Annotated in this window: 49 protein-coding genes, 1 tRNA gene and 1 pseudogene (2 of these 51 only partly in view); 28 read left to right on the top strand and 23 right to left on the bottom strand. The window is 44.3% G+C overall.

The window, feature by feature from the left end; translation table 11 throughout:
• A protein-coding gene (locus ACAM37_RS10680) for a hypothetical protein (RefSeq protein WP_369626211.1) crosses the window boundary here: on the bottom strand, positions 1–775 show its 5' portion. 1,067 nt of this gene lie to the left of the window's left edge; the window shows 775 of its 1,842 coding nt (coding positions 1–775); the start codon lies at positions 773–775; its stop codon lies off the left edge, out of view.
• 73 nt (positions 776–848) lie between these two features.
• Positions 849–1,715 (bottom strand): annotated as a pseudogene (locus tag ACAM37_RS10675) (YifB family Mg chelatase-like AAA ATPase); the annotation flags it as partial.
• 208 nt (positions 1,716–1,923) lie between these two features.
• Between ACAM37_RS10675 and hemN the strand changes: the two are divergent.
• The 3 genes from hemN (at position 1,924) to ACAM37_RS10660 (ending at position 4,462) form a co-directional block, all read left to right on the top strand.
• The gene (hemN, locus tag ACAM37_RS10670) at positions 1,924–3,402 is read left to right on the top strand and encodes an oxygen-independent coproporphyrinogen III oxidase (RefSeq protein ID WP_369626210.1); all 1,479 of its coding nucleotides are present in this window, start codon (positions 1,924–1,926) and stop codon (positions 3,400–3,402) included.
• Positions 3,403–3,515: 113 nt separating this feature from the next.
• Positions 3,516–3,839: a hypothetical protein gene (locus ACAM37_RS10665; protein WP_369626209.1), complete on the top strand. Its 324-nt coding sequence runs from the start codon at positions 3,516–3,518 to the stop codon at positions 3,837–3,839.
• Positions 3,840–3,856: 17 nt separating this feature from the next.
• Entirely contained in the window at positions 3,857–4,462 is a 606-nt protein-coding gene (locus ACAM37_RS10660; protein ID WP_369626208.1) for a class I SAM-dependent methyltransferase, read from the top strand.
• Between the two features lie 10 nt (positions 4,463–4,472).
• On the opposite strand, the gene ACAM37_RS10655 is transcribed toward ACAM37_RS10660, so the two are convergent.
• Positions 4,473–5,054: a DUF4442 domain-containing protein gene (locus tag ACAM37_RS10655; protein ID WP_369626207.1), complete on the bottom strand. Its 582-nt coding sequence runs from the start codon at positions 5,052–5,054 to the stop codon at positions 4,473–4,475.
• Between the two features lie 106 nt (positions 5,055–5,160).
• Between ACAM37_RS10655 and ACAM37_RS10650 the strand changes: the two genes are divergently transcribed.
• The 4 genes from ACAM37_RS10650 to ACAM37_RS10635 all read left to right on the top strand — a co-directional run bounded on the left by ACAM37_RS10650 (position 5,161) and on the right by ACAM37_RS10635 (position 8,412).
• A complete protein-coding gene (locus ACAM37_RS10650; protein WP_145988447.1) occupies positions 5,161–5,544 on the top strand; it encodes an HNH endonuclease in 384 nt (127 codons plus the stop codon).
• Between the two features lie 42 nt (positions 5,545–5,586).
• A complete protein-coding gene (locus ACAM37_RS10645) occupies positions 5,587–5,943 on the top strand; it encodes a hypothetical protein (RefSeq protein ID WP_040403802.1) in 357 nt (118 codons plus the stop codon).
• A gap of 206 nt (positions 5,944–6,149) precedes the next feature.
• Positions 6,150–7,988 carry an excinuclease ABC subunit UvrC gene (uvrC, locus tag ACAM37_RS10640; RefSeq protein WP_472826347.1) on the top strand — a complete coding sequence of 613 codons (1,839 nt, stop codon included), beginning with the start codon at positions 6,150–6,152 and terminating at the stop codon, positions 7,986–7,988.
• 67 nt (positions 7,989–8,055) lie between these two features.
• Positions 8,056–8,412, top strand: a complete 357-nt coding sequence (locus ACAM37_RS10635) for a YkgJ family cysteine cluster protein (protein WP_369626206.1) — start codon at positions 8,056–8,058, stop codon at positions 8,410–8,412.
• Here the strand turns inward: ACAM37_RS10635 and ACAM37_RS10630 are convergent.
• From ACAM37_RS10630 to ACAM37_RS10620, 3 genes are all read right to left on the bottom strand, one after another.
• Complete coding sequence (locus ACAM37_RS10630; protein ID WP_369626205.1) at positions 8,409–9,383, bottom strand: hypothetical protein; 975 nt, start codon at positions 9,381–9,383, stop codon at positions 8,409–8,411. The two genes, ACAM37_RS10635 and ACAM37_RS10630, sit on opposite strands and share 4 nt — an antisense overlap.
• Before the next feature lie 128 nt (positions 9,384–9,511).
• Positions 9,512–10,819: a beta-ketoacyl-ACP synthase II gene (gene fabF / locus ACAM37_RS10625; RefSeq protein ID WP_284034863.1), complete on the bottom strand. Its 1,308-nt coding sequence runs from the start codon at positions 10,817–10,819 to the stop codon at positions 9,512–9,514.
• 238 nt (positions 10,820–11,057) lie between these two features.
• Positions 11,058–12,287, bottom strand: a complete 1,230-nt coding sequence (locus ACAM37_RS10620) for an anhydro-N-acetylmuramic acid kinase (protein ID WP_369626864.1) — start codon at positions 12,285–12,287, stop codon at positions 11,058–11,060.
• Between the two features lie 224 nt (positions 12,288–12,511).
• Between ACAM37_RS10620 and tyrS the strand changes: the two genes are divergently transcribed.
• The 6 genes from tyrS (at position 12,512) to ACAM37_RS10590 (ending at position 16,000) form a co-directional block, all read left to right on the top strand.
• Positions 12,512–13,732 (top strand): tyrosine--tRNA ligase, encoded by a 1,221-nt coding sequence (gene tyrS / locus ACAM37_RS10615; RefSeq protein WP_369626204.1) that lies wholly within the window; start codon positions 12,512–12,514, stop codon positions 13,730–13,732.
• An 84-nt stretch (positions 13,733–13,816) separates the two neighbouring features.
• Positions 13,817–14,089: a type II toxin-antitoxin system RelB/DinJ family antitoxin gene (locus ACAM37_RS10610; RefSeq protein ID WP_007116581.1), complete on the top strand. Its 273-nt coding sequence runs from the start codon at positions 13,817–13,819 to the stop codon at positions 14,087–14,089.
• Positions 14,067–14,396, top strand: a complete 330-nt coding sequence (locus ACAM37_RS10605; RefSeq protein WP_203171227.1) for a type II toxin-antitoxin system YafQ family toxin — start codon at positions 14,067–14,069, stop codon at positions 14,394–14,396. Before ACAM37_RS10610 ends, ACAM37_RS10605 begins: the two co-directional genes overlap by 23 nt.
• 14 nt (positions 14,397–14,410) lie before the next feature.
• Complete coding sequence (locus ACAM37_RS10600; RefSeq protein ID WP_369626203.1) at positions 14,411–15,382, top strand: D-2-hydroxyacid dehydrogenase; 972 nt, start codon at positions 14,411–14,413, stop codon at positions 15,380–15,382.
• A 2-nt stretch (positions 15,383–15,384) separates the two neighbouring features.
• On the top strand, positions 15,385–15,783 hold the full coding sequence (locus tag ACAM37_RS10595) for an FKBP-type peptidyl-prolyl cis-trans isomerase (protein ID WP_369626202.1): 399 nt from the start codon (positions 15,385–15,387) through the stop codon (positions 15,781–15,783).
• Entirely contained in the window at positions 15,779–16,000 is a 222-nt protein-coding gene (locus tag ACAM37_RS10590; RefSeq protein WP_100285376.1) for a DUF1653 domain-containing protein, read from the top strand. Before ACAM37_RS10595 ends, ACAM37_RS10590 begins: the two co-directional genes overlap by 5 nt.
• A 108-nt stretch (positions 16,001–16,108) precedes the next feature.
• Here ACAM37_RS10590 and ACAM37_RS10585 read toward each other — a convergent pair.
• Positions 16,109–16,184: transfer RNA gene (locus ACAM37_RS10585), tRNA-Phe, on the bottom strand.
• Positions 16,185–16,296: 112 nt separating this feature from the next.
• Positions 16,297–16,695 carry a hypothetical protein gene (locus ACAM37_RS10580; RefSeq protein WP_369626201.1) on the bottom strand — a complete coding sequence of 133 codons (399 nt, stop codon included), beginning with the start codon at positions 16,693–16,695 and terminating at the stop codon, positions 16,297–16,299.
• Positions 16,696–16,917: 222 nt separating this feature from the next.
• Here ACAM37_RS10580 and ACAM37_RS10575 point away from each other — a divergent pair, with 222 nt between their 5' ends.
• The 3 genes from ACAM37_RS10575 (at position 16,918) to ACAM37_RS10565 (ending at position 20,122) form a co-directional block, all read left to right on the top strand.
• Positions 16,918–17,382 carry a type IV secretion protein Rhs gene (locus ACAM37_RS10575; protein WP_369626200.1) on the top strand — a complete coding sequence of 155 codons (465 nt, stop codon included), beginning with the start codon at positions 16,918–16,920 and terminating at the stop codon, positions 17,380–17,382.
• A 191-nt stretch (positions 17,383–17,573) separates the two neighbouring features.
• Entirely contained in the window at positions 17,574–19,250 is a 1,677-nt protein-coding gene (locus tag ACAM37_RS10570; protein WP_369626199.1) for a phosphoethanolamine transferase, read from the top strand.
• A gap of 110 nt (positions 19,251–19,360) precedes the next feature.
• Positions 19,361–20,122, top strand: coding sequence for a PAP2 family lipid A phosphatase (locus ACAM37_RS10565; RefSeq protein ID WP_369626198.1), 762 nt, complete (start codon positions 19,361–19,363; stop codon positions 20,120–20,122).
• Positions 20,123–20,186: 64 nt separating this feature from the next.
• Here ACAM37_RS10565 and lolB read toward each other — a convergent pair whose 3' ends face one another.
• On the bottom strand, positions 20,187–20,867 hold the full coding sequence (gene lolB, locus ACAM37_RS10560; RefSeq protein WP_369626197.1) for a lipoprotein insertase outer membrane protein LolB: 681 nt from the start codon (positions 20,865–20,867) through the stop codon (positions 20,187–20,189).
• 260 nt (positions 20,868–21,127) lie between these two features.
• Positions 21,128–23,023, bottom strand: coding sequence for a tetratricopeptide repeat protein (locus ACAM37_RS10555; protein ID WP_369626196.1), 1,896 nt, complete (start codon positions 23,021–23,023; stop codon positions 21,128–21,130).
• Positions 23,024–23,582: 559 nt separating this feature from the next.
• On the opposite strand from ACAM37_RS10555, the gene hemA reads away from it, so the two are divergent.
• Together hemA and glnD are read left to right on the top strand one after the other, a co-directional pair.
• A complete protein-coding gene (hemA, locus tag ACAM37_RS10550) occupies positions 23,583–24,941 on the top strand; it encodes a glutamyl-tRNA reductase (RefSeq protein ID WP_369626195.1) in 1,359 nt (452 codons plus the stop codon).
• A 129-nt stretch (positions 24,942–25,070) separates the two neighbouring features.
• The gene (gene glnD / locus ACAM37_RS10545) at positions 25,071–27,749 is read left to right on the top strand and encodes a [protein-PII] uridylyltransferase (protein WP_369626194.1); all 2,679 of its coding nucleotides are present in this window, start codon (positions 25,071–25,073) and stop codon (positions 27,747–27,749) included.
• A gap of 79 nt (positions 27,750–27,828) precedes the next feature.
• On the opposite strand, the gene ACAM37_RS10540 is transcribed toward glnD, so the two are convergent.
• The 9 genes from ACAM37_RS10540 to mazG all read right to left on the bottom strand — a co-directional run bounded on the left by ACAM37_RS10540 (position 27,829) and on the right by mazG (position 37,164).
• Entirely contained in the window at positions 27,829–29,061 is a 1,233-nt protein-coding gene (locus ACAM37_RS10540; RefSeq protein ID WP_369626193.1) for a sugar transporter, read from the bottom strand.
• 179 nt (positions 29,062–29,240) lie between these two features.
• Positions 29,241–29,750: a ribosome biogenesis factor YjgA gene (gene yjgA, locus ACAM37_RS10535; protein WP_007116564.1), complete on the bottom strand. Its 510-nt coding sequence runs from the start codon at positions 29,748–29,750 to the stop codon at positions 29,241–29,243.
• A gap of 51 nt (positions 29,751–29,801) precedes the next feature.
• Complete coding sequence (gene rapZ / locus ACAM37_RS10530; protein ID WP_369626192.1) at positions 29,802–30,677, bottom strand: RNase adapter RapZ; 876 nt, start codon at positions 30,675–30,677, stop codon at positions 29,802–29,804.
• Positions 30,678–30,679: 2 nt separating this feature from the next.
• Positions 30,680–31,660 (bottom strand): pantoate--beta-alanine ligase, encoded by a 981-nt coding sequence (gene panC, locus ACAM37_RS10525; RefSeq protein ID WP_369626191.1) that lies wholly within the window; start codon positions 31,658–31,660, stop codon positions 30,680–30,682.
• A 19-nt stretch (positions 31,661–31,679) separates the two neighbouring features.
• The gene (gene panB / locus ACAM37_RS10520; RefSeq protein ID WP_369626190.1) at positions 31,680–32,558 is read right to left on the bottom strand and encodes a 3-methyl-2-oxobutanoate hydroxymethyltransferase; all 879 of its coding nucleotides are present in this window, start codon (positions 32,556–32,558) and stop codon (positions 31,680–31,682) included.
• Between the two features lie 206 nt (positions 32,559–32,764).
• Positions 32,765–33,259 (bottom strand): 2-amino-4-hydroxy-6-hydroxymethyldihydropteridine diphosphokinase, encoded by a 495-nt coding sequence (gene folK, locus ACAM37_RS10515; protein WP_369626189.1) that lies wholly within the window; start codon positions 33,257–33,259, stop codon positions 32,765–32,767.
• Entirely contained in the window at positions 33,256–35,499 is a 2,244-nt protein-coding gene (pcnB, locus tag ACAM37_RS10510) for a polynucleotide adenylyltransferase PcnB (RefSeq protein WP_369626188.1), read from the bottom strand. The genes folK and pcnB overlap by 4 nt, the downstream gene beginning before the upstream one ends.
• 241 nt (positions 35,500–35,740) lie before the next feature.
• The gene (locus tag ACAM37_RS10505) at positions 35,741–36,139 is read right to left on the bottom strand and encodes a ComEA family DNA-binding protein (RefSeq protein WP_369626187.1); all 399 of its coding nucleotides are present in this window, start codon (positions 36,137–36,139) and stop codon (positions 35,741–35,743) included.
• Positions 36,140–36,339: 200 nt separating this feature from the next.
• Complete coding sequence (gene mazG, locus ACAM37_RS10500) at positions 36,340–37,164, bottom strand: nucleoside triphosphate pyrophosphohydrolase (protein ID WP_159676828.1); 825 nt, start codon at positions 37,162–37,164, stop codon at positions 36,340–36,342.
• 327 nt (positions 37,165–37,491) lie between these two features.
• Here mazG and ACAM37_RS10495 point away from each other — a divergent pair, with 327 nt between their 5' ends.
• The 6 genes from ACAM37_RS10495 to ACAM37_RS10470 all read left to right on the top strand — a co-directional run bounded on the left by ACAM37_RS10495 (position 37,492) and on the right by ACAM37_RS10470 (position 47,394).
• The gene (locus ACAM37_RS10495) at positions 37,492–38,691 is read left to right on the top strand and encodes a nucleotide sugar dehydrogenase (RefSeq protein WP_369626186.1); all 1,200 of its coding nucleotides are present in this window, start codon (positions 37,492–37,494) and stop codon (positions 38,689–38,691) included.
• 83 nt (positions 38,692–38,774) lie between these two features.
• Entirely contained in the window at positions 38,775–40,214 is a 1,440-nt protein-coding gene (locus ACAM37_RS10490; RefSeq protein ID WP_369626185.1) for a phosphohexomutase domain-containing protein, read from the top strand.
• Positions 40,215–40,314: 100 nt separating this feature from the next.
• The gene (locus ACAM37_RS10485) at positions 40,315–42,333 is read left to right on the top strand and encodes an O-linked N-acetylglucosamine transferase, SPINDLY family protein (protein ID WP_369626184.1); all 2,019 of its coding nucleotides are present in this window, start codon (positions 40,315–40,317) and stop codon (positions 42,331–42,333) included.
• A gap of 379 nt (positions 42,334–42,712) precedes the next feature.
• Complete coding sequence (locus tag ACAM37_RS10480) at positions 42,713–44,434, top strand: transferrin-binding protein-like solute binding protein (RefSeq protein ID WP_369626183.1); 1,722 nt, start codon at positions 42,713–42,715, stop codon at positions 44,432–44,434.
• A gap of 172 nt (positions 44,435–44,606) precedes the next feature.
• On the top strand, positions 44,607–46,085 hold the full coding sequence (locus ACAM37_RS10475) for a surface lipoprotein assembly modifier (protein ID WP_369626182.1): 1,479 nt from the start codon (positions 44,607–44,609) through the stop codon (positions 46,083–46,085).
• A gap of 70 nt (positions 46,086–46,155) precedes the next feature.
• Entirely contained in the window at positions 46,156–47,394 is a 1,239-nt protein-coding gene (locus ACAM37_RS10470) for a lipoprotein-releasing ABC transporter permease subunit (protein ID WP_369626181.1), read from the top strand.
• 311 nt (positions 47,395–47,705) lie between these two features.
• Here the strand turns inward: ACAM37_RS10470 and ACAM37_RS10465 are convergent, their stop codons facing one another.
• Positions 47,706–48,329 carry a thiol:disulfide interchange protein DsbA/DsbL gene (locus ACAM37_RS10465; RefSeq protein ID WP_219299791.1) on the bottom strand — a complete coding sequence of 208 codons (624 nt, stop codon included), beginning with the start codon at positions 48,327–48,329 and terminating at the stop codon, positions 47,706–47,708.
• A 512-nt stretch (positions 48,330–48,841) separates the two neighbouring features.
• On the opposite strand from ACAM37_RS10465, the gene ubiG reads away from it, so the two are divergent.
• From ubiG to ACAM37_RS10445, 4 genes are all read left to right on the top strand, one after another.
• Positions 48,842–49,576, top strand: coding sequence for a bifunctional 2-polyprenyl-6-hydroxyphenol methylase/3-demethylubiquinol 3-O-methyltransferase UbiG (ubiG, locus tag ACAM37_RS10460; protein ID WP_007116237.1), 735 nt, complete (start codon positions 48,842–48,844; stop codon positions 49,574–49,576).
• Positions 49,577–49,616: 40 nt separating this feature from the next.
• Positions 49,617–50,327: an HAD family hydrolase gene (locus ACAM37_RS10455; RefSeq protein ID WP_369626180.1), complete on the top strand. Its 711-nt coding sequence runs from the start codon at positions 49,617–49,619 to the stop codon at positions 50,325–50,327.
• A 112-nt stretch (positions 50,328–50,439) separates the two neighbouring features.
• The gene (locus tag ACAM37_RS10450) at positions 50,440–51,210 is read left to right on the top strand and encodes a YciK family oxidoreductase (RefSeq protein WP_050325276.1); all 771 of its coding nucleotides are present in this window, start codon (positions 50,440–50,442) and stop codon (positions 51,208–51,210) included.
• Between the two features lie 92 nt (positions 51,211–51,302).
• Entirely contained in the window at positions 51,303–51,569 is a 267-nt protein-coding gene (locus ACAM37_RS10445) for a DksA/TraR family C4-type zinc finger protein (protein WP_007116234.1), read from the top strand.
• A 38-nt stretch (positions 51,570–51,607) separates the two neighbouring features.
• Here ACAM37_RS10445 and ACAM37_RS10440 read toward each other — a convergent pair whose 3' ends face one another.
• The 3 genes from ACAM37_RS10440 to ACAM37_RS10430 all read right to left on the bottom strand — a co-directional run.
• Positions 51,608–53,266: a phospholipase D family protein gene (locus ACAM37_RS10440; protein WP_369626179.1), complete on the bottom strand. Its 1,659-nt coding sequence runs from the start codon at positions 53,264–53,266 to the stop codon at positions 51,608–51,610.
• A gap of 38 nt (positions 53,267–53,304) precedes the next feature.
• A complete protein-coding gene (locus ACAM37_RS10435; protein ID WP_369626178.1) occupies positions 53,305–54,210 on the bottom strand; it encodes a crotonase/enoyl-CoA hydratase family protein in 906 nt (301 codons plus the stop codon).
• A gap of 192 nt (positions 54,211–54,402) precedes the next feature.
• On the bottom strand, positions 54,403–57,671 hold the 3' portion of the coding sequence (locus tag ACAM37_RS10430) for an ATP-binding protein (RefSeq protein ID WP_369626177.1). Its footprint extends 58 nt past the window's final position; 3,269 of the gene's 3,327 nt are visible here — the last part of the coding sequence; its start codon lies off the right edge, out of view; it ends in the stop codon at positions 54,403–54,405.

The raw sequence follows: 57,671 nt of genomic DNA, 5'->3' as shown, positions 1-57,671 counted from the left end.
TGAGAGAAAATCGATAAGGTATTTTAATTGGTTGGTCATTTAAGTTTCTTTCGATTTCAAGTAAGTCAGATAGGGTTTGGTAGGAATATGCAGATAAATATCTTTTGAAATCCATTGAATAACCATAATGACTAACAAATAACGTAATTGGATGAATTACATAGGTTTTATCATTGAACTTAACATTGATAGTTGGATTATTGTCATACTTTAAAGTGGGCAAATAATTAAAAGTGTTAAGTTGAACGGGGAACTTATTGGTATTAAGTTGAGCTTCATTTTTTCGCTCAGGCGTGGATTTAATATCTTTATTAACAGCATATAATACATTAGCTGCTTTATTGCTTTCATAAAGAGAATAGATCTCAAAATTAGCAGATGCTTGATTATTGGTTCTGTCAGCAATCTTGATATCAAATTCTTTAAACTCAAAGGTTTCGATTGAACTACCACTTTTCCAAATACTTCCAATAGGTGTTTTATGTAATAAATTAATAGGTAGTAATAATTTTATAAGCCTATCAGAACTGGTAATATATTTTTTTAGTTCCTTATCATATTTAAAATAAGTATTTTTACTAATATTCAAAAAAGTTACTTCAATTCCGATATTGCTCTTGTTAGGACTCATTTCAATGTAGTTTGAATCATACCAAGTAACTACATATTCATCATCCATAAAAAAATTAGGGCATTCTTTGAAATAGTTTTTTAAAGAAAGGCTATTGTTGTATTCAGTTCTTGGTAAATCTTTATTGTCAAAAAAGAGAGGCATATCAATATACCTCTGCTTTTTTGTGCCATGAATTTAGGATGTTTTTACTAAATGTGTGCCATGAATTTAGGATGTGTGCCAGTGATTTAGGATAATTACAGCCGCCTCCCACGAGCGCCACTGCTGAAGTAGTATGATGGACTTGGCGAAAAGGGCGTGTGCCGTAGTCATAATCACTGTTGGCAATCGAGTAGATACTGGCAACTTCGAGCGCTTCATGGTCGTTGAGCGGTGGCAAAATGGTGGGTAGGCGAGATGCCATCAAAGTTTTGCCTGTCCCAGGCGAGCCACAAAATAGTAGCGAATGTCCGCCTGCTGCCGCAATCTCTAGCGCACGTCTGGCTTGGTGTTGTCCTTTGACATCGGCTAAATCTAGTTGATAATTGGCTGATTGGTAGGATGCCTTGTGCTCGGCTTGGCTGAGTTGTTGCTCGTTCATCAAGTGTTGGCACACAGCTTTGAGGGTATCGGCTTGCAACACCTTCACGCCATCGACTTTGACCGCTTCATCGGCATTGTCTTTGGGAACAATCAAGGTGCGCCGGTCTACCTTGAGTGCCCGTGATACTGCCAACGCCCCAGCAATCCCTCGTAAATCGCCATTGAGCGCCAATTCGCCAATAAACTCGTACTGCGCAAGCACGGTTTCATCAATTTGACCACTCGCTGCCAAGATACCTATGGCAATCGGCAAATCAAGCCGTGCGCCATCTTTGGGTAAATCCGCGGGCGCAAGGTTGATGGTTAATCTGCGATTGGGAAATTGAAAACCCGAGTTGATAATTGCAGAGCGCACCCTATCTTTACTCTCGCGCACCGCTGCTTCGGGTAAGCCAACCATGGTGACTGCAGGCAATCCTTGCGATAAATGTACTTCTACCATCACGCTTGGCGCGTTTAAACCCACCACCGAGCGCGTATATACTTGAGCAAACGACATTTTTAAAATCCTTTTTCAACCACTTGGCGGCTACCTTGACACAAGACAGGCCGTTTTTTTATGGCAGTAACTAGACAATTTTTGATAAAAAACGACTAAATCATAGCATAATTCATCTATTTTCTCATCATCGGCTATCTATGATGACTATGTTATAATCACAACCAATATTCCGAGAATTTTACGCTACACGCTATACGAGACTATTATGACAGACCAAACTCGCCCTTTATCTGACAGCGAACTGCCCACCTTTGATCGTCCTGTCGAAATCATCGAAAATCCGTATGCCAATGCCAATCGTAGCTACACGACCCAAACCCATTTGTTTAATGAAGCTATCATCAATAAATACAACCGCTCAGGTCCCCGTTATACCTCGTACCCAACCGCACTAGAATTTGCCCCGATTGCTGACGGCATGGAAGCCCGCGTTTTGGCAGAAAAAGACCCACGGGTGCCAGTGTCCTTATATTTTCACATCCCATTTTGTCGCCATCTGTGCTATTACTGCGGCTGCAATAAAATCATCACCAAGAAAAACAGTGATTCAGGCGACTATTTAGCGTATCTTTTTGCCGAAATTCGGCATAAACGCAGCTTGATGCAAGGGGACCCTATCGTCGAACAAGTGCATTTTGGCGGCGGTACACCCACCTTTTTGACCGATGATGAGCTGGTCAAATTGTGGAACTTTTTGCAAACCCAATTTACTTTTAGCGATAAACCTACCGCTGATTATTCGATTGAAATTGACCCACGCGAATTGCGTCCGACCACGCTTGAGATATTGCGTGGACTTGGGTTTAATCGGGTGAGCTTTGGTGTGCAGGATTTGCAAGAAAAAGTACAAATTGCCGTCAATCGCGTGCAGTCAGAAGAATTGATTCGAGGTGTGATGACGGAAGCTCGCCGCCTTGGGTTTCATTCTATCAATATTGACTTGATTTATGGGTTACCGCACCAAACGGTGGATAGCATGCGCAATACGGTTGAGCGCATCATTGCTATCTCACCAGACCGTCTGTCTGTTTTTAACTATGCCCATTTGCCAGAGCGATTTAAAGGTCAGCGTCAAATCAATGAAGCGGATTTGCCAAGCCCTGCCGACAAACTGACCATGCTCGGTAATACCATCCACGCACTGACTGACGCAGGCTATCAATATATCGGCATTGACCACTTTGCCAAGCCTGATGATGAGCTGGCGATTGCGCAACGTGAGGGCAAATTGCACCGCAATTTTCAAGGGTATACCACGCATGGCAATTGTGATTTATTGGGTTTTGGGGTGTCGTCGATTAGCCAAATCGGTCTGCATATTTTGCAAAATCCAACGGATTTAAGCGATTATCAAAATCTCATCAATGCGGGAAAATTGCCTGCGGTGAAGGTGATTTCTGCGCGCTTGCCTGACTTGCTGCGCCGTTATGTGATTATGAATCTGCTATGCCATGATTATATTGATTTTAAAGATGTGAATGCGCGCTTTAGTATTGACCCGATGACCTATTTTATTGATGAAATCCGCCAACTGGGCGAGATGCAAGCGGATAAACTCGTTGATATGGATGCCAAAGGGATTCGGGTGCTACCAAAAGGGCGACTGCTCGGACGCAATGTGGCGATGGTGTTTGATACTTATTTGGCGAGTAAAGAAGGCAATCGCTTTAGTAAGGTGATTTAGCCTAAAAAGCAAAACACCTGCCAAAATGACAGGTGTTTTACTATACTAAAGGTGGAAGCTTTCGCTCACGTATCCTCTAGCTCACATAGTACGTATTATACGGATTTTATTGAATGAATTCAACACAGCTTAATCAAATTTTCCAAACGCTTTCTTTTGAAAGAATGCAAACTTATGAAAATAAGACCAAAACAAGAGAGCAAGCCGTTGAATTGTACCTTTGGAATGCTCAAATTTCGGGGGCATTTTTGTTTCCATTACATATTTGTGAAGTCACGATTCGTAATGCCCATCATGAGCCGATTTTTGATGAAAAACTATTAAGCATTTATAACAAAATTATCAAAATTATTGGTTATCGTTGTCAAGAAACTGCCAACTGGGTTGCTAGTCATCAAACCGTTACCACACTTATTACTCAAAAGCCTAAAATATAACCTTTAAAGGAAACCCCATGCATCAAATCCCCGCCGACTTACTCAAAAAATCTGCCCACTGGCGCGAAGACATCCAGTTCTCCCAAGACGTACTCGGTAAGCCGTTTCACTTTACCAGCACTTGGGGAATTTTCTCGCCCGAAAAACTCGACGAGGGTAGCCTGATGCTGCTTGATTATATCGAGTTCAAAGACGATGACCACTCAATCGACCTAGGCTGTGGCTATGGCGTACTGGGTATGACGGCCGCCCGTGAATGCCCAAACGGACAGCACCTGCTCATCGACAAAGACTTTGTGGCGGTAGAATATGCCAAAATAAACTGCCAAAAAAATCATTTAAATAATGCCCAAGTTCAGCTATCCAATGGCTTTCGTGATGTTGAAAAAGACAAAAAATTTAGCCTAGTGATGAGTAACTTACCTGCCAAAGCCAGTAAAGAACAGCATTATCTGTATTTACTCGATGCCTACAATGCGATGGAGACTGGGGCACGCTTTTATGTGGTGACCATCAATGGCTTACGTGATTTTATGAAGCGCTCATTTACCGAAGTGTTTGGTAACTCAGATAAAATCAAACAAGGCAAAACCTATACCATCACCAGGGCAGTCAAAGACTAGCGCCCTTCAGCTAAATTCTCACCGTTTGGTTTTTTGATTTACTGTAGGCTCGTAACCGAATGTACAGGGTCTTAGTGACAGTGGCGACCACCTCATTTTGGTCGTCAACCACCTGTACCTCATAGTTGCGGAACACCGCTTTACCATCCTTTGCCAAGGCTTTTATGGTATCGATTTCGGTGTCATCCAGGTGAAAATCTGCAAACACATCGCTTTTGCCCGCTTTAACAAAATCAATGCTCGCCGACTTATCCCATACCACGTACGCATTGCCCAACGCTTGCATCAACAAAATCATCAAAAATGGGTCAGTCATCGAATACAAACTGCCCCCAAACTGGGTGCCAACGATGTTTTGATTGAGTTTGTTTAAGAGTAAACGTACGCGAATATGGTGGTTGGCGAAATCAAGGCTGTCAACACGAATACCCGCCCCAAAATATGGCGGATAAAAGTTAAAAAACTGCTTTAACAGCTTCGGGTTATGAAACGGATTAAGGTAGTCTTTGGCTTGAGATTGAAAGGTTTGGCTTAGCTTAGATAGCTTGGATAACCTAGATAGCTTGGATAAATTGGATAGCTTAGATAACATGGCAGACTCGTTTTAACATGAAAAAAGATATGGTACAACACGTCATTGGCAAAGCAACAATGCTATTGTATGATGGATACAACTGATAGCAAAGCGTGACAAAATAATGGCAAAAGGTAAAGCAAAAAATAACGAAGATGCAGCATTCTGGGAGGCGATTTTGGCGGAAAAAGCGCCATCGCCACCGTGTGAATTGTGTGGACGTGATGAAGTTGAATTAACCCAACATCATCTGATTCCCAAATCCCGCCACGACAAAGCCCGTACCAAACGCGAATTTAGCCGTGATGAAATGAAAAACGACATCGCCATGCTGTGTCCTGCTTGTCATGCACAAGTGCATGAAGTGTTTAGCAACCAAGAATTATCCAGCTACTACCATACGGTTGAGCGGCTAAAAGAACATACCGAGATGCAAAAATTTATCAATTGGGTCAAAAAACGCCCGGCTGGACAAACTATTCGTGTCAAAAGTGGGGGTTCGGATTAGTAGTTTAAGATTGAAATTACTTAAAAGTCAAAACAGTGATATATGAGTATAAATCAAATGCCTTTAAGTTATGAAGAAACTAGACTAGAGATTTTGGATAGTTTATACATACATTTGATTCAAAATGCGAATAATGACCAAATTTCAAGAAGCTCTCTTGATTATCTAATATATGATTTTGAATCTAATTATTCGAAAGCACAAAGATTACTTATTAATTTTTGTATTTTCGTTCTAGCCGAAAATTTATTTCAGGATGCTTATGTATCGAAATTATTGAAATCTGATATCACACAGAGTATCCCATTTAACTTAAGACATCTAATGAATCAATTAGAAGGCGAAGATAGAGAGTGTTTTATAACAGACTTTTGTTTAATGGGTTTTGCAATTGACTAATAGTGAGTTGAACTATAGTAGAAAGGGTTACTTAAAATGTTATTCTTATAAGTACAGTGAATTCTACATTCAGCTACTATTTTATAATATAGATTGAAAATCAATGAAAACAACTAAATATAGTAGCAAAACCATATAAAAGTAAACTAAATCAAATGCCCAAAGAAAGAAAAAGCAGCGTGAATCCAGCCATCGACCCTGCAACCATTGAAATTGCTGCAGCGACTGCCGACCGCAAAGCGCGATTGGATCACTTGATTAAGCGCCTGCCCAACTTGCCAGGCGTGTATAAAATGCTGGGCAAAAATGGCGACATCATCTATGTGGGCAAAGCCAAATCGCTCAAAAGCCGCGTCAATAGCTACTTTGCCAAAACCATCGACCATCCCAAAACGCGGGCGCTGGTGCAACGTATCGACAACATCGAAACCATCATAACCCGCTCTGAGACCGAAGCGCTGCTGCTTGAGCAAAACCTCATCAAGCTACATCGCCCGCCCTACAACGTGCTACTGCGTGATGATAAATCCTATCTGTACGTGTTTATCTCAGCCGATAAACCTTATCCAAGACTTGCCTATGGGCGCGGTAAAGGACAACACCAAAAAGGCAGATTTTTTGGACCTTTTCCTTCGGCGCATGCCGCCAAGCAAACCTTGTTAATGATGCAAAAAATGTTTATGGTGCGCCAATGTACCAATGCATTTTTTGCCCAGCGTCAACGCCCTTGTCTAGAGTACCAAATCAAACGCTGTAAAGCGCCGTGTGTCGGGCTGGTATCGCCCGAAGACTATGCCGATGACGTCAACAACACCATTCGATTTTTAAAAGGTGAAGGCACGGATTTGCAAGTCAAATTGGTGGGTAAAATGGAGCAAGCGGCTGAAGACATGAACTTTGAGCAAGCCGCCTTGTATCGCGACCAACTCTCGATGCTACGCGAAGTACAAGCCAAACAAGCAGTATATACGGTCAAAGGTGAAGCCGATATCATCGCCATCGCCAGTCAAGCGGGCATTACCTGTGTGCATGTCATGAATGTGCGTAATGGGCAGGTTTTGGGTGGCAACAATTATTTTCCTGATGTGGATAGTGAAAATGACATAGCGGATAACTTGTCTGAGTTTGTCAGCTCATTTTATTTTCAAGTCAGTGATGATTTGCCCGAAGAGCTGATTATAAGTCATGAGTTGCCCGACCAAAACGCGATGACAGAAGCCTTAACTGAAACCTTTGGCAAAAAGGTGACGATAAAAACCAAAATTCGCGAGCAGCGCAATGAATGGCTCACCCTTGCCCAAATGAATGCCAACAACGCCCTGCAAACCAAATTGGGCGATTATTTGGAAGTCAAATCTCGCTTTAACGCGCTCAATGAGGTATTAAAAGAGGCGCTGCAAGGCAAATCGCTCGACCGTATCGAATGTTTTGATATCTCCCACACCATGGGTGAAGCCACCATTGCCAGCTGTGTGGTCGCTGACCAAGGCGGGCTACGTAAACGCGACTATCGCCAATATGCCATTCACGGCATCACGGGCGGTGACGACTATGCCGCCATGAAGCAAGTATTAAACCGCCGCTATAGCAAACAGCCACTGCCAGATTTATTGCTGATTGATGGCGGTAAAGGGCAGCTTAATATGGCAAAAGATGTACTGAGCGAGCTGGGGATTTTAACCCAAACCTTGCTCGTCGGGGTGGCAAAAGGCGAAGGTCGCAAGGCTGGGCTTGAGGTACTGCATTTTATTGACCGTGAGCCACTCGATTTGCCGGCTGATAGCAAAGCACTGCATTTGATTATGCATATCCGTGATGAAGCGCACCGCTTTGCCATTACCGCACACCGCAAAAAACGCGATAAACGCCGCTCAAGCTCAGTGCTAGAAGCCATCCCTGGGTTGGGGGAAAAAAGGCGCCGAGAGTTGCTCAATCACTTCGGCGGCTTGCAGCAGCTGCTTGGTGCGTCACAAGATGAAATTGGGCAAGTAAATGGCATTGGTAAAGTGATGGCCAATACCATTTATAAAGTGTTGCATGGCTAATATTAAATTTTTAGCCGTTTTGGATGAAACGGGTAGTTAACAATGATAATGACATGGCATTGTAATAATGACAGAAATTTTTTTTAAATCAATCGCAGCGGCGGATAGTGATATCTGCATGCACTGTGGCGCATGTTGCGCTAACTATCGGGTGTCTTTTTATTGGGCAGAAGGCGAGACACTCGGTATCCCCGAAGAGATGACAGTTAAAGTCAATGATTTTTATACCTGTATGAAAGGTACCGAAACAAAGCCGGTCAGATGCGTGGCACTCGCTGGCGAAGTCGGTAACTCGGTGGCTTGCCAAATCTATGATAAACGCTCAAGCACCTGCCAATCGGTACAAGTCGGTGACGAGCAATGTATCAAAGCCCGTCATCACTATGGGTTATCTAATGATATCCTTAGTCAAGTGCCTGTTTAATGGCTTTGTGATAAACGAACAGTCAGCTGTTTTTCCACTTCGGTTTTAAGCCATTGATTCAAATCCTCATTCATCAGCGTCATTGATTCGAGCAAATAGTTGTCGATATAGCCTTGCAGCTGTTTGACGATATCTTGTTTGATTTGTTCAATAGCGGGCGTGGTGGCGATAGATGGATTGTCAATATCGGCAACTGGGTCAGTAACGCGCGTTTCTTGGGTCATCACTGCCGCTTTTGGGTCATCAGCTAACGGCTCAGCCTCAGCAAAGTTATCAGTGTTATCAGCGGTATCAGTGTGATCAATGGCATAGACCATCTCACTGCGATGGCGCTCAATCGTGACATCGCTGGTTGCGGTATCCGTGGACTGCGCTTGTTCATCTGGCTGGTGATTTGCGCCCTCGTTTGAGCCAGTTGATAGTTGCGTCGCTGGTTGGGGAGGATTGCTTTGTTTTGCCAGATGCGCTTGTTTGGCAATGGCGCGTTCTTGCTCCAGCGCCGCAATGGCTGCGTCATCTTGTGCTTGGCGTTCGCGTTGTAGACGTTCTTCTTGCGCTTGGCGTTCTTTTTCGTTTTCCTGTGTTAACTGTATTTGTTCAAGGCGCTGTTGTTCAAGTCGTTGTTGCTCAAGGCGCTCTTTTTCCAAGCGCTCGATTTCTAAGCGTTCAGTTTCTAACCGCTCTTGTTCCAGTCTGTGTTTTTCCAATCTTTCTTGTTCTAGGCGTTGTTCTTCAAGCTCGCGCTCACGTAGCTGCGCTTGTAATTTTTCTTGGTGGTCACGCTCGATAGCCAGTAATTCCTCGACTTTATCATGCAGATTAGGCACGCTAAACTCATACTCATCAAGGTCGGTATCGGGGTAAAGCAAGGTAACGATATCATCAAGTTCTTGAATAATGGCGTGTTTAACAGGGGTAGGGGTGGCAAGCCAGCGCTTTGAAAATTGGTGGGAGAAGGCAAATCCTGACATGAATGGTGTCCAGCGTTAAGGATGAAATAGGATAGCTTCATTTAACGAAAAAACGGCTACAATTTCAATAGCCGTTTTCAAAATTCACACCGTTAAAATATTAATGCTATCATCGCAGTGATTACCATTTATCGTGACTGCCATTTGGCAAACAGCAGCGAGCCGTTGGTACCCCCAAACCCAAAGCTATTAGAAATCGCATGGGTTAAGTGGTCAACTTTACGGGCTGTATGCGGTACATAGTCAAGCTTGCACTCAGGGTCTTGATGATCCAAATTGATGGTCGGTGGCAATATTTGTTGTTGCAGCGCCTTAACGGTGAAAATCGCTTCGATACCACCTGCAGCGCCCAGTAGATGACCGGTCATCGATTTGGTGGAACTTACTACCATGTTCTCCCCAAAGATACCCGCAATCGCGCGGCTCTCTGCCACATCACCCGCTGGGGTACTGGTGCCATGGGTATTGATGTAGCCAACGTCACTGGGGGCAATGCCAGCATCACTCAAGGCGTGACGCATCGCCATAGCCGCACCTTCACCATTTTCCGGTGGCGCGGTGATATGACTGGCATCATCACTCATGCCAAAGCCGACAAACTCTGCCAGAATCGTCGCACCGCGTGCTTTGGCGTGGGCAAGGCTTTCCATTACTAGCACCCCTGCACCATCACCCAGCACAAAACCATCACGGTCTTTGTCAAATGGACGACTGGCTTTGGTCGGTGCATCGTTGCGCGTTGATAACGCTTGCATTGCCGAGAAACCACCAATACCGAGCTGACTTGAGGCTTTTTCACAGCCGCCCGCTACAATCACATCGGCATCGCCATACGCAATCAACCGTGCCGCCAAGCCAATCGCATGGGTGGCTGTAGTACAAGCGGTAGAAGTGGCAAGATTTAACCCTTTAATCCCATGACGAATTGCCACTTGTCCAGCTGCCATATTCACAATGGCTGAGGGCACAAAAAATGGCGAGATTTTACGCGGACCTTCGCTATTAAGTTTTACCGCTGTGTCTTCAATGGTGGTGATACCGCCAATCCCTGAGCCGATAATCACCCCGATACGGTCGGGGTCAACCTGCTGTACAGGCGCGGCTTGCAACTCACTAATAAAGCCTGCTTGCTTCAAGGCTTGTGCTGCTGCGGCAACGCCATATTGTACAAAGGTGTCATACCGACGCGCGTCTTTGGCGTTCATATACAAGCCGATATCAAACCCATCCACTGTACCTGCGATTTGCGCGCGGTAGTCAGTGGCGTCAAAATGGCTAATCGCTTTGATACCGCTTTCGCCATTAATGAGCCGTTGCCAAGTGCTCTCTACATCGAGTCCTAGCGGGGTAATGGCTCCCATGCCTGTGATAACAATACGCTCATGGTCGGGGCGTTCGTCGTAGCGGGGCTTTTTTGGGCTAATTTTTGTGGTCATTTTATGCTCGAATTTTTGAATAATATTTTTTGAATAACATTTTATGAAAGTTTAGCAAAAATAGTGTACGAGTGTAAACACAATAACTTTAACGTCTTTAGGTTGATTGTATATAGCTATAGCCCGTTGAACAATATTAGGGCTTACGCCAAGATGACCGAAACCCAGAATAAAGGTTATAAGATAAGCGCTATATATCAGTGCTATCAATGTCATTGTCTACGTAAAATACACACTGTTAAAAACACACCTGCCCCAACACCACTTTTTTATTTGCCCCTGTGACACTGGGTAAGTTACTCGGTACGTTCAAAATTGTCTGCTGAGCTAGCCACGCAAACGCTACGGCTTCAACCCACAACGGCGACAGCCCAATTTTATCAGTAGTTTGTATGCTCCAAGTGGCTAAATTATCTTGTAAACGGCTCATTAAATAGGTATTTAATGCCCCACCACCACAGACAAACAACTCGCCTTGCGCACCATCAGTGACGGACACAATGGCATCGCTGACGGATTTAGCGGTAAGCGCCACCAACGTCGCTTGCACATCGGCAGGTGAATACGCCAAATTGGGGAATTGCTGACCCAATTGTTCTAGCATAGCCTCAAGCCAAGCCAAATTAAACTCCTCTCGCCCAGTGCTTTTTGGGAACGGCTTGGCAAAAAATGGGTGGGTCAAAAGCAAATTTAATAACGGCTCAAGCACTTGCCCTGATTTTCCCCAATCGCCATTGTGATCATAGCTTTGCTCAGTATGACGCTGACACCAAGCATCAATGAGCAAATTTGCCACCCCTGTATCAAATCCAATTACATCATCACTGCCATCAAGTACCGTGATATTGGCAATACCGCCTAAGTTTAAAATCACTTTTGGCATAACTTTATCGGCCTGATAAGGCGGTGTAGCAAACATGGCTTGGTGAAACGCAGGCACGAGTGGCGCGCCTTGCCCACCCACTGCCATATCACGGCGCCGAAAATCGCTCACCACCGCAATAGCAGTGCGCTCAGCGAGTACATTCGGGTCAAGCAGTTGCAAGCTAAATGACCACTGCGGGCGATGGCGCACGGTTTGCCCATGACAACCAATCGCGGTTACTTCATCAGGGGTGACCTGCGCTTTCTCGAGCAATTGATTGACCAAATTTGCGGCAAATTCAGCATAAAATACACTCGCCCAACCAAATACATCCAGTTCGCTCTCGAACGCCAAATTATTATCAGCGATGAGTTGTGCCACTCCGTTTGGTTGAGTGAGTGCTAACAACACGGCGCGTAAATCATCAGGAAACGGCTCGCTCACCGTCGCCAAAATCTCGACAGGCTCATCATTGTCTTCGTCAATCTCATAAAACTGGCACAGCACCGCATCGAGTCCGTCAAGGCTGGTGCCACCCATCATGCCAATCACATACGGCGAGTCGGCAAGCGGATTTTCTTTGCTGGTCATCATATCCTCCATGATGTCGGTAAAATGGCTAAAAAATCCTTCATCAAAAGGCAGGTTTGCAGGTAGTCCAGTCGGCAACGTTTGGCTCATAATTATTCTCGTTAGGGCGGTCAAAGTAGAGAGTGCCTTGATTATAGCATACTAAAAGCCTGCCTTATTTTATCTGCAAATTTGCTATAATGGCTAAACTTCACTTTTTTTCAGCCGTTTTAACCCGCGCTTTTTTCGAGGTAAGCATGACCGATTTTACTCATAAATTTTTAGCAGCAGAAGAACAACTCAAACTCATCCAACGTGGTACGCACGAAATTATTTCGCAAGACGATTTAATTAAAAAACTTAAAGAGAACCGCCCACTGCGAGTCAAAGCAGGGTTTGACCCGACCGCGCCCGATTTGCACTTGGGTCATACGGTTTTAATCAATAAACTCAAGCATTTTCAGGATTTGGGACACCAAGTGTTGTTTTTGATTGGGGATTACACCGCTCGCATTGGCGACCCAACGGGTAAAAATACCACTCGTCCGCCATTGTCTGAAGAAAAAATCCTGGAGAATGCCCAAACTTATAAAGAGCAAGTATTTAAAATCCTTGACCCCGCCAAAACCCAAGTGATGTTTAACTCCGAATGGTTTAGCAAAATGTCGGCAGGCGACATGATTGGTTTGGCAAGCCAGCAAACTGTGTCTCGTATGCTCGAGCGCGATGACTTCTCAAAACGCTATCACAGCCAAACGCCGATTTCTATTCACGAATTCTTGTACCCACTGGTGCAAGGTTATGACTCAGTCGCCATGCAAGCCGATGTTGAGCTAGGTGGTACTGACCAAACCTTTAACCTACTCATGGGTCGTACCTTGCAATCTCGCTATGGTCAAGTACCACAAGTGTGTATCACCGTGCCAATTTTGGAAGGCTTAGACGGCGTACAAAAAATGAGTAAATCGCTTGGCAATTACATCGGCATTTATGACAGCGCAGGCTCCATGTACCAAAAAATCTTGTCCATGCCAGACACTTTGATTGCGCGTTATTTTGAGCTACTTAGCTTTAAACCCATGGATGAAGTCGAAGCCTTGCTAAAAGACATTGAAAACGGGCGCAATCCGCAAGAAGTCAAACGTATTTTGGCACTAGAGCTGATTGAGCGTTTCCATGACAAAGAAGCCGCCGAAAACGCTCACAAATCAGCGGGCAATCGCTTGGTAGATGGTGAGTTGCCATTGGATTTGCCAGAGGTGACGATTAGCCTTGATGGGCAAGCGCAGTTATTTATCACCCAAGTGTTAAACCAAGCCAATTTGGTGAAAAACTCAGCGCAAGCGAAAGACTTTTTGAAAAACCAATCGGTGAAAGTGGATGGTCAGGTGGTGGATGCAGGATTTGCCCTCACTGCAGGACAAACGGTGGTGATTCAAGCAGGCAAAAAAGCCTATGCCAAAGTGACGATTTCCTAAAGTCTATTGCTTAACCAATGGTTTTATTTTAAAATGTAGTGACAATATCACTACATTTTTTGCTTTTTATAGAGGTCAGTAGCTATGACACACTCAACTATGTATCAATTTCGACTTGATGCCAATGAAAAGCGCCAAGCCTTTGAAGTGTTTGACGAACTAGGTATTAAGCCTGCGCAAGCGATTCGTCTATTTTTACGTCAAGTTACGGCAACAAAGTCTATTCCGTTTGACGTCGCAATTCCTAACGCCACCACACAACGTGCGATGCAAGACGTTGACGCCATGATTGCAGACAAGCAAGCCCGATTTAGCAGTAACAAGGAATTGTTTGATGCCCTCGAAAAAGCCGATTAATTCAAAACGCACGAATTTACCAAGAGCCTCAGATTTTACCAAAGATTTTTTGAATGATTGGCAAAGACTAGTGAAAACAGGGCGTTATGACATGGTCAGGCTCAAAGAAGTCATGCTGTTATTAATTGCCAATAATGAGCCGTTAGGGGCAGAGTGGAAAGACCATGAATTAAAAGGAAATTGGGCAGGATTTCGAGAGTTACATGTGGGTGGTGATTTTTTATTAATCTACAAAATTCAAACCATCACAAAATTTGAGACAATTTATTTTACTCGTGTAGGAACACATAGCGAACTATTTGAATAAAAAGGGATTTAAAAATGAAAGCCATCTTCCTCGACCGAGCTACCTTTTCCGCTGATTTAGCATTAACACCCCCACACGGACTGAGCGACTATCAAGTGTATGCGCAAACGCCCAATGACCCCAAAATCATCATTGAGCGCTGCCAAGACGCCGATATTATCATCACCAATAAAGTTGAACTTACCGCCGAAATTATCGCGCAGCTCCCAAAACTCAAACTCATCCAACTGACCGCCACAGGGATGAACAACGTTGATAAAGACGCTTGTGACAAGCACGGCATTGCTGTTAAAAACGTCGCAGGCTATGCGGTCAAAAGCGTCCCCGAACATACCTTTATGCTGATACTCTCAGCCATGCGAGCGGCTCGCCATTATCATCGTGAAGTGGTCAAGGGTGACTGGCAAAAAGATGGTCGCTTTTGTCTGCTTGATACGCCACTCATTGACCTTGAAGGCAAAACGCTGGGCATTATTGGCTATGGCACCATTGGCAAACGGGTTGGGGAAATTGCCAAAGTCTTTGGTATGACGGTATTAATAGCCGAACACCAAAACAAACCGCCAAGAAATAGCGACTATAGCGCGTTTGATGATGTCCTTGCTCAGTCCGATGTCATTACCCTGCATTGTCCATTGACGGAGCGAACGAAGCATTTAGTGAATGCCGATACCATTGCCAAGATGACAAAAAAACCGTTGATTATCAATGTCGCGCGCGGCGGCGTGGTCGATAGTCAGGCAGTGGCTGATGCCGTTACACAAGGTAAATTATTAGGCTATGGGGCAGATGTGTTTGAAGATGAACCGATTAAAGACAACGACCCATTACTCACACTTAAAGACCACCCAAGAGTGATTTTTACCCCCCATAATGCGTGGGGCAGCGTCAATGCCCAGCTTTACCTATGGGACATATTGTGTCAGCAAGTGCAAGAGTTTATCCAACTATCCCATAAGGGAAATAACGAAAAAAACGGACAATAAATATGACAAGTAAACTGCAATTCCAAGACCTAATTATCGGCACAGGTAAAACTGCCGAGCGTGGGGCACTGATTACCGCGCATTACACAGGCTATTTGCCAGATGGCACGGTGTTTGACTCATCGCATCACCGCGGACAACCCTTTGAAGCCGTGATTGGCACAGGGCGGGTGATTAAAGGTTGGGACGTGGGTGTCTTAGGTGGCGAATACGCGCAAAAAATCGGCTACGACAGTCAAGTTGAAGACCCTGCCAATCTCATAGCCATGCAAGTCGGTGGTAAGCGCCAACTCATCGTGCCAAGTCACTTGGCGTATGGTGAGCGCCAAATCGGGAAAATCCCGCCAAATTCAGACTTAACCTTTGAAATTGAATTATTGGATGTCAAAACTCGTGATTGAGATTAAATTGGGTATTTATCAGCATTACAAAGGCAATTTGTATCAAGTATTACATCTTGCCAAGCATAGCGAGACTGAAGAAGAACTGATTGTCTATCGTGCCCTTTATGGCGATTATGGGGTGTGGGTGCGACCGCTTGCGATGTTTGCCGAAACGGTGGAAGTCAATGGCGAAGCTGTGCCAAGATTTAAGCTGATAAAACCGCTAGACAGTTAAGTCTGGCGGTAGTTGATAGGGGGCAGTGATATAAAAATGACTGACAACAAAAAACCCCAAACTAATAAGTTTGGGGTTAATCGATTTATACCTAAGACAAATAAATAATGGTGGCGTGGGGCAGGATCGAACTGCCGACACACGGATTTTCAATCCGTTGCTCTACCGACTGAGCTACCGCGCCATGTTTGTCAGCATCAGTATTTGAGCGGCTATTAAACTAAAAATCGCCAAAGGTGTCAAGCACTATTTTAAACTTTTTGCAAAAAGTTGCTAGTAACTGGCAAAATACTCATTTATATCAACTCGTACATGGCTAAAATACGATGAATTGCGCCGCAGCCAGGTACAAACTTGGTATTGCCTTTTTTGCGCTCAATGTCAGTGACTTGTTTGACAAATTTGGGGGCAAGACCGCGCCCGCGATTGGCAGGATGTAGTACGATGTACTGTAGCAAGCGGCTAGACTCGATGCCTTCATTGAAGCAGCCAATCGCGGCAATCGGTTTTTCATTAAACATTCCCAAATACAGGATATCACCTTTGGCAAACGCCTTTTCAAAAAACGCCACAGCATCACCACCTGTAGCAAACTCAGGTGAGCTGTCGTACAATTTTTCCACCCGCAATTTGAGTTCAGGATCGTCAATGCAGTTGTTTTCAAAGTGATTGATGGCAACGGATTCTAATGGCATAAAGCCCTCCTTGTTAATTAGCTCACGTTTTAATTAGCGCACGTTTTTAATTAGCGCATGGTGATTTAGTATAAAATAGTAACTAGGATACCAACAAACTTGTAATTGTTATCCAGTATTTTTTGCTAAAAATAAAAACTGTCAAGGCGTTGGCCAGGCCTTGGCAAGCCGTGATGGCTTTTTTGTGTTAACCAAATCTTGGACAAACTCTGTGAAATGATAATGTGTTTTTCAAACCAACCTGCTCGATGCCGTCCACTAACGGCGGGCGAAAAAGCCATCGCGGGTAGCGTATTTGGTGATACGTTACAGCTTGATAGTATACGCCTAAAAACCGCATGGTGGGTACTCAAAGGCTATGCGGTCAGTCCCAATGGTCATGTGTATTTTCATCCCGCAGATTTTTGTGATGATTTTAGTCAGCAAAATGTCTATCTACGCGCGTGGCTGGTGCATGAATTGACCCATGTTTGGCAGATCCAACAAGGCGTTAAGGTGTTTCGCCGCGCCCTGCTCGATCGGCGCTATAGCTACGAGCTGCAAGCCAATAAGCCATTTGGTCGTTATGGCATAGAGCAGCAAGCGCGTATGGTGGAAGATTATTATCGAAAACGTGAGCTCAAACAGGATTATGAGCCACTACTCGCCTTTATTCCGTTTGCCAGTTTACAGCCTGCCACCGCCTAGCGCTATCAACTCTCAGTGTCGCTGTCACCACCTAATATTTGTAGCGATTGCGGTGGTTTTTTTAGCATAATTGCTTGATAGATGGTTGTCTTAAGTTTCAGTTAAGCTAAATCTGTATGATAGCCTCATCCTAAATTTGGTTATTATATAATGGCTATTTTTTGGTGCATTTAGATAAGGTGAGTAATCGTATGTCAGTGAATAACTCTCGATGGGTAGCATGGCGTCAGCAAGGTATTAATACTAAAAGTGTCAGTACTCAAGGTATCAATGCTTATGTGATGATGGGTATGGTCGCGCTATTTTTGACCCTGACCGCAAACGTTACTTTCTTTGATAAAGCCACTGAAGTCTATCCGTTTGCCCAGCATATTGGCTTTATAGGCTCATTGCCGTTGGTGCTATGCGGTGTGATGCTACTGGTTATTGTGCTGCTTAGCTATCGTTACACCCTTAAAGCAGTATTGATTTTTTTGCTATTGACCGCGGCAGTCACGGCGTATTTTACTGATACCTATGGCACTGTCTATGATGTCAATATGCTACAAAATGCGCTACAAACCGATAAAGCAGAAAGCGCCGATTTGTTTAATGTCAATTTTATCTTACGCATTTTATTGCTTGGGGTATTGCCTAGTGTATGGGTGGCGTGGCAAAAGGTCACATTTCCCCCCATCAAGCGCAGTCTATTGCAGCGCGGCTTGACGTATTTGGTCAGTCTCGGCTTGGTGGTGTTACCAATTTTGGCGATGAGTAAAAATTACGCCAGTTTTTTCCGTGAACATAAACAGCTTCGTAGTTATACCAATCCTGCAACCCCTGTATATGCACTGGGTAAACTTGCCAGTATACAGCTCAAACAAGCACAAGCTCCCAAAACCCAAATCATGCATGCAACCGATGCGGTGCAGGTGAGCAATCCCACCACCCGTAAGCCAAAACTGGTGGTTTTTGTAGTCGGAGAAACCGCGCGCGCCGACCATGTGCAGCTAAATGGGTATAACCGAACCACCTTCCCGCAGATGGCAGCGACGGCTGGGGTAACTAATTTTAACCAAGTCATCGCCTGCGGTACCTCAACCGCTTACTCGGTGCCTTGTATGTTTAGTTATGTCGGTATGAAAGACTACGATGTGGATACTGCCAACTACCAAGAAAACGTACTTGATACTTTAAATCGCCTAAAGGTTAATATCTTGTGGCGTGATAACAACTCAAGCTCAAAAGGCGTCACTAATCGTTTGCCCGCGGCAGATTTTGTCGATTATAAAACCGCGCGCAACAATACGATGTGTAATACCAACCCCTATGGCGAGTGCCGCGATGTGGGTATGCTAGTAGGCTTAGATGACTACGTCAAACAACTAGCTAACCAGAATACGCTTAACCAGGACACCCTAATTGTGCTGCACCAAATGGGTAATCACGGACCTGCGTATTTTAAACGATATGATAAGCAATTTGAAAAATTCACCCCAGTCTGCCAAAGCAATGAACTTGCCAAATGCGACCCACAAAGCGTGATTAATGCCTTTGACAATGCGCTACTTGCCACCGATGACTTTTTGGCAAAAACGGTGAACTGGTTAGACAAATATGACAGTACCCACCAAGTGGCGATGCTGTATGTCAGTGACCACGGTGAAAGTTTGGGCGAAAACGGCATCTATTTACATGGTATGCCTTATAAAATCGCGCCTAAAGCGCAAAAACACGTCGCATCGATGTTTTGGGCAGGTAAGCACTCAGGCATTCAAGCAGTGCCATCTAATACTGAGCTCACCCATGATGCTATTACCCCAACTTTGTTAAAACTGTTTGATGTGCGTGCGCAAACCGTACAAGGCAAACCATTATTTATCAAGTAAAGTTATCCAGTAAAGCTATTTGGGTAATTAGAGCCATTTAAGTAATGTTAGACATAACAAGTGTGTCCAACTCCAGCGACAGTGACGGCAAGATATATGGTTCAAAATAGATGAGTATACAGATCGCTAAATTAAAAAATTTTGCCAGTAGGCAGACCGTGCTCGGAATGGTGCTGGCGATTATCTTTACGCTAACGCTTGAGCACAGCGCCATTGATGTAGCCATCAGCCAGTATTTTTATTCCCCCACAGATGGCTGGCTGCTTGCCAAAGAATCACTACTCCCTAACTTAATTTTTTATACTATTCCCAAAAGATTATTAATTGCGTTTGAAGTCTATATGGCAATCGCATGGCTACAACGCTATTTATTACAACGCCATCCATCAAGTCACTGGCTTGCCAAGCAACAGGCATGGTTTAAACCTTTTAAGCGGCTATCACTGACTGAAATAGGCTATCTATTCATCGTGATGGTGTTGGTACCTTTGATTATCGCATCGCTTAAAGGGGTGACTCATGTGGTGTGTCCCAATCACTTGCAAATTTTTGGCGGTGAGTATCCCTATCTAACGATACTAGAAGACATCCAAGCCGGAACCCGCTCAAAATGCTTCCCTGCGGCGCATGCTAGTGCTGGGTTTGCGCTGTATGCTTGGGCGTTTATCCCAAGTCTTTGGCACAAGCGCTGGCAAATCGCAGCGATGGTGACGGTGATAGCTTGGCTGATGGGTGGGTATAAAATGTTAATAGGTGACCATTTTTTCAGTCATACGCTGGTATCTATGAGCTTGGCATGGGGGATTTGCGCGGCAGTGGCATGGGCTTGGTGTCGGTTGTATGCCAAAGCTGCGTCCGCAAAAAATTCATAATGCTAACAGTTAATGGTATAAAAAAGCGTTGAGGAACACCTCACGCCTCTTTTCGGTTGCATGGCTAGCTTAAGCGATTGATGGTCATCACCACTTTATAGCCACCCGGATGACTGGCAGTTAAGCGAGAAGGCAGTTTATCGTTACTGTTGCTATAGCTAAAAGTGGCTGTCCAATCGCCATTTTGGGCATTCACTAGGCGATTAGTGCTGTCTTTTTTATCATTGGCATCACTGGGTGCTGGCTGACCTTGAATCCAGTAAGGCAGCTGTGAGATGGGCGCTTGCCAACCGGTTGCACGTAATAGCAGTTCTTCAGGGGTAGCGGCATTGATAGTGCCTTTTTCGTTGGTTAACGTCGCAGATTGACCATTGTAGCTGATTTTGGTTTGACCCGCATTCATCGCACCGGCAATCTCAATGGCAAAGTTTTGTCCTTGCTGTGTCCAAATATAAAACGCACTGCCTGCCTGCTGCGGCGTGGTCATGCCAATTTTACCATTGATGGTAAATTGCGCGCTTGGTAGCGTACTTGTAGCCGCTTGCTCAGTAGTGGTAGTCGATGGCGTCGTGGCTGTTTGGGTATTGACCACAGGGGTTGTCATCCCTGTGGTGACAGGCTTGGCGGTGATAGGCTTAGTTGTTGCCTGTACTGACTGACAGCCTGTTAGCAGCATGCTACTGATGCCCAAACAGGCAATAGTTAACCCCGTGACTTTGCTGTTGACCGCTGGTAATAAATGCATAATATCCTCAAATGTTAATCAAATTTGTTAATCAAGTTTTCATCAAATGTTAACTGGTTTTGCTCAAGTATGATTGTTTAAAAAACTGATGGGTAAACTATAAATAGCCATTGTTAAGCCTGTTTTGCTTAACTGCTCAAATTGGTGAAAAAGCGGTTGTTATTTATCTCTCGTTTTCCTGTCATTTATCTGCTTTACCACCCTCAGTGCTCGCTAGTCGTCATGCTTAGAGTCATGCTCAGAGACGATTTTAGGCAGCGCTATTGCAGATTTTTGGGTTGATAACCGAGTTCATGGACCAAGATTTGGTTGATGCGAGCCGCTTCTTGTTGGTTGCCCAAATTTAAGTAGGCTTGTTGCAGCAGCAGGCCACTAATCACATCGGGTACGATATCAAAATTATCTGATAACAGACTAATGACGGTGGCGTTATTAGCCTGATGCAGCGCTTGTTGCGACAGTATTTGACGCGCCCTTAAACCGACTTCTTTATCATTGATTAATGCCGTCAGTAGGGCGGTCACTTCTTCATTATTTTGTTTTAAATTGACCAAGGTTTGCGCATATTCGAGTTGATAATCCACGTTTGTGGGTGCAAGGCGAATCAACTCTTTTAACAGTCGCAGTTTACTGACATAATCATCATCGGGCAGTAACAACACCTTGGCAAATAAGATATCGGTATTATTGGGTAAACTGGTTTGCGCGCTATTAAGCAAGGCTAACGCTTGCGCAGTTTGGTTGTTTTTTTGCAAAATATTGGCTTGCATGATGTAGCTTTGCGGTGCAAAACTGTCAAATTGCTCCCGTAATTTGATGCTACTGGCAATCGCTTCATCAAAACGACTTTGCGAGATTAACAAATCAATCTGTTGCTGTCTGGCTTTGAGCACCAAGTCAGGTTGCATCACTTTGCCATAGTAGCCAATCGCATCATTGAGTAGGTTCTGGCGTTCGGCACTGACAGCCAAATAATAATTGGCTTGATCCCTAAAGTTGGGGCTGGCAATCAACGCTTTGAGCAAGCGATCTGCTGCGGCGTATTTTTTTAAATCAATACCCACCAAAGCGGCCAGCAGTTTGATTTCTTCATCTGCTAAAAACTGCCGATTAGCCGTGGCATTGAGCTGTTGCCAGACCTGCGCGCTTTTGCCTTGTTTGAGCATATAGCGAATTTGATAAACAAATAGCGCTTTATTGTCAGGGACGGTTTTACGCGCCTGCGCAATAAACGCAATCACTTGATTACTGGGCGATAAGGCTTGCAGAATATCTGCTTTTAACGTCAAAAAAGCCGGGCTTTTTGGGTTGGTTTTAAGCGCCCGATTAATCGCCACTAACGCGGCTTTGGGCTGTTGAAACTGTAGCAGCAGACCTGCTTTCATGACCAGTAGTGAAGGGTTGTTTTTGATGTCTAATCGATTGAGCGTAGCGAGCAGTTCAGCTTGGTCACGGGTTTCCGTGGGATAAATCCCAATCAAAATCTGACTTAAATCAGCGTCAGGATCGTACTGCAAAATTTGATTGAGCTTTTCACCGGCTAATTCATACTCGTGCGCTTTGAGTGCCAAATGGGTCACATAAAAAATCGCCGGCACATGGTCAGGGTTTTGCTGCTGCCACGCATTGGCAAAAGCGAGTGACAACTGTGGTGGTTCATTTTGTAAAGATAAACCCAGTGCGCGTTCAAATACCGGGGCGGCATCCGCCAAAAAAGACTGCTGCTTATAGGTCGCTAACGCCTGATCGATACGACCGCGATCTGCGGCAAACTCTGCCATCAAAATCGCATACAGGCTTGGCTGGGTGCTGACCACAGCGCCCGGCTGATGAGCAGACTGACTAGCAGATGCAAAATTTGCCTCCGCACTAAAAACCGCTGGGCTAAACAATAAGCTCGCCAACGTGAGTGTAGTCGCGACTACATTTTTGCCTAAAGCGGTAAAAGGTTTAAATACATCAAGCGGTTTTAGGTTAGATTTCAGATTGGGCTTTAGATTGACAAAAAGCTGATGCGGTGTTGATAAATGCATCGGTAAATAAATCGATAAACAATAAGGCTTGACATATTTCGACGCAAAAAAGCGTGGATTGAGGGGACAACCACGCATAGCACAACAAGCCGATGAAATAACCGCTGGAAACAATTTTAGCATTTAGCTCGCTTGGACAGTAACGTACCTAAAAATTACAGTCAGTATTAAAATCCGTGACAAGTAAGATGTAACAAAATGTTCATAAATAAAATTGAATTATACGGGGTCAACGGATTCAACTATGTAGAATTATGGTTAAATCGTATGGATAAATAGCAACCAAACCAGCAGATGTCGCAGAGTTAAGTAAAAAAATATGATGAGAGCTCGAATGACGGTCCAAAATGCTAGGCATGCTAGACAGGGTAATGCTTTAAATTGTAATGCTTTAAAGCATGGCTAAAGAATTTCCCTGAATCAAAAAAGCAGGATGTTTTTCATTTGTTATTAGCAATGGTATAATAATCCACTTTTCTACTTTACTTTTATTAAGTGGTTATTATTAAGTTGCTTTAGGTTTCTTTATATTGCCACTTTTCCCCCTGTGTTATCAAGCATGACAAGCGTCGATAGGCTGATATGGGCTGGATGTCGCTTAGCTAGCACACTTAGCTAGCAAACTTGGGTTCACAAAAATCGGCTTTGATAAACGCGGTCATTTTTAAGGTCATTACGTTATATGCAGCTTCTGGTTATTGGGTTAAATCATAAAACAGCGCCAGTTGCCATGCGTGAGCAATTGGCGTTTGCTGCTGAAGATTTGCCGATTGCCCTAGATTCGCTCAAAGCGATCACCCAAGGCGCGGTGATTTTATCGACCTGCAACCGCACTGAAATCTATGCGCTAGCCCCCGAAGGACAGACCCTTACTAGTACGATGTCACAAGTGATTGAATGGCTAGCGGCTTTTAAAAACACGCCCATGCAAAAAATCGCGCCACACCTGTATCAATATCAAAATAACCATGCACTGCTACATTGGGTGCGGGTAGCGTCTGGGCTAGACTCGATGATTTTAGGCGAGCCGCAGATTTTGGGACAAATCAAACAGGCGGTGCGCCAATCCCGTGCCAAAGAAGGTATTTCTAGTAAACTTAGCTGGGTGATTCAGCAGGTATTTGCCGCCGCCAAACAAGTGCGTAACGAAACGCGGGTAGGCTCACAAGCGGTGTCGTTAGGCTTTGCCGCCGCCAAATTGGTGACGCAAATTTTTCAAAAACCTAGCAACAACACTTTGCTGGTTGTCGCGGCAGGTGAGATGAATCGGCTGGTTGCGACCAATATCGCAGGTTTAGGTGTCGGCAAAGTCATCATCTGTAATCGTAGTCCTGAGCGTGCCGCGCTGCTTGCCTCTGAGCTTGAAACGATTGTGCCGCACATTGAGATTACCCCGCTTGATCAATTAGCCAACGTGTTGCCGCAAGCGGATATTGTAACTAGCTGTAGCGGTAGCCTATATACCTTGATTGATAAAACCATGGTGAAACAGGCGTTAAAACAGCGCCGTCATCAGCCCATGTTAATGATTGATTTGGCTGTGCCTCGCGATATTGACCCTACCGTCAGTGAGCTAGATGACGTGTATTTATACTCAATTGATGACTTACAACATGTGATTGCAGGCAACCTTGAACAGCGTCGCCAAGCTGCCGTAGAAGCAGAATTATTGGTGAGCCAAATCGTGGTGGCGATTGAGCGCAAATACTTGGTGCGCCAAGTGGGTCAGGATATTCAGCAGTACCGTGAGCAAGCCAAACACCATGCGGATATGATTTTAAGCCAATCCTTACAGCAGCTTGCCGATGGTCATGCAGCCGAAGCCGTGTTGACCGAACTGACCCGTAAACTCACCCAAACGTTAACCCATGCACCGTCCAAACTATTGCGGGAAACGGCTAGCGAACAGCCCGTAGAAACCGTCAATTTTGTGGCACAACAGCTGACCCATGCCTTTCGCAAAGACAAATGCCCCTATCTTACCCATAACAACACCCTGCTTGATGACGAGCCAGTGTCACCGTCTTTTGACAATCAATAATTTTCCTATCGCTGAGCTTTTAAGCGCAAGTTTTCGCTACAAGCGGCGGCTAGCTTTTTTGCATCAAATTTGTAATACTGAAAATTGCTCTGCTAACTCTGCTAACAATGGCGTCGATTAGGATTTGCTATGTTTACTTGCCCACCGATACTACCGTATTTTACCCCACTGCCTGCGCTTAGCCTGCAAGGCGAAGCCAATCTTGGCATACCCGCTTGGTTAGCCGCAGTGGAAGCGGACTTGGATAAGGCGCTGGCATCTGGCATACCGATTCGCCAAGTCGTCATGGGGCGCTGCTGTGCGATTGATAGCATGATGGAAGCCTTATTTGAGTTGTATGAGCTCGATCAAACCGATTTAACGCTGTTTGCCACGGGAGGGTATGGGCGTGGGGAGTTGCACCCGTTTTCCGATGTGGATTTATTGCTGTTAAGTCCAAACCCGATTGATGAGTCCTTGAACCAAAAAATTTCCCCGTTCGTCGCTAAGCTCTGGGATATTGGGATTGATCCTGCTTTGGTGGTGCGCTCCGTTGAAGAATGTGATAAGGCTTGTCACGATGATATCACGGTCGCAACAAGTCTGTTAGAAGCACGAATTTTGGCGGGCAACGTTGCCCAAGCTGGGTTGCCGATGCAGCTACTTAATAAAAACTGGTCACAAACCAAGTTTTATGAGGCCAAAATGGCAGAAGCTAAAGAGCGCTATGTTAAACATAATTCGACGGAGTATAACCTAGAGCCTGACCTGAAAAACGCGCCTGGGGGCTTGCGAGATATTCATACTGTCGGCTGGATTAGTAAGCGCTATTTTCGCGTGACAAACTTGTTTGGACTGGTGCAGCAAGAATTTATTACCGAAAAAGAATTTGATGAGCTGCAACAAGCGGAAGATTTTTTGTGGTTGATTCGCCATCATTTGCACAAAATTGCCAAACGCAATGAAAACCGTGTTTTATTTGACTATCAGCGCCTAATTGCTGAGCGTATCGGTTACCGTGACAATTCGCATCCCAATGCCGCAGTTGAGCAGTTTATGCGCGATTATTACCGTTATGCCATGTCAAACTCAACATTGTCTGAAATGCTCACCCAGCACTACTATGAAACCTTGATTGAGGCGCGTCTACCCGATGAACAGCGCCCCGTGAGAAAGGTGATTAATGAGCGTTTTAAACTGGTCGGTGATCGCATTGCGGTGACGCATAGCCGTGTGTTTGCCCAACATCCGACCGCGATTTTAGAAATGTTTTTGTTGATGGGTCAGCAAAATATTCGCCATATTCGTACCCGCACGCTACGGATTTTGAAAATCGCCGCGCGCGGCATTGATGAGCATTTTCGCAATGACCCCGCCAACAAAGCCATGTTTATGGACAATATCAAAGAGCAAAATCTGCTATTTTGGCGACTGCGAGTCATGAAGCGTTATGGCGTGCTAGGTAGCTATTTGCCTGCTTTTGGGCAAATTACTGGGTTGATGCAATATGACTTATTCCACCGTTATACGGTAGATGCCCATATTTTGATGTTGATACGTATGTTGCACCGCTTTACCGATGACAATTATGTTGATACCTATCCGCTTGTCAGTGGTATCTACCGCCGTATTGACCGTAAAGAAATGCTGGTGTTAGCAGCGATTTTCCATGATATTGCCAAAGGTCGGGGCGGTGACCACAGTGAACTTGGCGAGCAAGATGCCATCAAGTTTTGCTTGTCACATGGTTTAAGCCAAGCCGATGCTGAACTTGTCGGCTGGTTGGTGTCTCAGCATTTATTGATGTCGATGACCGCGCAGAAAAAAGACATCTCTGACCCCGAAGTTGTCGCAGAATTTGCCGATAAAGTCGGGAATGTGACTTATTTGAATTATTTGTATGTGCTCACCGTTGCCGATATGAATGCGACCAACCCGCAGCTTTGGAACAGTTGGCGCGCAACCTTGATGCGTCAACTGTATACCCAAACCCGCCGTATCCTGCGAGCCGATATCGATGCGCCGATGAACCGCCAAGACATGATTGCCAGTAACAAGCAAAGTGCCCGTGATTTACTAGCAGGTGATAATGGCTTGGCTGACATTGAAAGCTTGTGGGATGGGCTAGGGGAAGAGTATTTTTTGCGTGAAGTCCCAAGCGATATTGTTTGGCATTCTAAAGCCATCATGGCGCATGATGAGATACAAAAACAACGCACAGAGAGCGAGCAACCTGAGCCGCTGATTATTTTGCGTGAACATCGCGAGTTGGCACTCGATGCCGTGCAAGTATTTATCTACACCCATGACCAATCCAATTTATTTGCGGTGACCATGACCGTGTTTGACCAAATGGATTTGGACGTACTCGATGCGCGCGTCATCACCGCCTCGCGAGATTTTGCCCTAGATTCTTACGTACTGCTTGACCGACATGGCACGCTACTCACCGATACCGAGCGCCAAACTGAGCTCGTTGAGCATCTAAAACAAGCCTTTACTAGTCCAACGCTACCTGAGGTAGCGCAGCGACGCATGCCCAGACAGCTCAAGCATTTTCATGTGCCCACCAAAGTGTCTTTTAATTTTAACCCGCAATCCAATCAGCATATGATGATTTTGGAAACCCTTGACCAGCCAGCCTTGCTTGCGCGTGTGGGGCAGGTGTTTTTGGCACATGATATTGAAGTGCATTTTGCCCGCATTACCACATTGGGTGAGCGCGCCGAAGATATGTTCTTTATCACTGACCATGAGGACAAACCGCTATCGGATGAGCGCCTCGAAAAACTCAAACAGGCATTGGTAGAAACGCTGAATGTCAGTTAACTTGTCAGTGGGAAAAGTCACCTGCAAGCAAGCCCAATCGTAAGTCTAAGCGCAATTACCAGTAAGCTATTGGATTTGATTACTTTTGGGTACGCGCCAAATACACCATTAAACAAACCATGGCAATGAGCGCGATACCTGCCCCCACATAACCCACCATAGCCAGGCCTAGGCTTGCAATCACCAGTCCACCGACGAACGCGCCGCCGCCGATACCAACGTTATAAATTCCTGAAAAAATTGACATCGCTACATCAGTGGCATTCGGCGCAAGCTGTAATACGCGTAGCTGCAAAGCAAGGCTAATCGCCGTAATTGCCAAGCCCCACAGCATCGCTAGGACAAGCCACAAGATTGGCACATGGGGCAGCCAAGCAGATGCTAACAAAGAAAACAGCAGCGTTGCCATCGCGCTAATCAAAAACGCCCGTGGGAAACGGTCATAAAAGTGTCCAAATAGCCAGCTCGCTAGCAACCCTGCCACCCCAAAACTCAGCAAAATAACCGTGGCAAATTGCTGACTAAACTGACTAATCGTCAGCATATAAGGCTCAATATAACTATATGCCGTAAAGTGTGCCGTCACACATAGCACAGTGAGTGTATAGACAGTGAGCAAGGGGATATTATTAAAAATACTGGGTAAACTTGCGGCTGAGCCGACATCTTTGCTCGGCAGTTTTGGCAAAATCCACCACACCATAATCATTGCCAAGAGCGCAGCCGCGCCAATCGTACCAAACGTCATCCGCCACCCGAGCCACTGCCCAATCATCCGACCTAACGGCAGCCCAAGCACCGTCGCCAGTGCGCTACCCATCGACAATAGCCCCAAGGCTTTGGTTTGACGATCTTTGGGCGCCACACGCACCACAAGGCTTGCGGTAATTGACCAAAACACCGCATGCGCTAGCGCAATCAATGCCCGTCCAACCAACAGCATGGCAAAACTTTGCGCCATCACCGATACCGCATGCCCCCCGATAAAGATAACAAATAATCCTATCAATAGCTTACGCCGTTCGATATGGGCAGTAGCAAGCATGGCAGGGAGCGACAAAATAGCCACAATCCAAGCATAGATAGTGATCATATGCCCCACCGTTTCTACCGGCATGGTAAAGCTATGGCCAATGTCGGACAGCAGCGCAATCGGCACAAATTCGGTGGTATTAAAAATAAATGCCGAAATCGCCATGACAATCACGCGCCACTGGCGAATTTGGTTGGGATAGTTGGGATTGGACTGGGTGTGTTGACGTAACTGGTGAAAATGACTCATTGCGGGCAGGATGGCTAAGGCTGATGGCATACCTTAGCGGCTCACTCTATAAAATAAAAGCAATTTTACGTTATTTTATGATGAAAATAGCTTTGGTAGTAAAAAATCGACTCATAGGCTAGCGCGCCAACCCCAACTCACCAAAAAAGCAATACTCACTAGCCAAGCCACATAGGGATAAGGGGTTAGAAAACTGGTAATCAGTCCGACTATTTACCTTTTGACAAAATCGCCACTTGGCGAATATAAGTGTGTAAATCAGCCACACTCTCATTCATCAATTCATCATCTTGGGTGTATTCGGCGTAGGCAATCCAAATCAGCAGCTGCTTGATAGTGTTGAATTCACTGTCAAAAAAAGTTTTGGTAAATTGTTTTAAGGTATTATCATCTTGCAAATTTAGGCGCGTTTGCCAGCTTTCAATTTTGGCTTGTTGCTCAGGGCTAAAGGTATGGCGAAATAAAAATTCGACAATCGCATGCGGTTCTTCTTCAGCCAGCAATTTGCCCAAACGCTTGATGTGGCGTTTACGTGCTTCATGGCTAGTGATATCGGCAAGCTGCAGCAAGTCATCCAAAAAAAACTCACTGGCAGGGAGTGCCTTCATTTGTTTTTTTGACAAATTGGCAAGCGGCTCAGCCAGTCGCTGTAGGCGCTCATGGGCTTTTTTTAGTTCGGTACGGCTAACCGCCATATCCATTTCAGCAAAATTAATCATTTATCAATCTCAAAGTTATCAATCATCAGTACAAAGTTGATTCAGAACGCACTACCAGCGATTTTTTTCACGGTGCTTGATACGTACTACCATCTCTTTGGGTAGCGACTGGGTCAGTGATTCGCCCAATTTCTCTGCGATATACACAGAGCGGTGTTTGCCCCCAGTACAGCCGATAGCGATGGTCACGGTATGGCGATTGTTGTGCAAAAAAGGCGGCAGCCATTTTTTAAAAAAAGCGATAATATCATTCGCCATGTCATCTACTTCGCTATAGTCATCAAAAAATGCTTTGACATCATCATCTAACCCTGTCTGGTTGCGCAGTTCAATCTTCCAATGGGGGTTTGGTAGGGTACGCACATCAAAAATAAAATCGGCATCAATCGGTGCCCCATATTTAAACCCAAAGGATAAAATATTGACGGTTACCGCATTATCCACGCCCAAATGATCGCGGATGACTTCTTTGAGTTGGTGGATATTAAGCAGGCTTGTGTCAATTTTGATATCAGCGCGGATGGCAATCGGCTCTAAAATATCGATTTCTTTTTTGATGGCATTGGGTAGATTACCCGACACCGCCATTAACGGATGCAGACGGCGCGTGGCGTCAAACCGTGCCACCAGGACGCTTTCTTGGGCAGTCACATACAGTATTTTAATCGCCGGTTTGCTATAAGCTTCTATCAGCTTATGATAAACCTCGGCAAACCGCGATAAGTCCGCTTGTGGCGAGCGTACATCGATACCAATAGCGATTTTATAAATTTGGCTGTCATGTACAAGTTTATCAATGGCGCTAGCTACTAGCGAGAGTGGCAAATTATCAATTGGATAATAGCCAAAGTCTTCCATGATATTGAGAACCGATGTCTTACCCGAGCCTGAACGTCCTGAAACAATGATAACTTGTAGCGTTGACATAGTTAATCCTTTACAGATGCGGTGGTAGGTTGTTGATTAAAATCACTAGCCGATTGCTGACCCAATTGCTGACCCAATTGCTGATTCAATTCCGGACTAAATTCCTGATTTAACTCCCGACTAAATTCTAGGTTATCTAAAAGCCGTGTTTTCTTGCCCAAAAAAGCGGCGGTCAAAATTACCAAGTCTTTATCAGTGGGCTTCGGCGGTTGTAATAAGCGATTTTTAACTGCCAAATAATCCACTTTAAAGCCTGAATCAGCCACCGTCACGCGATTTAACTTATCGATTGCGCCGGCAATAATCTTGTCAAAATCGGCAAAATTGGCAGTTGTTAACTCATTGGCAAGCTGTTGCAAGCTTTTTTGCAAGGTGGGGGCAAGTTGACGTTCTGCTTCACTTAGGTATTGATTGCGAGACGATAATGCCAGCCCATCCTCAGCCCGCACGATATCCACCCCGACAATCTCAATGGGGAAATTTAGCTCAGCGATCAACTGGCGGATAATCGCAAGTTGTTGATAGTCTTTTTTGCCAAAAACAGCCATGTCAGGTTGGACGATATTAAACAGTTTACTGACCACCAAGCCGACACCATCAAAGTGGGTGGGGCGAGTGTTGGCACACAAGATTTTACTGATATCGCCTGACAGCACTTGCACGTTGTTAGGGTAGGTTGGGTACATTTCTTCCACGCTTGGGGCAAATACAAAATTTGCCCCCGCCTCGGTAAGTTTTGCCACATCGGCCTCTAGCGTGCGTGGGTAGGTATCAAAGTCTTCACCCACGCCGAATTGGGTTGGGTTAACAAACACACTGACCACCACGATATCGGCAAGTTCCTTGGCTTTTTTGACGAGGGTCACGTGACCGCTGTGCAAATTGCCCATCGTGGGAACCAGCGCTATCTTTGGCGCGGCCGCTTGATGGCGTAAAGGTTTTAAGGTGTCACGTAATGCGCTGATGGTATGAAATACTTGCATTTTTTTGCCTTTATGATTACTAAAAACTATGCGCTGGCGTTGGGAACGTACGCTCTTTGACCGCCTGATGATAGGCTTTAAACGCCCCGGTGATATCCTTGGTTTCGTTATGCTCGTCGGTCAAAAAGTCTTTGACAAACTTGGCAGGTTTACGGGTATATACCCCAAGCATATCGTGCATGACTAGCACTTGACCATCACAATCCACGCCCGCACCGATGCCAATCACTGGCACGGGGAAAGTGTCACGCACTTTTTTGGCAAGCTCAGCAGGGACACATTCGAGCAGTAAAATGGCGGCGCCCGCCTCTACCACTGCTTGACAGTCAGCCATGAGTTTTTCCGCTTGGGCATCGGTTTTGCCTTGTACTTTGTAGCCACCAAACACATTCACTGATTGCGGCGTCAAACCTAGATGCACACAGGTCGGCACGCCGTTGTTGGCAAGCACTGACACGATTTTGGCAAGCTCGGCACCGCCTTCGATTTTGACCACATGCGCGCCTGCTTGCATCACTGCTTGGCTGGCATCGAGTGCGCGCTCAAGCGTGGCGACACTCATAAAAGGTAAATCACATAAAATCAGTGCATGACTGTTGGCACGAGCTACGTTTTGGGTATGATATACCATGTCTGCGATTGTCACCGGCAAGGTTGAGGTTTGTCCTTGCACCACCATACCAAGGCTATCGCCAATCAAAATCGTATCAATCGCGGCAACTTGCATGGCTGCGGCAAAACTTGCGTCATAACATGTCAAGCACGAGAACGTCTCGCCATTGGCTTTGAGTTTGTTTAAGGTGGACAAGGTCACAGGTAATTTAGGTTTGGTCGCTGCGGCAGATGTTGACTCAGTTGTTGAATCAGGGTTAGATTCTAGGTTGCTAACGTAGCTCATGCGGTTTCCTTTAAAAAGCAAGGTTAAAAGAAGTAAAGCTAAAAGAAGTAAAGCTAAAAGAAGCAAGGGCAAAAGAAACAGGCAAAAACAAGAAATAGGAAAAACAAAAAACGTTACTTTATCAATGGTTTAATTTTTTGCGATTTCAAATCCATAGCACCCATAATTTGTTAATTTTTACAAAAATCCATGTTAACCGATATAAGTTAAAGCACGGTTAATTTTTGCAGGCCTTGCCAATCTTGACTGGTCGGTAAGTCTGCCAATTTTTGCCCATTTACCATAAGGGTCGGGTCAAGCTCTAGCATCGGAATTAGCACAAAATTACGCGCAAATAAGCCCTCATGTGGCACGGTTAAACGCGCATTGTTGATTGTGTCATTACCATACAACAACACATCGACATCCAAACTACGCTCACCCCAGTGACGCAAACGTGTGCGCTTGGCAGCGCTCTCCAAACTTTGGCAAAAATCCAACAGGGCTAAGGATGCCAAATCGGTATCAACTTTTACGACTGCATTAAAAAAATCGGGCTGGTCGGTGACCCCAAAGGCTTTGGATTGATACAGTGATGATGCTGTAACATTGGCAAAGTGTGGCGATGCGTAAAACGCCGCAATAGCATTGGCAATATGCTGTTTTGGCGTACCAAGCGCGTTTGCGATATTGCCACCCAAACCGATATAGCACGTAATCATGGCTGATGACCGTCGATTTTGACCGCGCGTTTGCGAGTGCGTTTTGGCGCTGCCGGAGCCTCGTCCTTAGTCACCGCTTCTGCTAAGACTTTGCTATCAGCAACCGCTTTTTTACGCGTCCGTGGCGCTCGCTTTGGCTTTGGCTGTACCAATCCATTGTCAATCAGTGATTCATTGGGTGCCGAATGATTGACGGTGTCAGTGTCAGTGTTAGTGCGAATGTCAGCGCCAATATCAGTATCGGTATGAGTCACTGCCTGATTGTCAATGCTTTGTTTGACGGGTGTTGGGCTGACAGATTCGCCAAGCAAATCATTAGCGGATGTTGTGATATCCGCTTGCTGGCGTTGCTCCAAAATCGACCAGTTTGAGCTGGGGGTGCGTCGCGCACGTTTGGCAGGTACACTCGCTGCCGATAAATAGGCTTTGTCGCGTTTGCGTGAGCGACTCAGTTGTGAATTATTTGGGTGCGAATCATTTGGGTGTGAACTATTTGGGCGTGCACTTGTCTCAGTATAAGCTGATGCTAAAGCAGAAACTGGCGGCTGATAAGGGTGGTCATCGTCTTTTTGCGCTGTGATTGGCGCTACGATAAGTGACTTAGCCGGTGCTGAGTTGGTGTGACTGGCAAGCGATAACTGCTGCAGTTGGGCTTTTTCAAGTTGCTGCTGCTGCGTTAGTTTGTGTGCTTTGGTAGATAGCGCCGTATCTTGTACCAGTTCACGTTCGATTTGGCTGCTTGCTGCAAACGGCAAACGACGTCGTTGGCGGCGGCGCTTTCCATGACTCAAATCGCTACCCATGTCTGCCTCATTATCACGCACTGCATCGCTAGTTTGGTAAGCAACACTGTCGTCCTCAAAACTGGTTTGATTGACAATATTCGCAAAGCGCAAACGCACCAATTCAAGGTCAAACTCATCAATCGCTTGTTGCTGCTGTTTGGCACCTAGGGTTTGAAACCACGCCCACCAATGTCCCATGCCGTTGGTACTTTCATCATCAAGCGTAATGGGCACGCCATGTTGTTTGGCAAGCGCTTGGTTTTTGGCTTCCACTTGCTCACGCATCATCAAAAAGTCATAGGCAGCGCGAAAACGCGGGTTTTCAAACAGCTTTTGCAGATTTTTTTTGCGCGGCTGGGCAAGTCTTGGCTGCATGAGCCAAATATCTTTAATAAACTGCTCGGCAAACTTGGGCATGGCCGTGTGCTGGCGCTGCTTGTCCAAGACTTTATTGGCGGCTTGGTTTTGCGCGTCGCTAAACGGTGTATTCTTTTTAAACTTATCCAATAAATATAGATAATTTTCCCACAAAATAGTCGCATAAAAGAATGCAGGGTTAATGCTTTTACCACTACCTATGCGCCTATCGGTATTTATGGTGACTTGGTTGAGTAGTGGTGTCACGGTTGTTGGTGGATAAAACAACAACTGGGAAAACGCACCATAATCAAATAGCAGCGGTAACATCGGCACCAAGTAGCCGCCTGTGAACATTTTTTGCGTTTCATCGTACAAGCGGTGAGGGGATACTTGCGCCAATAATGCCCAGTTTTGCGCGTTGAATTGTTGGTTTAAGGCATTGTCAAAATCAAACTGCAATTTTGCTTTAAAACGCAGGGCACGTAACAGACGTACAGGGTCTTCTTCCACCCGTTTTTGAGTGTCACCGAGCAGACGGATGGTGCGGTTTTCAACATCTTTGAGCCCCCCACAAAAATCATAAACGATATCGTCAAATGGCTGATAGTACAGGGCATTGATACTAAAATCGCGGCGCACCACATCTTGATAGATATCACCCCACACATTGTCACGCATGATCATGCCGTCTTCGGTGAGATGATTGTTGTCCTTAGGCGGCGCGCGAAAGGTGGCAACTTCAATCATATCGCGACCAGAATACACATGACACAGCTGAAAACGCCGTCCGATGATGCGGCAGCGTTTGCCAAATACTTCTTTGATTTGGTTTGGGGTGGCGTTGGTCACAGCATCAAAGTCTTTGGGCTTTAAGCCTAACAAGGCATCACGCACCCCACCACCGACGATGTAGGCTTCAAAACCCGCCTGCGTCAGTGTGCTAATCACTTCTTTGATGGAGTTGGGTAAATCAGCTTTGTTTAAGCCCAGTTTTTTGGCATCCCGGCGAGCCGACTTTCTATCTAAAACATAATCGGTTGCGGTATTGCCAGCAGCGGTTGCCGTGCTAGGTGATTTGCGAGTTTTTTTTGCCATGTATAGTAACCAAAATCCATGAAAACGGCAGAAATTTATTAGCGGTTAGTGTACCAAATTTCTGCCTAACTAGGGATATTAATTCACGGTTACAAAAAATCCAGTGAGCAAAAAGTATTGTTGAATGATTGATTATTGGTAGTGCGTTAGCGGTATAGGATGAGACGGTTTGCTTGCTAGTACAGCGTGTATAAAATAAGAATAGGCTTGTGATGATTGCCCATGCTTTATTGAGCTATCACTATTGGGTGGTGATGCGGTGGCGATTTTTATCGACAGTCGCTTTGCCGATACCTTTGACGTTGGCTAGGTCATCTGCCGTGGTAAACGGCGCTATCATTTGCCGGTATAAAATAATTTGCTGGGCTTTTTTGGCGCCGATACCATCAAGCTGTGTAAGCTGTGCTTCACTGGCGGTATTGATATTAATCACTGTGGGTGAATTGGCAAGGAGATTTGCAGAGGGTTTTGTGGTGCCACCGTTAGTACCAGTCAAATTTGTCACGGCCAAAAAAGCCTGCTCGGGCGTCAAGGTTGGGGTACATACTTGCGCCTGTGCGGGCACTGCCCATATACTTAGAACTAAAATGGCTAGAACTAAAATGGCAAAAATCGAGCCAACTAATAATCGAAAAATCATTGCTTTAACGGTCAAATCCCTGTTAACTCAGTATACCTTGCCCAGACTTTTGGAACAATCAATCTTGGGCAATAAAAAAGCCAAACTTAGTACAAACTTAGCTAAAAAGCTGTTTTAGCAAAAAAATGTACACGGCATGTAAACAGGGTATTAGCTGTCAATAATACTAGACCCTAAAACCTAGCCCGTGCTTAAACCCCTCATGCAAATTTTTCATGCTGTTTTGCCAAATCCCACAAGTTATCCATTTCCTCTAAGCTAGCAGTTTCAGGGGTTTTACCCATTTTGGCGAGCTCATCTTCAATAGAGCCAAAACGAGAGCGAAATTTATGCACGGTCGTCAAAGTCGCTTTTTCGCTATCAATGCCCAGTTTGCGGGCAATATTGACTAGGGCAAAAAAACAATCGCCCAGTTCTTTTTCTAGCAGCGCTTTTTGCTCAGGCGTCGGTTTTTGACCATCGATTGGTAAGATTTCTTTGAGTTCTGCCACTTCTTCATCCAATTTGTCCACCGCACCCGACACCACATCCCAATCAAAACCGACTTTATTGGCAGTTTTTTGTAGTTCTTGCGCTTGCATTAACGCTGAGCCTGCCTTGACCGCATCAAGGGTGCGGCGATGGTTTACCAGTTTACCCTGTTTGGCTTTTTCGGCATTTTCCAAGGCTTTGATTTCATCCCAGCGTTTTTTGACATCTTCATCGGTTTTTAGATTTTCTTTATCGAACACATGCGGGTGACGGCGAATGAGTTTTTGTTGTAAGGTGAAAATCACCTCACTGATATCAAACTGCTGCTGCTCTTGGTATAGACAAGCGTGAAAAACCACTTGTAGCAGCACATCGCCAAGCTCACCCTTAATGTCGTCAATGTCGCCTGATTGTATGGCTTCGACAAGCTCATAGGTTTCTTCTAGGGCGTAAGGAATGAGGCTATCGTTGGTTTGTTTTTTATCCCAAGGGCAGTCTTGACGCAGTCGTGCCATTAAGGCAATGAGGTCAGCAAAATTGGAAGTCGGTTGCATCGTTATCTCTGAAGGGTGATTGATAGTAAATGATGAAAAATTCACAATATAATTGACCTAGTTATTTTAGCGCATTTGACGTGGCAATCTAAGTCCATTGGTAAGTATTTGCCTTGACAGTCTAAATGCCTAAAATACAGATGCTTTAAATACAAATACCTAAAACACAGAGGCTGTAAAATAATCGTTGTCATTGCTATGCCATTTTGTCAAACTATAGTGATATTGGCAAAAACTTACCTAATTTATAAATACAAGAAATATCAAGGCTAAAAATACGCGACGGCTTCGCTAATTTTTGCTGCGATTTGTAAGGTTCCATCACCCATGATTACAACCATCTTTGTCATTGGGGCAGGCTATGTCGGTCTGTCCAATGCTGTCTTATTAGCCCAACCTAAACTTGCTAACCAAGTCACCTTGGTCGATATCGATGCCAAAAAAATTGCCCAATTACAACAGCAAGCGTCGCCGATTGACGATGCGTTGATTGCGCAGTTCTTGGCAACCCAGTCACTGAATTTAGCAGCGCAGTTGGTAAGTGAGGCGGATTTTTCAACCGCAGATTTGGTGATTATCGCCACACCGACCAACTACGATGTCGCCACTGGCAAATTCGATACCTCATCGGTGGAAGCCAGTATCCAAACCGTACGCGCTCACAACGCACAAGTGCCGATTGTGATCAAATCGACTGTGCCGATTGGATTTACCCGTGACATGCAGGCAAAATTTGATACGCATATTTTGTTTATGCCGGAGTTTTTGCGGGAGGGCAAAGCGTTATATGACAATCTGCATCCGTCACGTATTATCGTTGGCTGTGATATAAACCATGTGCCAGCGCTGCAAGATGTTTGTCACCAACTAATCACCCAATACCAAACTGCCAGCGAACAAACCGACACCCCAAGCCAAATTATGCCGCCCACCGAGGCAGAGGCGGTCAAACTATTTGCCAACAGCTACCTTGCCACACGCATTGCATTTTTTAACGAGTTAGATAGCTTTGCCGAAAGCATGGGGCTTGATAGTGAGTCGATTATCACCGGTGTGAGCTTAGACCCGCGGATTGGCATGCATTACAACAACCCATCATTTGGCTATGGTGGCTATTGTCTACCCAAAGATACCCAACAGCTTAAAGCCAATTATGAAGGGATTCCTGCCAATGTGATTCATGCGGTGGTGGATGCCAACAATACCCGCAAACGCTTTATCGCCCGTCAAATCATCGCCAAGCAGCCTAATACCGTGGGTGTGTACCGCTTGAGCATGAAAAAAGATGCCGATAACTTTAGAGATTCTGCAATTTTGGACATTATTGAACTGCTCAAACAACATGCCATTGATGTACAAATCTATGAGCCCAGTCTGTCGTCAGCGCAGTTTATGGATTGTCCCGTAGTCAATGATTTAGCAAGTTTTTTACAAACCAGCGATGTGATTGTCGCGAACCGATTACATCCCGAATTAGCGCACGTCAAGGCAAAAGTGTATAGCCGCGATGTGTTTGGTGATAGTTGATTATTGCTAGTGAATAACTGATTGTGAATAATTAACAGTTAATTAAATGACATTCTTAATTCTTAATCCAATGAGCCACGTATATGAATGATTTTTCTCCCATCAAAATTTCGTCTTTTAAAGCCTATGACATCCGCGGTGAACTCGGTAAAAATCTTGACGAGGACATCGCCTACCGTATCGGACGTGCTTTCGCCCAATTTTTAAGTGCACCGCTATCAAATCAGCAAAAACCAGCGATTGTGATTGGCTGTGACATTCGGCCCAGTAGTGAAGCCCTTAAAAAAGCCGCCATACAAGGCATATTAGATGCAGGTATTGATGTGATTGATTTGGGCATGACAGGCACTGAAGAAGTGTATTTTGCCACCAGCCACTATAGCGCGATTGGCGGTATTGAAGTGACCGCCAGTCACAACCCCATCAATTATAACGGGCTAAAATTGGTGCGTGAACAGTCAAAACCTATTAGCGCGGATACCGGCTTGGCAGACATTCAACAAATCGCAGAAAAAGGCGCATTCAAAGCGGCAGCCAGTAAAGGCGAGTATCAGTTAAAAGAAGACAAAACCGCCTATATCGATCATCTCATAAGCTATATTGACGTCAACGCGTTACGACCTTTGACAGTGGTCGTCAACTGTGGCAACGGTAGTGCCGCGCCAACGATTGATTTGCTTGAGCAGCGTCTACAAGCTGCCAACGCGCCTATTAATTTTATCAAAATTAATCATGCGCCGGATGGCAGTTTTCCCAATGGTATTCCCAATCCCATGATTATTGCCAACCGTAAAGTGACGGCAGACAAGCTATTGGCAGAGAAAGCGGACTTGGCGATTGCGTTTGATGGTGATTTTGACCGCTGTTTTTTCTTTGATGAAAACGCTCGATTCTTGGAAGGCACTTATGTAGTGGGGGTGCTTGCCAAAGCTTTCTTGGATAAAAATCCTACCGAGGCGATTGTCTATGACCCGCGCAATATCTTAAATACCGAAAGCGTCATCGCGGCGGCCGGTGGCAAAGCGACTATCAGTAAGTCAGGGCATTCTTTTATCAAACAAATCATGCGTGAAAACAATGCAGTGTATGGCGGTGAGATGTCTGCGCATCATTATTTCCGCGATTTTAACTACTGCGATAGTGGCATGATTCCTTGGTTATTGGTGATTGAGCTGCTGTCAAAATCAGGCAAAAGCTTGTCGCAACTAGTTGATGAGATGATTGCCGCTTTTCCCATCTCAGGTGAGATTAACTTTAAATTAGACGGTATCACTGCGCCTGCGGTGTTGGCAAAACTTGAAGAAATCTACCCACAATTTGATAGCCAAACGGCGACCCTTGATAAACTCGATGGCTTGTCGGTCAATTTTCCACGCTGGCGCTTTAATGTCCGCGCTTCCAACACTGAGCCACTGATTCGTCTCAATGTCGAAGCAAGCGGTGATAAAATGCTATTGGATGAAAAAACCAAACAGCTAGAAAATTGGATTGTGGCACAAGGCGGCACGCTAGCGGATCATTAATACTTCTGATGATTTACAATTGATTAAGGTTGTAAATGTTTTGTAGTTTGCCAACTATCTATTATAATCAACTACAAATCTCTGATATGACATTTTTTCAATGAACCCGACACAAACAAAATCTTCTGCTGTTAATAATGTATTGCTTAATAATGATTTAACAAATGACGTTTTGCCAACTCCAGATACTGCACCAAATATATTGCAATACTCACAATTAAAGCCTATACCAAAATCTATTGATGTGATGGTAGTGATGGCAAGGGCATTTTGGACGAAAGGTGATTTAGATAATGCCATGATTTGGTTAAATAAAGCATTGGCAATGACGGTCAAACGTGCGGATATCTGGTATGACAAGGCTAACCTATTATTGCTACAGGATAAAACTGTCGAGGCGGTGGTGTGTTTTGATAGAGGCTTTCAACTAGACGACCCAAACATTAATGATCTTCATCAAATCGGCACCTTAGCAAAAGAGCAAAAACAGTTTGACATTGCGGTACGCTGTTTTGAGCGTGTTGTGTCAGCCTATGAAGATTATCCTAATATCTATTATGACTTGATATACACAACTTATTGGAATCGCGCTTATACTAGAACTATTGAACTGTGCGATATCGCCCTTAATAAAACCCCGGATGTTGTATATTTTTGGTTTATGAGAGGTTATGCTTATAGAGAGCAACGTCTATATCCACAAGCGATTGAGAGCTTTGAAAAAGCTGCTCAAATTGACCCTTACCATCCTGAGTTACTAGGTATTTTATTTGGCCTAAAAACAAAAATCGGAGACTGGAATCATCTTACCGATTTGACTGAACAGATGATAACGAGCATGGATGCTAGATATCCTATCGCTGCGCCCTTTGATTTTGTTGCGGCATGCGATGCGCCTCAGCAACAATTATACTGTGCTGAGTCTTATGTACAGCGCAATGGCTTCATCGAAAAGCCCTTAACGACTGAGCGATTTGATTTTACTGAGCAAATTCAATCGCGTATTAAGGTTGCTTATGTGTCTGCCGATTTTTATAACCATGCCACAGCTATCTTGATGGCAGAGTTATTTGAAATACACAATAAAGAACGTTTTGAAATTTATGCCTATTCGTATGGTGAAAATATTGAAGACGAATGGCGTATTCGCTTACGAAATGCCTTTGAGCATTTTCATGAGGTATCAACCTGGGATGATAAGAGCATTGCTGAGCATATTCAAGCGCAGAATATTAGCATTGTCATTGATTTAAAAGGCTATACCACCCACTCAAGAACAGGCATTTTTAGTTATCGTCCGGCCCCTATCCAGATAAATTATATTGGCTTTCCTGGCACAATGGGTGCTTCTTTTATTGATTATATCATTGCAGATAACACCCTTATTCCACCACACCTTGAAAGGTTTTATAGTGAGAAAATTATTAGATTGCCTCATACCTATCAGCCTAACGATCGACATCGGATAATTGGTGATACTGTGCCTAGTAGGGCGGAAGTGGGTTTACCCGAATCAGGCTTTGTGTATTGTTGCTTCAACAATCCTTACAAGGTGATGCCAGAGACATTCTCGGTGTGGATGCGCATCCTTCACGCTGTGCCCAACAGCGTGCTGTGGTTATTAAAAGATGAACCTGAAACCGAGGCAAACCTTAAGCACCAAGCCTCTATGGCGGGGGTTGATGCCAGTCGCCTAATATTTGCAGAAAGACGTTCGATTCCAGAACACTTAGCACGTCATATGCTAGCAGACTTATTCTTAGATACGCTACCGTATAATGCGCATACCACAACAAGTGATGCATTATGGACAGGTTTGCCAGTGCTTACCTGCATGGGCCAGTCTTTTGCTTCTCGAGTCGCCGCAAGCTTACTAAACGCATGCGGTCTTACCGAACTTATAACCGAGAGTCGAGCGGATTATGAAAAACTCGCAATCGAACTAGCCTGCCATCCCACAAAATTAGCCACAATTCGAACCAAATTAATTGCAAATCGAGACAAGCATCCCTTATTCGATACTGTAAGATATGCCAAAAATTTGGAAACTGCTTTCGAGACAATAATCCGATTGGCAAATGACAAGAAGCCGCCTGAAAGTTTCACTGTAAGTGAGTAGTAAGTTAATAGAAAGCAACAAATTTAACCTTTAAAATATATTAAAAAACATATTTTATACAATTATGCTGAATATTATTATGCGAATAGTGAAAAATATTTAAATTCAATCTGCGCCGTATATTGATGCGAATATTGAATAATTATCATTAACATATTTGCATAAGTATTTGTTTTTAATTGATTTTAGTTGATTTGTAAATAATAAGCTAGATTTGGTAAATAAATTGTAAATATATTGACGATATAGAAAAAAGTCTGCTATTATCCTACTTACAGATAGCAAAAACACTGTAACATTACAAAAACTCATGCCTTAACATCGCTATGATTTATTTTTTTGAGTTTTTGATTGTCTCCCCAATCATAAGGAATTCCATATGAAAATGAAATATTTAGCTCTAGCGATTATGAGCGTAGTATCAACGACTGCATTAACGGCTTGCGGCGGCAGCGATGGTGATGGTTCAGGAGTTTTTGCTCCACCAGGCACACCTACTACTGGGACTAGCGGCACAACTGCGACTTCAGGTACTACAGCAACTAGCGGCACAACTGCGACTTCAGGTACTACAGCGACTTCAGGTACTACAGCAACTAGCGGCACAACTGCGACTTCAGGTACTACAGCGACTTCAGGTACTACAGCGACTTCAGGTACTACAGCAACTAGCGGCACTACTGCCACTTCAGGTACTACAGCAACTAGCGGTACAACTAGCACCAATCCTGGCGCAGGTGATGTAACGCAAAACCCGGTTATTAACGGTGTTAAGATTGCGGAAACTCCAAGCGTTGTTGGACAAAACTATAATCGTAACGCACAAGCAAACTTTGACTATGTGGCTAACAAAGACGGCGCTAATAAAAGTCAACCCGTTGCTTTAGGTGGCAAAACCCTTCAAGACAAAGACATGAAAAACATTGTTTTAGGTCGTGAAGTATACAATGATCAAGTAGTAGATGTAAGCCGTTACGCTGGTAAAATCAATGGTGATGATGCAGCAGCAGCAGTTGCCTACAACACCAAATCATTTTCTAATGAGACAGGCGCTGCCACTGCAGTAAAAGCAATTAAAGTTGATAATAGCCCGCTACAAGTGCGTAATGATACAGTAATTACAGCACCGCAGACTTATTTAGTCAAACCAGCTGATTCAGCAGGCTTATATCATCAAACTTCTACTTCAAACGCATTTACTTTGGGCACGGTAGAGGGTAATAATGTAGAAACGGCGAATGATACTACTGATACTCGTATTTTTGGTTCAAAAGCATTCGACAAAGATGGCGTTTATACTAATAAGGCACCAGCTAACTCGTATCGCGCTGTGTCATCAACGTCTAATGCTACAGGCGCCATGACCTATGCTAATACGGCTAATTTACAAAACATTAAATTAGATAATGTACAGTATGGTCGTGTAAGTACTAATATTGATGCATTAGATCCTACTACTGTAGGTACTCAAGTTGCTAAAGGTCAACAATTTGTTGGTACGGAAGCTCGAGCATTTAATGCCAAAGATGCTGTTAACACTTACTTCTATCGTGGTTTAAACGAAACTACTTTAGCTCAGATGAAAGCGTTACCACAGGATGCAGTGTATAATTATTATGGACATGCATTGACTTACGGTTTGAATGGTGCAAGCGGTGCAGCTGCTGATCCAAATTCTAACTCTGTAGGTGATAGTCAAACAGTTACTACCTTGGGTGACTTTGTAGCAGCTCAGTATAATGTTAAAGACAAAAAATTAGCGGGTAATATCTATAATGTTAAATTTACCAATGGTACTAATGGTGTTCAAAACCCACTAGTTACATTTAGTGGTAATGTTACTGGTAATACTGTGGTAGGTACTTCTACGCTTACAAATGCTGTTTCTTCTACTGTTACTGATAGAAAGGGCGATCTTAAAGCATCTTTCTATGGCGATGCGGCGCAAGAGTTGGGTGGTGCTGTAAACGCGCTTGAAGGAGAGAAGTATGGTAACTCAGCATGGGGTGCAGTATTCGGTGCAAAACGTGATATCGTAGCTCCACCAGCACCTCCAGCACCTGTGGATACAAGCGGAAACGTTTCTTCTAACGAACGTTAATCAAAATTATTATTAATGATTCTTATAAAAAAACGGCTAATTTATTAGCCGTTTTTTTATTGCTATAATATTTATGTGGATAAAGATTTTGTAATAATATAGTCTTTCAATCGTAGAGATTGTTATAATGGAATACATTTTTTTTGATAATCTTTCCTTTATAGGTTTACATATGTTTACTACCCATTTGTTATCATTTTACCGACCACTAGTAAAATACCCAATGCTATTTACCTGTGTTGTACTGCCATTACAAAGTTATGCTGAAGAAAATATATCCGCTACCCAGTCTTCTACGGTAGAAATGGCCAATTCTAGTACTACCAATAGCAACCTGCCCAAAGTAATGGATAAAAAGGCCTCTATTGAATATCTTAAAAATAATCCAGAGGAAATGGAAAAAACGCTATCGTATTTGATTTTTCGTCAAGATGCTGATGCATTAAGAGATTTGATACCTGTTTATGCCCAGTATCCACAGCGAGACGAATCAGTGGTTGAATGGGGAAAAGGCATCATTGCGATGAAGGAAGGTCGAGTGGTTGATGCAATTCATTTATTTCGTAAAGTTAATGCAGTTTTACCCAATATTAGATTATTGCGTTTTCAATTAGCTTATGCCTTGTATCAAGACAAACAATACAAAGCGGCTAAGAATGAGCTAGAAAAACTTCGAAGTAGTTTGACCGATCCAAAAGAAATAGAAAGTGTTAATCAATACATTAGAGCGGTTGATAGTAATGAACGATGGGTATTTGACTTTAGCTTTAGTTTCTTAAATGACGATAATTTAACCAATGCCTCAGCTGTTGGTACCACCTTAACAAATGGCAACGTATCTTTAGTTAATACCCAACCACATGAGGAAGGAAAAGGCATTGGTTATGGTATCGGAGCAAATAAAAAGTGGCTAATTAATGACCGCTATTATGTGCCTTTACACTCAAATATCTATGGTAAATATTATTGGGATAATCACAAGTTCAATGAAGTCAATGCAAATGTTGGATTAGGTATAGGCTATCAAAATGCGACAACTGAGCTAGAACTTTATCCTTCGTTGACTCAAGAATGGTATGGCGGTGGCGTATCTCGTGAAGAAAACAAGGGTGAATTAGAGAAATATTATCAGAATAAAGCATTAAACTTTAGTTACAACCATTGGGTTACACCAAAATTAATGTATCAAAATTTTTCACAGCTTGCCCAGTTGCGGTATGAAGATGCATACGATGTTAATGACATGAATTCTAAACTTTTTTCAAATTCACTTGTTTACTTGCCTAAACAGACTCGTTCTTTGACAGGCAGTATTGATTATATAAAAGGGGATAATGATAAAGGTTATGAAGGCGATTCTTACGACCGTGTAGGTATTAGATTAGGATGGGGAGAAGCGTGGAACCATGGTATTTCAACACGTTTATCTATGGGTTATGCTCAAAGAGATTATGATGCGCCCCAAGACTTCATAGGTATTCAGCGTAAAAATAAAGAGTATGATTTAGGCTTAAGCCTTTGGAAGCGTGATCTTACATTATTTAAGCTTACTCCGCGTTTATCTTGGAATTATCATAAAGTGAAAAGTAATAGTGCTTTTGAAGAGTACTCAAAAAACAACCTTAATCTAGAATTAACCCAAACATTCTAATTGTTATCAATTATCGAATTATCTACAATGGGCGATATTATATCGCCCATTGTATATTTAGGAAATCTTTATGTTCCGTCCTATTGCTGCCTACATTGGTTTACGCAATGTTTCTGCTAAAAATTCTAATACATTTATTTCTTTTATTTCTTTGATATCAATGCTTGGAATGATTTTAGGAGTGGCGGTACTTATTATTGTATTATCAGTAATGAACGGTTTTGAGCAACAAACCAAAATTAAAATCTTAGGTATCTTGCCTCAAGTGGCTGTATTTTCACCTAATCGGTTACCCGATTGGCAAAATTTAGCTATTCAAGCGCAACAGCAAGATAGCAATATTCAAATGGTTGCCCCTTTTAGCCGTACGCAGTGTATGGTAAGTACACCACAGGGTGGCGTCTCCACTATACTCTTGAGTGGTATTGTACCAGAATACGAAAAAAAATTATCTATCGTAGATGATCAAATGATAGAGGGTAATTTTGAAAGTCTATCTCAACAAAAAAATAATATTATTATTGGAAAGGCTTTAGCAGAATCCCTTAAAGTCAAGCTAGGAGATCAAATTACTGTTATTCTACCCCAAGGCACAAATTCGGCATCTGGCGTTATTCCTCGCTATACTCAGTTTACTGTTTCTGGGATTTATAAATTAAGATCTGACCCAGAAAAAATTTTCGCTTATGCACCTATGGAAACTGTTAATGCAATCTTGAATCAGCCACAAGGAGCACAGGGTTTACGTTTCAAGCTCAAAGATGTATTTAAAGCACCTCAGACCGCTGAGAAAGCCATCCAATTAAATCAAGGCTTAAGTGCACAAAATTGGACGATGACTAATGGTAATATGTTCAAAATACTCAGAATGCAAAAGACAATGATTGCGATGATTTTAGCTTTTATTATTTTGGTAGCAGGGTTTAATTTAGTTTCTAGTCTAATTATGATGGTCACTGAAAGAACTAGTGAAATAGCTATCTTAAAGACTATAGGAGCTAGCCGCAATCTGATAGTTAAAATTTTTATATTCCAAGGCAGTGTAATTGCAATAATTGGCACATTAACGGGAGGATTGTTGGGATTGGGCTTAGCAATGTCGATTGGCACAATTTCTCGATGGGTAGATACTACTTTTAACTTAGATTTATTTGGTACCTACTTTGTCACTGAGTTGCCCTCAAATCCCCAAGCAGGTGAAATTTTGCTAGTCATCATAGGAAGCACACTAGTGGCTGTGCTTGCCACCATATATCCTGCTTACAAAGCAGCAAAGATTCAACCCGTACAAGGATTAAAAGCAGAGTAAATTACTAAGATATATTTAATACAGAAGAAAATTAATTGATAAATTGGAAAAAAGCATGTGGATGTTGGTGCTTCAATACTAAAAGTCACCCGTAAAATCTAAAATAATTTTGGTAAAAATAGGAAGTACTACAAAAGTAAATCATTTTTTATTTATTTTTGAACAATGTAACGCATTGACTCGTTAAATTAATGCGTTACATTGCCTTATCTTATCTTATCTTATCTTATGATTTACGTCAAATTCGAATAAAATATTTACAACTAACAACTGCTATATGAAAATTAAAAGTAAGTAACGTAAATAAACAGTTATTTACCACCACGCTCAGCACGGGCTTTATTGATGAGATAGTTAACTACTTGTGGCACTTTGCCATCCTCACCCTCAACAACGTATTTGCCATCAACGACAACCGCAGGCACCCCTGACAGTTGGAAGCGCTGCGCCGCATCTTTTGAACGTGCGATACGGGTATTTACTGCAAAAGAATTGTACATACTGTTAAATTTATTGATATCCACGCCTTTTGATGCGTACCATTGACCGATAGAGGCTTGGTCAAACAATTTTTGACGGTCTTTTTGAATGGCGTCAAACATCGCTTGGTGGGTTTTGCCTTGATAACCTAATAACTGTGCGGCATAAAAACCGCGGGCGTTTTGTTCCCACACAGGGTTCATCGCAGCTGGCGTCTGCATAAACACCACATCAGCTGGCAATTTTTTTGCCCACTGTGCCATGTAAGGTTCTAATTTGTAGCAGTGAGGGCAACCATACCAGAAAAATTCACGAACAATGATTTTATTGCCTTCAATTTTCTCTGGGTTTGCAAGCACCTTATAGTCTTGACCCGCGACAAAATCTGCAGCTTGGGTTGATAAACTGGTCAAGCCGATAGCGGCGGCGATTGCGGTCATTGCTAATTTTTTCATGGTTGCCTCATTAACAGTCAAATCATAGGGTCTAGCACGGCTCATATCTTATAGAAAATCGCTTGCTAGTAGGGCTCAAAATACGAAAATACCTGCGCGGTATACTAGCATAAATTGAGGACGCGCCTAAGCGTAATCCTTTGTAAACTAAAAAAAACTACAGTGGTGAAAAACATAAGCAATATGTTAATTAAATTTTCTAAATTAAAAATTTTATTTTTTAAGTTTATTTTATTAATTACATTCAAACTTGGGCAGTTATGCGGCTGGGCAGTGATAAGCTACTTTACCCAACTAATTTATCCTACAATTTTACGCTATCAGCCTGCCACATAAATTCTACAGCGAATGGGCTAAAAACTGTTAGAATAAGGCTATTTTTGATGGCAATTGTGGTTAGCGAGTAACCGCATTTCAAAAAACGCGATAACACGCTATTGAAGTAACGCTATTAAAGTAAAAAGTATCGAATTAAAAAAATAGCGAAGTAAAAATCAAACGGAACTATCATCATGACACAACCGAATCTACAGCAAAACGTCGACTTACAAGAAGTACAAAAATTCACCGACCTTGCCAATGAATGGTGGGACAAATCAGGTGCGTTTGCCACCTTGCACCAAATCAATCCGCTACGCTTAAACTGGATTGAACAGCAAACCATCGCCCGCCAGCAATCAGGATTAACGGGCAAAAAAGTGTTAGATGTCGGCTGTGGTGGTGGTATTTTGTCACATAGCATGGCAGTGCGCGGTGCCACGGTGACGGGTATTGATTTGGGAGAAGCCAACATCAAGGCAGCACAAATCCACGCCGAGCAAACTAGCCAAGCGATTGATTTTGCTTGTGTTGCTGTAGAAGATTTTGCCAAAGCGCACGCTGGTGAGTTTGATGTGGTGACTTGTATGGAAATGCTTGAGCACGTGCCAGACCCGCAGTCAATTATCAATGCTTGTTTTACCCTGCTCAAACCCAATGGCGTATTGGTACTATCGACCATCAATCGCAACCCAAAATCCTACCTGTTTGCGGTGATTGGCGCTGAATACTTATTACGCTTGTTGCCACGCGGCACACATGATTATGAAAAATTCATCACCCCAGCCGAGCTAGATCGCTTTGCTCAGCGGGCAGGCTGCAAACGTCAAGATTTAATTGGCTTACATTACAATCCCCTTATCAAGCACTATTGGCTGGCACAAAATGTTGACGTTAACTACATGATGGCGGTATATAAGCCTCAGTAGTTGGCTTTACTTAAATATTAATCGTTGATTTGAGCAAAAAATGACTGAAAAATGCCAAGCTGTATTGTTTGACCTTGATGGTACCTTGATTGATACAGCGCCTGATTTTATCCGTATTATCAAAGTGATGTGCGCCAAACACCAGCACCCAGCGCCTAGTGATACCGCCATTCGCGAGCAAGTTTCTGCAGGCGCCAGAGCCATGGTCAAGCTGATGTTTGGCGAGCTTGCCAATGTGACTGAGGATGACCCAACCTTGTTGGCTTATCGGCAAGAGTTTTTGGACACCTATGAGGCCGATATCTGTGTTGATAGTCGCTTGTTTGATGGACTGGATTCGCTGCTAAAAAACTTGGAATCACGTGGTATTGTATGGGGCATTGTGACCAATAAGCCGCGTTACTTGGCAGAAAATTTATTAGACAAGTTGCAGCTAACTGAGCGCTGTGGTGTATTGGTATGCCCTGATGATGTCAAACACACCAAACCTGACCCAGAGCCCATGTATTTGGCAGTAGCGCGTTTGAATGAACAACTCAGGGGTCAGCTACAGCCTGAAAATTGTGTATATGTTGGTGACCATATTCGTGACATTCAAGCGGGCAATGCGGCGAATATGCGCACGATTTTGGCAGCTTATGGCTACATTCCCCCTGAAGACCAAGCGGATTTGGGCAGTTGGGGCGCGGATAACATAATCCATAACGTCGCTGAATTGACCGCTTTGCTTGGCGATTGGACGGATGCTTGAGCGGATATTTGAACAAGCAACTAGGCGGTTGATGCATAGACAAGGTGTTAACAATTTGCCCGATTTTTAGGAAATTTTTTAGCAAGCTTTTGAGAAAAATTTTGAGGAAACTATGACTTTAGCAACGCATGATGATATCCGTAACTTTATCCCACCTGCCGACTGTCTAAAAGGTAAAAATATTTTGGTCACAGGGGCTGGTGATGGCATCGGCAAAGCAGCAGCGCTAAGCTATGCAAAATATGGCGCGACCGTGCTACTACTTGGCAAAACCGCGAGCAAGCTTGAAGCCGTGTATGACCTAATTGAAGCAGAAGGCGGTGCTGAGCCTGCTATGCTACTGATGAATTTAGAGAGCGCAAGCTACACAGAAATGCAGCAATTGGCGATTTTGATTGAGCGTGAAGTCGGGCATTTGGACGGTGTTTTACACAATGCAGGGTTGCTCGGCGTATTGACCCCACTTGAGATGTATGACCCGATTATTTTTGAGCAAGTGATGAAAGTCAATTTTAATGCCACCTTTACCCTTACCCAAGCTTTGTTACCGCTACTCAAATCTGCCCAAAGTGGCTCAGTGGTGTTTACTTCTAGTAGTGTTGGTAGCCGTCCACGCGCGTTTTGGGGGGCATATGCGCTGTCAAAATTGGCAGTAGAAGGGATGAGCGATATTTTCACCCAAGAAACCCAAAAAACCACCACCCTGCGCTTTAACTGCATCAATCCCGGTGCCACGCGTACCCAAATGCGGGCTGCTGCTTATCCGAGCGAAAACCCCAACACCTTGCTTGCGCCCGAAGATTTGATGAGTGCGTATGTTGCTTTGATGAGTGATGAAGCGGCAGGTATCAAAGGTCAGGTGATTGATTTACAGCCACAATAAAATGGCGCGATGACGGCATTAATACGCTATTGAAATTTGAAAAAACCACTACCATATTATTATGGTTAACCTATTAAAATCTAAGGAAAAATATGGCAAGTGGTTGGGCTGCGGATGGCGCAGAAAACGAACAAATTGAAGCGACTATTAATGACGCGATTGAACGGGCAAAACGGGCATTGCCACAGGGCGAGAGCCTAACTCATTGTGAGGAGTGCGATGCCCCGATTCCTGAAGCACGGCGTCTTGCGATGCCTGGGGTGCGCTTGTGCGTGCGTTGTCAACAATCGCTAGAACAGCATCAGCAAAAAGTTGAGCTATTTAATCGCCGTGGTAGTAAAGATAGCCAATTGCGCTAAGCGTATTGGCGAATGCTGTAGTTCATAACAATGACAGCTTATAAAAATTTTTCAAGCGGCAGGTGCGATAGCATCCATATTAGCGTTCGCTGCCAAGGCTTGGTTTGTGGCTCTTCATCATACGTGACGGTTTGACCGTTCTCGAGCGTTGACCACTGAATATTGTTATCTTTGAGCGACAAGGTGTAGCTGGTTGTTGGCAAGGCTTGCAAAAATTCATTGCGGATTTTGTTGGCAAGTACAGGGTGGGCGATGGCAACGCCAAGTTCGGTATTGGTCAAGGCTGAACGTGGATCAAAGTTGAACGAGCCGATATACACCTTTTCCCCATCGCTTTCAAACGTTTTGGCATGTAAGCTGGTTGCAGAGCTTCCTGTCAAGTATGAATCACGCAGATTGTCTTTGATGGCATTGGGCTTGAGCTCATATAGCTTGACACCAGCTTTGAGTAAGTCTTTGCGGTGTTTGGCATAGCCAGAATGCACAAGCTTGACATCGGTGGCGCTCATGGCATTGGTCAAAATATTCACCGCTACGCCTTTGTTTGCAAGGTTGATAAAATAATCTTTGCCTTGCTTCGTCGGTACAAAATAGGCAGAGATTAAATTGAGTTCGTGGGTGATTTTCCCTAAGCTTTGGTTGATGTCTAACCCTTGGGTATTGGCTTTGCTGACCAGTTTATCAGGATTGTCCGTCAATAGCTGCACGCTTGCCCAGTAGAGCGGCAATTTTTGTTGTTTGATTTGGTTGACAAAGTCGATTGCCACCAAGCGCTTTAGATAGTCGTTTTTCAGCTTTAGCACAGGGTCGAGTTGTTGCGACGCGGGTTTATCAGCTTTTTGGGTTTTTGGAATAAACACTTGGTTTAGGGCGGATGTCTCAGGTTTTTTAACCAAATCGGTGATAGGAAAAGCCAGTTTATGGTTCCAATATTGGTCAAACGCTTGTGACATCTGCGGCACAATATGCCCAACCATCAGCACATCTAGGTCAGAAAATACCATCTCTTGGTCTAAAGAAAAATACTCATCCCCGATATTGCGCCCGCCTGTGATGGTGATTTGGCTATCGGCGGTGATGGATTTGTTGTGCATACGATGATTGAGCCGCTCAAAATCGCCCACAAACCCTAGCCAGCGCCACGAGCGAAAACGATTGGGGTTCATCAATCTCACTTCAATATTGGGGTGTTCATTGAGTACCCACAGCGTTGGGTCGAGACCACGGGTATTGTTGTCATCTATCAATAATCGCACGCGTACACCGCGCTCTGCCGCTTCTTTGATGGCTTGAAACATTAGATTGCCAGTGATGTCGTTATTCCAAATATAATACTGCACATCTAGCGTTTTTTCTGCGGTGCTAATGAGCAGCATACGTGCGGCAAACGCATCCATGCCATCTGGCAAGGGATAAACGCCCGTTTTTTGTGGATGGCTTTTAACCAACTCTGCGATGCCATCGGCCATGCTTTGCGAGCCAAATTGGCGAAAACGGCTGGAGGGCTCATCAGGTGGCATATCGGTTGCCACCGTTTTTTGATGGTCTTTGGTAATGACGGCAGTCTGATAGGTGCTGGATTTGCCCGTGTTGGCAGGCAGACGACCCCACCAGGCGATAAAAAACAAAATCGCCATACACACCAAAAACAGGCTGGCTAAAAAAATAAGACGACGTTTGAACAGGGGTCTTAGCATGATGGCACTCACCAAGGTCAATTAAGCCATAGGTTAAATTAGTTAAATTGACGCCCAATAAATTTGACGGTTTCATCCTTGGCTTTTTTGACGGCAAGTTTGCGGTTTTGTCCCAGCAGTAATTTGATTTGCCACAGTTTTTCTTGATATAAGGTTGTTGGAGGCGTGTGATACATGGCATTGATGATGCGTTTGCTCGCCAAGACAGCATCGGGGGAGCGATTACTTAATTCTGTGACCAAATTCTTCGCAACTGCCATCGGTGTATCGCTTAGATGGCTGACCACACCGTATTCAAAGGCTTGCTGACCGTCAAAAACCCGTGCCGACATCGCTAATTCCTTGACGATATCGGCGCGTAGCACCCCCATCGCAGACTGGGTCAGTCCCATATCCGGTACCAGTCCCCATTTGGCTTCCATAATGGCAAATTGGCAATCCGCTGTGGCGATACGAATATCGGTCGCCAGTGCCAACTGTAGTCCTGCGCCAAGGCAATGTCCATGCAATACACTGATGACAGGCATCGGCAGTTCTCGCCACACAAGGCACACTTTTTGAAATTTACTTTGAAACGGTTTGATAAGCTCCCAAGCGACCTGTTTTAGATTTTTTGCGTTGTTTAAATCTGCCAAATCAATGCCGGTAGAAAAGCTTTTACCTTCACCTGCCAAAATCACCGCCCGCACGTCCGTCCATGTGGTAAGCAGGTGGGCTAAATCAATGAGCTTATCCATCAACGCAAAACTTAACGCATTGCGCTTGTCAATCCGTGTCAGCCAAACAATGACGCTATCATCACCGCTAAGTTCCAACCGCACATCGGGTGCAAGGTTATCGTTTGCAGCTTTGATACGCTGCGCTAAAGATGAAGCAGTAGTACGCTGAGAAAATGGCAAAAACCCTACACCCGGCAATATTTTTGATACCGACAAAACCGACATACGCATCCTTAAAATTTGACCAACCCAATAAACTTAAAAAAATGTTGCAAGAACGCGAAGATTTGCAATCATTAATCTCACTTTACTGATTTTGTTGGTTTGGCACAAGAGGCGATATCGGACGATACGTTTAAGAAAGGTAACGTGGAATAGCAAGTATGCCAAACCTAGGCGGCATTGTGGTGATGGGTGTCAAATCATCTTCCAAGTCATGTCGTTTTCTTTGAGCTGGGCATATTTGAGTGCAGGGAATTGACTCAAATCAGCCTTTGCCAAGTTATCGAGCGCTTGTAGCATTTGCTCATAATAAGGCGCCAAAATGGCAAATTGCGCAGGCGAGCTATTGTTGATATTTAGCAAGCACTTGTCTTCAAGATTTTGACTGGCTTGGCGTAGCTGTGGTACGCCCGTATAACGACTCGCCCCTAAAATGCGATGTGCGACGTGGGACAAGGCTTGCCTGTCGTGGCGCTGCCAAGCCTGCTGCAAGTCACTTTTTTCCTGCTCAATTGATTCAATCAGCAGGGTAATTAAATTGGCTGCCAAATCAGGCTTACCTGCTACCCGCATCACCGCATCATCCCAATCAATGACCGCAAGACTTGCTAGTGACTCAGCGCTATGCTGACTGCTGACCGATGGTAGGCTTGCTGATGGTATGCTTGGTAGATTAGCGTTATCATCGGCGGTAGTCGCTGAGGCGGCTAATGGCGTATGAGCAAATACGGCACTCTCTTTGGGGGTTGCAGGTGCAGTACGCGGGTGATTTGCCCCAGACACTATAGACGCTATCGACCGCGCCGAGCTAGGCGACTTGATAGCAGATTTGTTAGAAGCCACATCAGCGGATACAGACGTGCTGTGTTTACCCAACCAGCGTTGCAGGATTTGCAATAACTGGGCTTGACTAATTGGTTTGCCCACATAGTCATCAATCCCAGATGCCAATAATGTATCGCGTTCATCGGATAGACTATGCGCGGTCAGGGCAATAATCGGAATATGTTGATGTCCTGCTTGCGTTTCAACCTTACGGATTTGGATGGCGGCTTCACTGCCTGACATTCTTGGCATTTGAATGTCCATAAAAATCAAATCCACGGCGGTATCGCTTTGTGACTGGTGCGTGGTGATGTATTCAATGGCGTCAAACCCACTATTAACCGTCACCACATTAATGCTCAGCTCAGCCAATAACGCTTCTAGTACCAACAAATTGGGCAGATGGTCATCCACGGCAAGCACAGTAAAACCATGCCACTGCGGCAGTGTAGGCTCTTGGCTGCTGGCAGAATTGCTATCAAGCAGCTGGTAAAGCTGGCGACGATCGAGCGGCTGATACAAGGCTTGTGCTTGATAACGCGACAACAATTCTGGCTCAAGATTGACTTGATAGCCAAATAGTAGCAATTTACCGGCATAATGTAAGCGTACTTGTTTGAGCAGCGACGTGGTATCCTCAGTGGTGCCATTGTCCACGATGACCCAATCCCAATGATTGCCTGTTTCTTTGAGCGATTCAAGTAGGCTTGCTAGCGTACTTGCGGTAGTAATGGCAATCGGCAATTCACGCAATGAGCCTTTTAACACTTGTAAGCTTGCAGGATGGTCAATCCATACCAAAATATTTAGCGCAGCGATAGCATCAGCCGCCACATAACCGGCATCGCTTTTTGGCGGGACGATGGCGGGTAACTGCCAAATGGGGTCATGGATAAGCAGCCGCTGCTGCTCTTGGTTACTGATGCTCATCGGCAAGGTAAACCAAAACGTCGTGCCTTTGATTTTGTGCGATTGGCTCGCATCACCCGCTTGCTCAGTGGCGTTGTCATAAAAACCAATATTGCCGCCCATCAGATAGGTGAGCTGTTTTGAAATCACCAATCCCAACCCTGTACCGCCGTACTGGCGAGTAATCGAAGGATCGCCTTGGGAAAAACTTTGGAACAGCACTTTTTGATGCTCAGGCGAAATCCCGCGCCCTGTATCTTGCACACTGATATGAATTAAATCATCGATGTCATCATCCAGGCTGACCCTTACAATGACCTCGCCATCATCGGTAAATTTGATGGCGTTGTTAACAAGATTGGTCAAAACTTGCTTGGTGCGTAACGCATCCCCCACCAGATAATGCGGCACATCGTCATAGAAGAACACCGCCAGCCGTAAATCTTTCTCTGCCGCCAGTGGCGATAGCATATCCACCACGTCGTAAATACTGGCATACAGGTCAAATTCATGACTATCTAGTACCAATTTACCGGCTTCAATCTTAGAAAAATCAAGCACGTCATTGACCAGTGCTAATAGGTGCGCTGAAGACTTACGAATCGTCTGCACGTACAAGTCTTGCTCGGCATTTAAGCCGCCATGACGGGATAATAGATTGATAAAGCCGTCAATACTGTTAAGTGGGGTGCGTAATTCGTGACTGATATTGGCTAAAAATGCCGATTTGGTTTGACTGGCTGAAACCGCGGCATCGCGCGCATTGCGAATGGAGATGTTTTGCATTTCCATCTCGTCAAAAGCCAATCGCAAATCATCTTCGGTCTGTTCGGCGTGATTTTTGAGTTCTTGGAAACTTTTATGCAGACGTCTTAAGGTCTTGACCAAATCCTGTTGCAGTTGGTTGATTTCACCACTGGCGTTGATGGTCATCGGTTTATACAGGTTGTTGGCGTTGGTGCGCTGCAAATGTAACCGCATCTCATAAATCGGCGCAATCCAGCGCCTAGCATATATGTGGGTGGTCAATAGCAGCAGTAAAATAGTAAAGAGGCCGGTAATCGCTAACGCTAACATCACTTGATAGCGAGCCACTTGTAGCGGCTCATTATCAATATTGACAATAAGCCACAACGTCGGTAGTGGGGTGGTCGCATTGGCGGGCGGGCTGAGTACCAATTTTCGACCAAATAAGCTACTACCCTTGCTATTAAACAGGCTGTTGGATTGGGTGTTGAGCTGCGTTAGCAAATAAGTTTGCTGTGTATGGCTTTGCGCTTCAAGGTGTTGTCCCAAAAAAGGCAACAAGCGCGGATTGGGCTGTTGTGACAAATCCCCAAAACTGACCAACACGTTGCTTTGTTCGTTGACAATCGCCACGCCTTGCAAGTGTTTGTCGTTGATGGCATTTTGTAGGGCAAATTTCACATTGGCTTGTAGCGCCGCCAATTCTTTGGGCGACAGCTCAGCTTTATTTGCACTGTGTTTGTTTATGCTATCTTTACTTGAGCCATCTGTATTTGAACTATTATTGCTATTAGGCTGAGCGGTAGTTGTAGATAGCGCTTGGTTGATTTTAATCAGATTCGTCTGCATAGAAGCGGCGACTGGCTGCAGAGTCACCAGCAAATTATCCGCGGTTGATTGCTGAATGGTACGCGCAGCACGGCTGGTATCCGATAACACCAAAAAACCACCCGTCAACGCGAGTGCGCTAATCGGCAAAAACA

It is taken from the genome of Moraxella sp. K23, from assembly GCF_041154765.1.
In the GTDB taxonomy this organism is placed as follows: domain Bacteria; phylum Pseudomonadota; class Gammaproteobacteria; order Pseudomonadales; family Moraxellaceae; genus Faucicola; species Faucicola tetraodonis.
The sequence above is the reverse complement of the archived record's forward strand: the minus strand, read 5'-3'. Positions and strand labels throughout refer to the sequence as shown.

What these genes read in the sequence shown, in the direction of transcription:
- ACAM37_RS10570 (WP_369626199.1), top strand. Translation starts at nt 17,574, where the DNA reads ATGTCAGTGAATAACTCTCGATGGGTAGCATGGCGTCAGCAAGGTATT.
- ACAM37_RS10555 (WP_369626196.1), bottom strand. Translation starts at nt 23,023, where the DNA reads ATGCTAAAATTGTTTCCAGCGGTTATTTCATCGGCTTGTTGTGCTATG.
- ACAM37_RS10655 (WP_369626207.1), bottom strand. Translation starts at nt 5,054, where the DNA reads ATGTTATCTAAGCTATCCAATTTATCCAAGCTATCTAGGTTATCCAAG.
- ACAM37_RS10475 (WP_369626182.1), top strand. Translation starts at nt 44,607, where the DNA reads ATGTTTACTACCCATTTGTTATCATTTTACCGACCACTAGTAAAATAC.
- hemA (WP_369626195.1), top strand. Translation starts at nt 23,583, where the DNA reads ATGCAGCTTCTGGTTATTGGGTTAAATCATAAAACAGCGCCAGTTGCC.
- ACAM37_RS10645 (WP_040403802.1), top strand. Translation starts at nt 5,587, where the DNA reads ATGAGTATAAATCAAATGCCTTTAAGTTATGAAGAAACTAGACTAGAG.
- ACAM37_RS10440 (WP_369626179.1), bottom strand. Translation starts at nt 53,266, where the DNA reads ATGCTAAGACCCCTGTTCAAACGTCGTCTTATTTTTTTAGCCAGCCTG.
- ACAM37_RS10605 (WP_203171227.1), top strand. Translation starts at nt 14,067, where the DNA reads ATGCCCTCGAAAAAGCCGATTAATTCAAAACGCACGAATTTACCAAGA.
- ACAM37_RS10595 (WP_369626202.1), top strand. Translation starts at nt 15,385, where the DNA reads ATGACAAGTAAACTGCAATTCCAAGACCTAATTATCGGCACAGGTAAA.
- ACAM37_RS10650 (WP_145988447.1), top strand. Translation starts at nt 5,161, where the DNA reads ATGGCAAAAGGTAAAGCAAAAAATAACGAAGATGCAGCATTCTGGGAG.
- ACAM37_RS10580 (WP_369626201.1), bottom strand. Translation starts at nt 16,695, where the DNA reads ATGCCATTAGAATCCGTTGCCATCAATCACTTTGAAAACAACTGCATT.
- ACAM37_RS10495 (WP_369626186.1), top strand. Translation starts at nt 37,492, where the DNA reads ATGATTACAACCATCTTTGTCATTGGGGCAGGCTATGTCGGTCTGTCC.
- ACAM37_RS10620 (WP_369626864.1), bottom strand. Translation starts at nt 12,287, where the DNA reads ATGGAGGATATGATGACCAGCAAAGAAAATCCGCTTGCCGACTCGCCG.
- ACAM37_RS10660 (WP_369626208.1), top strand. Translation starts at nt 3,857, where the DNA reads ATGCATCAAATCCCCGCCGACTTACTCAAAAAATCTGCCCACTGGCGC.
- ACAM37_RS10630 (WP_369626205.1), bottom strand. Translation starts at nt 9,383, where the DNA reads ATGTCAGGATTTGCCTTCTCCCACCAATTTTCAAAGCGCTGGCTTGCC.
- mazG (WP_159676828.1), bottom strand. Translation starts at nt 37,164, where the DNA reads ATGCAACCGACTTCCAATTTTGCTGACCTCATTGCCTTAATGGCACGA.
- tyrS (WP_369626204.1), top strand. Translation starts at nt 12,512, where the DNA reads ATGACCGATTTTACTCATAAATTTTTAGCAGCAGAAGAACAACTCAAA.
- ACAM37_RS10565 (WP_369626198.1), top strand. Translation starts at nt 19,361, where the DNA reads ATGAGTATACAGATCGCTAAATTAAAAAATTTTGCCAGTAGGCAGACC.
- ubiG (WP_007116237.1), top strand. Translation starts at nt 48,842, where the DNA reads ATGACACAACCGAATCTACAGCAAAACGTCGACTTACAAGAAGTACAA.
- ACAM37_RS10435 (WP_369626178.1), bottom strand. Translation starts at nt 54,210, where the DNA reads ATGTCGGTTTTGTCGGTATCAAAAATATTGCCGGGTGTAGGGTTTTTG.
- yjgA (WP_007116564.1), bottom strand. Translation starts at nt 29,750, where the DNA reads ATGATTAATTTTGCTGAAATGGATATGGCGGTTAGCCGTACCGAACTA.
- ACAM37_RS10465 (WP_219299791.1), bottom strand. Translation starts at nt 48,329, where the DNA reads ATGAAAAAATTAGCAATGACCGCAATCGCCGCCGCTATCGGCTTGACC.
- pcnB (WP_369626188.1), bottom strand. Translation starts at nt 35,499, where the DNA reads ATGGCAAAAAAAACTCGCAAATCACCTAGCACGGCAACCGCTGCTGGC.
- ACAM37_RS10505 (WP_369626187.1), bottom strand. Translation starts at nt 36,139, where the DNA reads ATGATTTTTCGATTATTAGTTGGCTCGATTTTTGCCATTTTAGTTCTA.
- ACAM37_RS10540 (WP_369626193.1), bottom strand. Translation starts at nt 29,061, where the DNA reads ATGCCATCAGCCTTAGCCATCCTGCCCGCAATGAGTCATTTTCACCAG.
- ACAM37_RS10600 (WP_369626203.1), top strand. Translation starts at nt 14,411, where the DNA reads ATGAAAGCCATCTTCCTCGACCGAGCTACCTTTTCCGCTGATTTAGCA.
- panC (WP_369626191.1), bottom strand. Translation starts at nt 31,660, where the DNA reads ATGCAAGTATTTCATACCATCAGCGCATTACGTGACACCTTAAAACCT.
- ACAM37_RS10485 (WP_369626184.1), top strand. Translation starts at nt 40,315, where the DNA reads ATGAACCCGACACAAACAAAATCTTCTGCTGTTAATAATGTATTGCTT.
- ACAM37_RS10575 (WP_369626200.1), top strand. Translation starts at nt 16,918, where the DNA reads ATGTGTTTTTCAAACCAACCTGCTCGATGCCGTCCACTAACGGCGGGC.
- glnD (WP_369626194.1), top strand. Translation starts at nt 25,071, where the DNA reads ATGTTTACTTGCCCACCGATACTACCGTATTTTACCCCACTGCCTGCG.
- ACAM37_RS10470 (WP_369626181.1), top strand. Translation starts at nt 46,156, where the DNA reads ATGTTCCGTCCTATTGCTGCCTACATTGGTTTACGCAATGTTTCTGCT.
- ACAM37_RS10665 (WP_369626209.1), top strand. Translation starts at nt 3,516, where the DNA reads ATGAATTCAACACAGCTTAATCAAATTTTCCAAACGCTTTCTTTTGAA.
- hemN (WP_369626210.1), top strand. Translation starts at nt 1,924, where the DNA reads ATGACAGACCAAACTCGCCCTTTATCTGACAGCGAACTGCCCACCTTT.
- ACAM37_RS10445 (WP_007116234.1), top strand. Translation starts at nt 51,303, where the DNA reads ATGGCAAGTGGTTGGGCTGCGGATGGCGCAGAAAACGAACAAATTGAA.
- folK (WP_369626189.1), bottom strand. Translation starts at nt 33,259, where the DNA reads ATGATTACGTGCTATATCGGTTTGGGTGGCAATATCGCAAACGCGCTT.
- ACAM37_RS10480 (WP_369626183.1), top strand. Translation starts at nt 42,713, where the DNA reads ATGAAAATGAAATATTTAGCTCTAGCGATTATGAGCGTAGTATCAACG.
- ACAM37_RS10635 (WP_369626206.1), top strand. Translation starts at nt 8,056, where the DNA reads ATGACAGAAATTTTTTTTAAATCAATCGCAGCGGCGGATAGTGATATC.
- lolB (WP_369626197.1), bottom strand. Translation starts at nt 20,867, where the DNA reads ATGCATTTATTACCAGCGGTCAACAGCAAAGTCACGGGGTTAACTATT.
- ACAM37_RS10450 (WP_050325276.1), top strand. Translation starts at nt 50,440, where the DNA reads ATGACTTTAGCAACGCATGATGATATCCGTAACTTTATCCCACCTGCC.
- ACAM37_RS10610 (WP_007116581.1), top strand. Translation starts at nt 13,817, where the DNA reads ATGACACACTCAACTATGTATCAATTTCGACTTGATGCCAATGAAAAG.
- ACAM37_RS10490 (WP_369626185.1), top strand. Translation starts at nt 38,775, where the DNA reads ATGAATGATTTTTCTCCCATCAAAATTTCGTCTTTTAAAGCCTATGAC.
- fabF (WP_284034863.1), bottom strand. Translation starts at nt 10,819, where the DNA reads ATGACCACAAAAATTAGCCCAAAAAAGCCCCGCTACGACGAACGCCCC.
- panB (WP_369626190.1), bottom strand. Translation starts at nt 32,558, where the DNA reads ATGAGCTACGTTAGCAACCTAGAATCTAACCCTGATTCAACAACTGAG.
- ACAM37_RS10455 (WP_369626180.1), top strand. Translation starts at nt 49,617, where the DNA reads ATGACTGAAAAATGCCAAGCTGTATTGTTTGACCTTGATGGTACCTTG.
- rapZ (WP_369626192.1), bottom strand. Translation starts at nt 30,677, where the DNA reads ATGTCAACGCTACAAGTTATCATTGTTTCAGGACGTTCAGGCTCGGGT.